Here is a 55,335-nt window from a genome sequence, read left to right on the forward strand (position 1 = left end):
GGGCCGCGTACGCCGAGCTGGCGACCTTCCTGGCCGACGAGCTGGCCCCGGCGGCCCGCGAGCGCGACGCCTGCGGCCGCGACCGGTACGCCCTCGCCTCGCGCGGCTTCCTGGGCGCGGCCGTCGACCTGGACGAGACGTACGACTGGGGGCTCGAGGAGCTCGACCGCATGGTCCGCGAGCAGGAGGCCGTCGCGCAGCAGGTCCTGCCCGGGGCCTCCGTGGCCGAGGCCGTCGCGCACCTCGAGTCCTCCCCCGAGCACCGCCTGGTGGGCACCGACGCCCTGCAGGCCTGGATGCAGGAGACGAGCGACCGCGCCGTCGAGGAGCTGGGGCGCACCCACTTCGACGTGCCCGACATCATGCGCTCGCTCGAGTGCCGCATCGCGCCCACGCAGGAGGGCGGCATCTACTACACGCCGCCGAGCGACGACTTCGCCCGCCCGGGGCGCATGTGGTGGAGCGTGCCGGAGGGTGTCACGGAGTTCGACACCTGGCGCGAGCTGACCACCGTCTACCACGAGGGCGTGCCCGGCCACCACCTCCAGTGCGGCTACGCCGTGTGGAACGCCGCCGAGCTGAACGCGTGGCGGCGCGGCGCCCTGTGGACCTCCGGGCACGGCGAGGGCTGGGCGCTGTACGCCGAGCGCCTCATGGCCGACCTGGGCTACCTCGACTCCCCTGCCGACCGCCTCGGCATGCTCGACGGCCAGCGCATGCGGGCGGCCCGGGTGGTCCTCGACCTCGGGGTGCACCTCGAGCTGCCCCGCCCCGACGGCGACGGTCCCTGGACCGCCGATCACGCGTTCGCCTTCATGGCCGAGCACGTGAACATGAACGCCCCGTTCGTGCGCTTCGAGGTGAACCGCTACCTCGGCTGGCCGGGCCAGGCGCCCAGCTACAAGGTGGGTCAGCGCATCTGGGAGCAGGTGCGCGACGCCTGGGTCCGTGAGCACGGGCCCGATCTCAAGGAGTTCCACCGTCGGGCGCTGAGCCTCGGCTCCGTCGGGCTCGACACGCTGCGCGCCGCGCTGGTCTGAGCCGGCCCGACCCGCACGTCCCCGTCATCGGTGGATCCGCAACATCAGGACGCGCGCTTCAGTTGAGGATCCACCGATGGGTGGGGCGGGGCCGCCCCGGAGGGGTTCGGCGAACCGGCGTCCCTGCGGCGCTATGCCGCCGTCGCGGCGCCGGGAGGGGCGTCGTCGTCCTCGTCGTCGGGCTGGGGCACGTGCAGGGTCCGCTCGAGCAGGAGCGCTGCGACGAGCAGCAGGAGGCCGGCGACGGAGGCGAGGCCGCCCTGCAGCACCCGGTCCTGGCCGAACATCGTGTCCCAGTCACGCACGAAGGAGAGCGCGAAGCCGCCGTAGGCCCCCACCGAGAGCGCTCCGACGATGCTGCACGCCTTCGCCATGGCCAGGAGGGTGACCGCGTGCTGCGACGTCATGCGCTGCTTGCGCTGGTGCAGGCTCTGCCAGGTGCTCCAGGCGATCGCGGCCACGAGGGCGGCCAGGGCCAGGAGCAGCACGGCCACCAGCCAGCCGGGCCGCGGCGGCGACGCGCCGAGACGCAGCGAGACGGGCCGGACGACCGATCCCAGCAGCAGCCCGACGGCGACCAGGGCGGCGACGTGGACGGCGGTCGTCCGCCCGGCGCGCATCACAGAAGGATCTCGAGGTCCTCTCGCCGGACGACGCCGGTCGTGTCGACGTCGCCGACGAGGTCGGCCACGAATCCCTTGCCGGGGATCTCGCCCTCGGGGTCGATCTCGAGCCACGGGACGAGCACGAAGCCACGCTCGTGCGCCCGCGGGTGCGGCAGCGTGAGGGTCTCGTCGTCGGCGATCCGGTCGCCGACGACGACCAGGTCGACGTCGAGGGTGCGCGGGGCGCCCGGCTCGGAGCGCTCGCGACCGAAGGCGTCCTCGATCGCGTGGGCCCGGTCGAGCAGCGTGTGCACCGTGAGGGTCGTGTCGAGGAGCACGACGGCGTTGAGGAAGGCACCCGATCCGTCGGGCGTGCCGACCGGCTCGGTCTCGTAGACCGACGACACGGTCACGACCTGCACCTCGGGGGTGTCCTCGAGGGCGGAGACCGCCCCCTGGAGACGGTTCAGCCGGTCACCCAGGTTCGACCCGATCGCGATGACGGCCTGGCGGATGGGACGCATGCCACCCGTCATGGTGTCGGCGTCCAGCTCGTACGGCGTGGGCGATTCGGTCACTGGTGGCTCCGCTCTATCGTCACGCTGACGTCGGAGAACGTCACCGCGATGGGCGCTTGGGGCTTGTGCACGGTCACGCTCGCCCATTCCACGGACGGTCGTGCCAGGCACCAGTCCACCATACGGAGGGCGAGGGACTCAATCAGGTCCACCGGGTCCCCGGTGACCACGTCCTGGACCATCTCGGCGACCTCTGCGTAGTTGACGGTCGCCGTCAGGTCGTCGCTCGAGCCGGCCGGACCGAGGTCGATGCCGAGGCTCACGTCGACGACGAACGTCTGGCCGAACCGGCGTTCGTGCTCGAGCACGCCGTGGTGGCCGAAGGCCGTCACGCCGCTCAGGTCGATGCGGTCGAGACCGTCAGGACATGCCATCAGTGCTCCTCCATCAGGGCTGTTCCGTCATGCCGGGCTCCTCGGGAGCCTCCGGGTCGATGTCGAGCACCGGGGAGGCGTGCCGCGACCACAGTCGCCAGACGCCACCGGACCGGACGAGCACCGACGTGCAGATCGCCTTGCCGCCGGAGAACTGCTCCGGCGACTCGGTGCCCTCCCCGGAGAGGATGTTCTCGGTGCACGTGACGAGCGCCAGGTCCGCGTCGGAGCCCAGCGGCCAGGACACCTGGACGTCGGTGAGGAAGAACTGGATGTACTCCACGTTCGCCATGACGAGCGCCCACGAGCGCAGCACCGCGTCGGTGCCCTCGATGGCCTCGGCGCCGGGGTGCACGCAGAAGGCGCTGGGCGAGTCCACCCACAGCGAGCTCATGAGGTCGAGGTCGCCGGACTCGACCGCGTCGTAGAACGCCCGGTGACGCGACAGCACGTCAGCGGCCATGGTCGCCACCCCCTGGGACAGGCTCCTGGGTGATCCGCGCGACCACGCGCACGGCGTCGGCGGACGCGGCCACCTCGTGCACCCGCACGGCCCAGGCGCCGGCCTGCGCGGCCAGCGTGGACAGGGCGACGGTGGCCGCCTCCCGACCCTCCGTGGGCCGCAGCGTGCCGTCGGCGCCGGCGAGGAGCTCACCGAGGAAGCGCTTGCGGCTGGCTGCCACGAGCATCGGGAGCCCCAGCGCGGTGAAGGCGGAGAGCGCGGCGAGGACGGTCCAGTTCTGGCCGCCGGTCTTGGAGAAGCCGAGACCGGGGTCGACCACGAGGCGGGACCGGTCGACCCCTGCGGCCAGGGCCTCCTCGACCCGCTCGGAGAGCTCGGCGACCACGTCGGCGACGACGTCGTCGTAGTGGGTGAGGTCCTGCATCCGGTCGGCGTGGCCGCGCCAGTGCATGAGCACCAGCGGGACGTCGCGCTCCGCGGCCAGCGGCACCATGCGGGCGTCGGCGCGGCCGCCGGACACGTCGTTCACCAGGACGGCACCGGCATCGAGCGCCGCCTCGGCCACGTCGGCACGCATCGTGTCGACCGAGACGGCCACGCCGTCGGCGGCCAGCGCGCGCACGACGGGCACGACGCGACGCAGCTCCTCGTCGAGGTCGACGCGGACCGCGCCGGGGCGCGTGGACTCACCACCCACGTCCACGAGGTCGGCGCCGGCCTCGGCGAGCTCACGCCCGTGCCGGACCGCACGGTCGAGGTCGAACCATCGGCCACCGTCGGAGAACGAGTCGGGCGTGACGTTGACGACGCCCATGACCCTGCACCGCCCGATGGGCTCCAGCACCTGAGCGGGTGCGAGCCCCATCAGCAGACCCCGGTCACCGAGCGCCACCGCTCGTGATGAGCCCCATCGCCTCGGCCCGGGTGGCGGGGTCGCGCAGCTGTCCGCGCACGGCGCTCGTGACCGTCCGGGCGCCGCCCTTGCGCACGCCGCGCATGGTCATGCACAGGTGCTCGGCCTCGATCACGACGATCACGCCACGCGGCTCCAGCACCTCGATCAGGGCGTCGGCGATCTGGGTGGTGAGCCGCTCCTGCACCTGGGGGCGCCGGGCGAAGACGTCGACGAGCCGGGCCAGCTTGGACAGACCGGTGACGAACCCGTCGGCGCGCGGGATGTAGCCCACGTGGGCGACCCCGGTGAACGGCACCAGGTGGTGCTCGCACATCGACCACAGCTCGATGTCCTTCACGAGCACCAGCTCGTCGTGGCCGACGTCGAAGGTGGCCGTGAGGACCTCACGCGGGTCCTGGTCGAGGCCGGCCAACAGCTCGGCGTACGACCGGGCCACGCGGTCCGGAGTCTCCTTCAGGCCGTCGCGGTCGGGGTCCTCCCCGACGGCGATCAGCAGCTCGCGCACCGCCGCTGCGGCGCGCTCGACGTCGACGCTCATGCTGTCCTCGTCCTCACGCCGGCCCGACGGGGCCCTGCGGCGTCGGATCGTCCGGCGGCGGCGCGTCGGGGCCGGTGTCCGGGCCCACGACGATGCCCTCGGTCTCGGGCTCCTTGAGTCGCGCGGCCTCCGGCGCCTCGACCGGGGGCTGGTCCGACGGCTGCCGCGAGTCCGAGCCGGTCCAGGCCGGACGCACCTCGCGCCGGCGCAGCGGCTCGAAGATGAGGGCGACCTCGCGCTTGTCGAGCGTCTCCTTCTCCATGAGCTCCAGCACGAGGGAGTCGAGCACGTCGCGGTTCTCCGCGAGGATGTCGAACGCCTCCTGGTGCGCGTGGGCGATCAGCGAGGAGACCTCCTCGTCGACCACGGCGGCCACCCGCTCGGAGTAGTCGCGGGTGTGGCCCATGCCCATGCCACCCCCGAGGAAGGGCTGGCTGTTGTCGCTGCCCAGCTTGATGGCGCCGACGCGCTCGCTCATGCCGTACTGGGTGACCATGGCCCGCGCCAGGCCCGTGGCCTTCTCGATGTCGTTGCCCGCACCGGTGGTCGGGTCGTGGAAGACCAGCTCCTCCGCCGCGCGGCCACCGAGCATGTAGGCCAGCTTGTCCTGCAGCTCGGCACGCGTCTGGCTGTACTTGTCCTCGTCGGGCAGCACCATCGTGTAGCCGAGCGCGCGCCCACGGGGCAGGATCGTGATCTTGTGCACCGGGTCGCTCTGCGGGAGCGCCGCAGCGACGAGGGCATGTCCGCCCTCGTGGTAGGCCGTGACCAGCCGCTCGTTCTCGTTCATCAGGCGCGTGCGCTTCTGCGGACCGGCCATGACGCGGTCGATGGCCTCGTCGAGCGCCTCGTCGGTGATGACCTTGTCGCTGTTGCGCGCCGTGAGCAGGGCGGCCTCGTTGAGCACGTTGGCGAGGTCGGCGCCGCTGAAGCCGGGGGTGCGTCGGGCCACGCTCTCGAGGTCGACGTCGGGGCCGATCGGCTTGCCGCGGGCGTGCACCTTGAGGATCGTCTCGCGACCCTTGAGGTCGGGTGCCTCCACGCCGATCTGGCGGTCGAAGCGGCCGGGACGCAGCAGGGCCGGGTCGAGCACGTCGGGCCGGTTGGTGGCCGCGATGAGGATGACGCCGCCGCGCACGTCGAAGCCGTCCATCTCGACGAGCAGCTGGTTGAGGGTCTGCTCGCGCTCGTCGTGGCCGCCGCCCATGCCGGTGCCGCGGTGGCGTCCGACCGCGTCGATCTCGTCGATGAAGACGATGGCCGGGGCGTTCTCCTTGGCCTGCTCGAACAGGTCGCGCACGCGGCTGGCGCCGACGCCCACGAACATCTCGACGAAGTCGGAGCCGGAGATGGAGTAGAACGGCACGCCGGCCTCACCGGCCACGGCGCGGGCCAGCAGCGTCTTGCCGGTGCCGGGCGGTCCGTAGAGCAGCACACCCTTGGGGATCTTGGCGCCGACGGCCTGGAACTTGGCCGGCTCCGACAGGAACTCCTTGATCTCGCCGAGCTCCTCGATGGCCTCGTCGCAGCCCGCGACGTCGGCGAACGTGGTCTGCGGGGTGTCCTTCGTGATGAGCTTCGCGCGCGACTTGGCGAACTTCATGACGCCACCGCCGCCGCCCTGGAAGCGGGTCATGATGAACAGGAAGAGCCCGACGAGCAGCAGCAGCGGCAGGATGGCCGTCGCGAGGTAGCTGAGGAAGCCCGCGGTGGGGACCTTGACGTCGAACGTCTTGAGCTTCTTGTCGACGACCTCGGCCTCGGCCTTCTCGACCAGCCGGTCACCCTGGCCGGCGAGGTACTTGGCCCGCACCTTGGTGCCGTCGTCGAGGGTCGCCGTGATCTCCTGGTCGCCCTCCGTGAAGGTCATCTCCGAGATCTTGCCGTCGTCGAGGTAGCCGACCATGGTGGCCGTGCGGACCTCCTTGAAGCCGTCGGCACGCCCGGAGAACTGCAGGGTGACGACGACGAGGACGAGGATGAGGACGATCCAGACCCAGGGACCGCGGAACAGGCGCTTGGCGTTCATGGACACGGGCCGGTGCGGCCCACTCCTCCTCGTGTGCTCGATCGGCGGCCCTCGCCGCCGACACAGGAACCGTACACGTCAGGACGAAGTCCGACCCGCCGATCCCGTACTGGCAGAACGCTCACGCGAACCGTGACGTTCCCGGTGGATCCGGACGTGCCCTCAGGAGTACACGTGGGGCGCCAGCGTCCCGATGCTGCGCAGGTTCCGGTACCGCTCGGAGTAGTCCAGGCCGTAGCCCACGACGAACGCGTTGGGGATGTCGAAGCCGACGTACTTGACGTCGACGTCCATCTGCAGGGCGTCGGGCTTGCGCAGGAGCGTCGCGATCTCGACCGAGGCCGGACCACGCGAGCGCAGGTTGGTCACGAGCCACGACAGCGTGAGGCCGGTGTCGATGATGTCCTCGACGATGAGGACGTCGCGGCCGGAGATGTCGGTGTCGAGGTCCTTGAGGATGCGGACCACGCCGGACGAGGTGGTGCCGGAGCCGTAGGACGAGACCGCCATCCAGTCCATCTCGACGTGGCGGTCGAAGCTGCGCGCGAGGTCGGCCATCACCATGACGGCGCCCTTGAGCACGCCGACCAGGAGCAGGTCACGACCCGCGTAGTCCGTCTCGACCTGGCGCGCGATCTCGCGCAGCCGCGCGACGATCTGCTCCTCGGTGAACAGGGTCTGGTCGAGGTCGAGGTCGGACTCGACGTGCTGGATGTCCACGGACTCAGCCTGCCACAGCACCCCTCGCCCTGGACGAGGACCGCCCCGATCGGATCAGGGACCGCCGTCGATGCGGTGGAGGCGGCCCGCCGTCCGCGTCAGCGCCACCCGACCGGGCAGCTCGACCCGGTCCTGGCCGTGCCAGTCGGTGACGAGGCGGTCGAGCGCGGCGAGGTGGACCGCACCGAGCTCCCCGGGGGCGGCGCCGGCCTCGAGTGCGAGTCGGCGGAGCACCCGGGACCGCAGCGCAGGTGGGAGGGCCACGAGTGTCGCGACGTCGGCGGCGTCCTCGACCTGGCCCGCCAGCTCGTCGAGCAGCGTCGTGTCGTGACGCAGCTGGTCGGCGGTGCGAGCGAGCGCCTCCGGCACCCCCGAGCCCAGCACGTCGTCGAGCAGGGGGAGCACCTCGTGGCGCAGCCGGGCACGGCGGAACGCGGGATCGGCGTTGTGCGGGTCGGTCCACCAGACAAGGTCGTGGGCGCGGCACACCGCCTCGGTGTCGGACCGGCGCAGACCGAGGAACGGCCGACGCCAACGCCCGTCGCGCGCTGCCATGCCGGCGAGCGAGCGCGGCCCCGAGCCCCGGCCCAGTCCGAGCAGCACCGTCTCGGCCTGGTCGTCGAGGGTGTGCGCCAGCAGCACCACGCCGTCCTGGCCCGCGACCTCGACGAGCGCGGCCCGGCGCGCCGCACGCGCCGCGGCCTCGGGCCCGCCGACGGTCCCCACCTGCACACGAACCGCGTCGCCGGGCAGGCCGAGCGAGCGCACCTGCTCCACCGCGCGGTCGGCCACGCGGTCCGACCCGTCCTGGAGGCCGTGGTCGACCACCACGACGCGCACCCGTCGGTCGTCACGGTCGGCCACGAACGCGGCGCACACCGCCAGCGCGAGCGAGTCGGCGCCGCCGGAGACCCCGAGCACGACCGGCGCGTCCGGTGCGACGTCGGCGAGGACGTCGCGCACCCCCGCCCGCCCGCGGGCCTCCGCGCCGAGCAGCCTCACGCCGCGCCTCCCGGCCCGACGCTCAGCCGTGGACCCGCGCCACCCAGGCGGCGGGGTCGAGGATCTCGGCGCGGTCGGGCAGGTTCTCGGGGCTCTCCCACACCGCGTTGAAGCCCGCCAGCCCGACCTTCTCGTTGACCTCGCGGACGAACACGGCGCCGTCGCGGTACTGGCGCATCTTGGACTCCAGGCCCAGCAGACGTCGCAGGACCCGGTCGAGCCCTCCGCCGCCCTGACGTCGCTGGTCGAACCGTCGACGGATCGTGGCCACCGACGGGATCACGTCGGGTCCCACACCGTCCATGACGACGTCGGCGTGGCCCTCGAGCAGCGACATGACGCCGGTGATCCGGTCGACGACGGCCTTCTGCCGGTCGTTCTGGAACAGCTCGGCGAGCGAGGCGTCCGAGGTGCCGCGCAGCACCTTGACCAGCTCGCCGACGCCCTCGGTGAGGAAGCGCTGCACGGCCTCGGAGTCGAGGTCCGTGGCAGCGGTGAGCTCGTCGATGAGGCCGCGGAGGTGGTCGCGCATCCACGGCACGGCCGTGAACTGCACCCGGTGGGTCTCCTCGTGCAGGCACACCCACAGCCGGAAGTCGTGCGGGTCGACGTCGAGCGAGCGCTCCACGTGGACGATGTTCGGCGCGACGAGCAGGAGCCGGCCACCCTCGCCGCGCGGCCCGGTCCAGAACGGGTCGAACTGGCCCAGCACCTTGCCCGACAGCAGCGCCACCAGCCCACCGATCTCCGCACCGCTCACCCGGCTGCCCACGGCGTGGGCCAGACCGCTGCGCGGCCGCCCTGCCTCGATGCGGGCCACGACCGGGTCCATGAGCACCTCGAAGGTGCCGAGGTTCGCCTCGATCCAGCGGGGCCGGTCGACCACGAGCACCGGCGCCTGTGCCTGCACGGTGTCCGGCGCGTGGAGGTCGGAGAACTCGCGGACCGGGCCCGTGGACCGGGCTGCGGCCTCGCGCAGCTCGCCCACGACGTCGTCGGCCTCCGCCGGCGACAGGTCGGGCCCCGGACGTGACAGCTTCGTCGCCGTCGTCTGCGCGACGCCCCAATCGATCATGCCGCACCCCTCGTCGAGAAGAGCACAGAGTACGAGCCGCGCGGCATGAGATCCCGGTCGTTCACTCGCTGGCGCTCGCTCATGCCGCGCCCCTCGTCGAGAAGAGCACAGAGTACGAGCCGCGCGGCATGAGATCCCGATGCTTCACTCGCTGGCGCTCGCTCATGCCCCGCCCCTCGTCGAGAAGAGCACGGAGTTCGAGCCGCGCGGCATGAGATCCCGGTGGTTCACTCGCTGGCGCTCGCTCATGCAGCCACCGTACGGCGTGCCGCCATGCGGGACCTCCCGATAGGGTGAGGCCAGAATGATCGGGCTCCTCGCGCTGCACCTCGTCGCCGCGGCGGGAGCCCCTCTCCTGGTCAGGTTCCTCGACCGTCGCGCCTTCGTCGTGCTGGCCCTCGTGCCGGCCGCATCCTTCGCGTACCTGCTGCCGCGCGCGCTCGACGTGACGTCGGGCGCGAGCGGACCCGTCGTCGAGCGCTGGAGCTGGATCCCCTCGCTCGGTGTCGACGTCGACCTGCTGATCGACCCCCTCACGGCGCTGATGTCGCTGGTGGTCACCGGCGTCGGCGCCCTCGTGCTGCTCTACTGCGGCTGGTACTTCCGCCAGGGCGATCCCGAGATCTGGCGGTTCTCGGGCGTGCTGACCGCCTTCGCCGGCTCGATGCTCGGACTGGTCCTGTCCGACAACATGTACGTGCTGTTCGTGTTCTGGGAGCTCACGACGGTCCTGTCGTACCTGCTGATCGGGCACAACCCCGAACGACGGGCCAACCGTCGGGCGGCCATGAACGCCCTGCTCGTGACCACGTTCGGCGGACTCGCGATGCTCGTGGGCCTGTTCGTGCTGCACGCCCAGACCGGGACGGCCCGGCTCAGCGAGATCGTCGCCGACCCGCCCTCGGGGCCGGCCGTCACGGCCGCGGTGGCCCTGCTGCTCGTCGGAGCGCTCAGCAAGTCCGCCCTCGTCCCGTTCCACTTCTGGCTCCCGGGAGCCATGGCGGCGCCCACGCCGGTGAGCGCCTACCTCCACGCGGCGGCCATGGTGAAGGCCGGCGTGTTCCTCGTGCTGCTGCTGGCCCCCGCGTTCGCCGACACCCCCGGCTGGCGGCCCGTGCTGCTCACCCTCGGCATCGTGACGATGATCATCGGCGGGCTGCGCGCCCTGCGCCAGCACGACGTCAAGCTGCTGCTCGCCTACGGCACCGTGAGCCAGCTCGGCTTCCTGGTCGCGGTGGCCGGGGCCGGCACCCGGTCGGCCGCGTTCGCCGGTCTCTCGCTCGTGCTCGGGCACGCGCTGTTCAAGTCCACCCTCTTCCTCGTGGTCGGCATCGTCGACCGCAGCACCGGCACGCGCGACCTGCGCGAGCTCAGCGGACTCGCGCGCTCCATGCCCGTCCTGCTCGTCGTCACGCTCGTGGCCGCGGCGTCGATGGCCGGGCTGCCTCCGCTGCTCGGGTTCACGGCGAAGGAGGCCGCGCTCGCGGCGTTCGTCGACCTCGGCGACGACGCGGGCATCGGCGCGTGGGGCACGGTCGCCCTGGTGGGGCTGGTGGTCGGGTCGGTCCTCACGGTGGCGTACACGGCACGGTTCGTGTGGGGCACATTCGGCACCAAGGACGTGGCCCCCACCGACGTCGCGGCACCGGGACCCTGGTTCCAGGCCTCCCCCGTGATCCTGTCCGTCCTCACGATCGTCGGCGGGGTGGCCGGCCCCCTCCTGACGCCGCGGATCGAGTCCTACGCCGAGACGTTCGGCGCCGGCGCCCACGAGCCCGTCCTGACCCTCTGGCACGGATTCACCCCGGCGCTGTGGCTGTCGGTCGCCGCCGTCGTCGGCGGCCTCGCGCTCTGGCTGCTCCGCCGACCCGTCGCGCACCTGCAGGAGACGCTCGTGCGGCGGCTGCACCTGCCCGACGCCGAGCGCAGCTACCACGCCGTCGTCCGCGGCGTCGACCGCGCGAGCGTCGAGGTCACCGGCTTCACCCAGCGCGGCTCCCTGCCCGTCTACCTCGGCGTCGTGCTGGTGGTGCTCGTCCTGCTCCCGGGCAGTGCGGCCGTGCGCGCCTGGGGAACGCCGTCGATCTCGGTCGGCGACGGTGGCGTCTTCGAGCCCGACGACGCGCTGCGCATCGCCACGGCCGCGCTCGTGTGCGGCGCCGCGCTCCTGACGGTGCGGTCGCGACGACGCCTGCGGGCCGTGCTGCTGCTCGGCATCACGGGGTACGGGACCGCGCTGCTGTTCGTGCTGCACGGCGCGCCCGACCTGGCCCTCACCCAGGTGCTGGTCGAGACGTTCGCCCTCGTGACGTTCGTCCTCGTGCTGCGCCGCTTCGGGCCGTTCTTCTCCGACCGGCCGTTCACGGCGGCCCGCCGGGTGCGCATCGCGATCGGTGCCAGCGCGGGCGTGGCCGTCGCCGCCTACGCGGTCGTCGCGGCCAACGCCCGGACGGCCGCACCCGTCGGCCGGGACTTCGAGGGCCCGGCCTACGACTTCGGCGGTGGCGAGAACATCGTCAACATCACGCTCGTCGACATCCGCGTGTGGGACACCTTCGGCGAGCTGGCCGTGCTGGTGGTCGCCGCCACGGGCATCGCGAGCCTGATCTTCCTCATCACCGACCGCGCGCAGTCGCACCGGGAGACCCGACGCGCCCGGCCCGGGCTCGACGACGACCGCGCCGACTGGCTGCCCGGGGCGGCAGCCCTCGAGATCGGGCGGCGCTCCGTGATGTTCGAGGTCGTGGCGCGCGCCGTGTTCCCCGTGCTGATGATCTTCTCCGTCTACCTCATGTTCACCGGTCACTACACGCCCGGCGGCGGCTTCGCCGGTGGCCTCGTCGCGGGCCTGGCGCTCGCGGTCCGGTACCTCGCGGGTGGACGGCGCGAGCTCGACGCCGCCGCCCCCGTCGACGCCGGCGTGGTACTCGGCTCGGGGCTGGCCGTCGCCGCCGCGTCGGGACTGGTGCCGCTGCTCGTGGGCGCCAACACCTTCCAGAGCGGGGTGTTCGACATCCCCGTGCCCCTGCTGGGCGACGTGCACGTCGTCACCTCGGTGGCCTTCGACGTCGGGGTCTACCTGGTGGTCGTGGGCCTGGCCCTCGACGTGCTGCGCAGCCTCGGTGGCGGCATCGACCGCCACGGCGAGGAAGGCCACACGGACTCGGGCCTGGGCGAGGAGTGCACGAGCACCTCGGCCGAGGGGGTGGCCGAGCGATGACCGTCGACCTCGCCCTCGTCATCGCCATCGCGGTGCTCGTCGGCTGCGGCACCACGCTCATGCTCGAGCGCAGCCTGAGCCGGATCCTCGTCGGCTTCGTCATGGTGGGCAACGGCGTGAACCTGTTGTTCCTCGTGGCGTCCGGCCCCAGCGGCGCACCGCCCATCGTCGGCCGCGAGGACATCACCGACCCCCTGCCCCAGGCCATGGCGCTCACGGCGATCGTCATCACCCTCGGCGTCAGCGCGTTCGGGCTGGCGCTGGCCTACCGCTCCTGGCAGCTGTCGGGCAGCGACGACGTGCAGGACGACGTCGAGGACGACCTGGTCCGGCGCCGCGCCGAGGCCGACGACGTGTCCGGGTCGTTCGACGAGCCCGAGACCGACGTCCCCGACGAGGAAGGGGCCGACTCGTGACCCAGCTCGTCGTCCTGCCCGTGCTGCTCCCCCTGCTCGGCGCCGGCCTGTGCCTGGTGCTGGGCCGCTCGGCCCGGGCCCAGCGGATCGTCAGCGTGGTGGTGCTGACGGCCGTCGTGGCGACCGCCGCGACGCTGCTGGTGCGCGCCGACACCCAGGGCCCGCAGTCGCTCACGCTGGCGGGGTGGGGGCCGGAGATCGGCATCTCCCTCGTGGCCGACCGACTCTCGGCTCTCATGCTGCTGGTCTCGTCGTTCGTGACCCTGGTGGTGCTGCTGTACTCCTTCGGCCAGGGCATCGTCGAGTACGGCCGCGACACCCCGCTCTCGGTGTTCCACCCCACCTACCTGGTGCTGAGCGCGGGCGTCTCGAACGCGTTCCTCTCCGCCGACCTGTTCAACCTGTTCGTCGGCTTCGAGGTGCTGCTGGCGGCCAGCTACGTGCTCATCACCCTCGGTGGCACCGAGGCCCGCATCCGGGCCGGCACGGTCTACATCGTGGTGAGCCTGCTGTCGTCGGTGGTGTTCCTCGTCGCCATCGCGTGCGTGTACGCCGCCACCGGCACGGTCAACTTCGCGCTGCTCTCGCAGCGTCTGGGCGACGTGGACCCCGCCGTCGCGCACCTGCTCCAGCTGCTGCTGCTCACCGTCTTCTGCATCAAGGCCGCGGTGTTCCCGCTGTCGGCCTGGCTCCCGGACTCCTACCCCACCGCGCCCGCCCCGGTGACCGCCGTGTTCGCCGGGCTGCTCACCAAGGTGGGCGTGTACGCGATCGTGCGCACGCAGACGCTGCTGTTCCCCGACGACTCGTTGCGGACGTTGCTGCTGGTCGCGGCGATCCTCACGATGGTCGTGGGCATCCTCGGCGCGGTCGCCCAGACCGACATCAAGCGCATCCTGTCGTTCACGCTCGTCAGCCACATCGGGTACATGCTGCTCGGCGTGGCGCTCGGCACGGAGCTGGCACTGTCCGGAGCGGTCTTCTACATCGCGCACCACATCCTGGTGCAGACGGCGCTGTTCCTGCTGGCCGGACTCGTCGAGTACCGCACCGGCACCACCAACCTCGACCGGCTGGGGGGTCTGGCCCGCCTGGCCCCGATCCTGTCGGTCGCGTTCTTCGTGCCGGCGATGAACCTGGCCGGCATCCCACCCTTCTCGGGCTTCCTCGGCAAGGTGGCGCTCGGTCGGGCCGGGATCGAGGCGGGCGACTGGCTCGCGGTGACAGCCGTCGCGGCGAGCGTCGCGGTCAGCCTGCTCACCCTCTACGCCATCGCGAAGGTCTGGAACCGCGCCTTCTGGCAGCCGGTCGACGACGACCTGGCCCAGTCCGTGGTCGACGACGGCTCCGACGTCTGGTCGCACGGCGCCCTGCACGGAGGCGGCGACGTCACCACGCGCACCCGGACGACGTCGTCCTGGCAGCGCCTGGCCGAGCAGCAGAGGCTTCCGCTCAGCATGGGTCTGCCCACGCTGGCGCTCGTGCTGGCCACGGTCTCCCTCACGGTGTTCGCGGGTCCGCTGTTCCAGGTGACCGATGCCGCTGCCGTGGAGCTGCTGCAGCGCACCCCGTACGTCGACGCGGTGCTGGGCGGTGGTCGCTGATGCCTCGAGCACGGGTCGTCCTGGGCCTCACCGTCGTCTGGCTGCTGCTGTGGGGCGCGATCACCCCGACGTTGGTGGTGGGCGGGCTCCTCACGAGCGTGGCGGTGCTCCTGCTCTTCCCCTTCCCTCGCGCGCCGTGGCGCTGGACGGTGCGGCCGTGGCCCACGTTCACGCTCGCAGTCCGCTTCGCCGGCGACCTCCTCCGGGCCTCGGTCCAGGTGGCGTGGCTCGCGGTCCGCCCGGCCGCCCCACCGCCCAGCGCCGTCGTCCGGGTGCCCATGGTGACCCGCTCGGAGCTGCTGATCACGGCCACGGCCGAGCTGGTCTCGCTCGTGCCCGGCTCGCTGCTGGTGGAGCTCGACCCGGAGGCGCCCGCGCTGTTCGTCCACGTGCTCGACGCCCGCTCCCCCGACCGGGTCGAGCGAGCGGTGGCGGCGGTCCACGAGCAGGAGCGCCGAGTGGTCGAGGCCTGGGCCCCGCACGACGAGCGGGAGGCCTACCGACGAGCCACGCAGGAGGTCGTCTCGTGACCGTCGTCGCCGTCGTGTGCGCCACGATGCTCGCCGCCACCGGGGTGCTGTGCCTGGTCCGCATCGTGCGCGGACCCACCATGCTCGACCGCACCGTCGCGGCCGACGTGTTCGTGGCGGCCTGCCTGTCCGCCGTCGGGGTGGAGGCCGCGATCTCCGGGCACACCGACACCGCCCCGGTGCTGCTGGCGCTGGCCCTCGTCGGGTTCCTCGGATCGGTCAGCATCTCCCGGTTCGCCGCCCGCGACATCGATGCACCCCGGGAGGACCGATGACCACCGACCTGCTGGTCGACCTGGTGTCCGGCGCCCTGCTGGTGCTCGGCAGCGCGCTGGCCCTCGTGGCCGCGATCGGTCTCGTGCGGTTCCCCGACGTGCTGACGCGCATGCACGCCGCGACCAAGCCGCAGACGCTCGGTCTGCTCCTCGTGCTGGCCGGCCTGGCCCTGCGGGTCCGCGATCCCGGCGCGCTCACGATCATCGCCCTGGTGGGCCTGTTCCAGCTCCTCACCGCACCCGTCTCGGCGCACATGGTGGCGCGTGCCGCCTTCCGCACGGGCGTGGCCGACACGTCCCGCCTCGAGCGCAACGACCTCGACTGACCAGTCCTCCCGTCTCGGACACGTCCGGGCACATCGCCGGGTCGAGGCGCCCCGTACGTGTCCGAGACGGAGGACTGGAGCAGCGTTGGTAGGTTCGGGGCGTGCGCATCGCCACCTGGAACGTCAACTCGATCCGCAGCCGTGTCGACCGCGTGACCGCCTTCCTGGAACGCCACGACGTCGACGTGCTGGCCATCCAGGAGACCAAGTGCCGCGAGGACCAGTTCCCCGCGCTCGAGCTCAGCTCGATGGGCTACGAGTACGTGCACGTGGGCCTCAACCAGTGGAACGGCGTGGCGCTGCTGTCGCGGGTGGGCCTCGACGACGTGGCCACCTCGTTCGCCGACCAGCCGACGTTCGGCGACCCCGCCGTGGTCGAGCCGCGTGCCGTGGGCGCCACGTGCGGTGGCGTGCGGATGTGGAGCCTGTACGTCCCCAACGGCCGCGACCTCGAGCACGAGCACTTCACGTACAAGCTCGAGTGGCTCGACCGTCTCCGCGCCGACGCCGCCGGCTGGCTGGCCGCCGACCCCGATGCGCAGATCGCGCTCACCGGCGACTGGAACATCGCCCCCCAGGACGACGACGTGTGGGACATGGCGGCCTTCGACGGCAAGACCCACGTGTCGGCACCCGAGCGTGCCGCGTTCGCGAGCTTCGTCGACACCGGCTTCAGCGACGTCGTCCGCCCGCACGCCCCCGGACCCGGCACCTACACGTACTGGGACTACCAGCAGCTCGCGTTCCCGAAGAAGCGCGGCATGCGCATCGACTTCGTGCTCGGCTCCCCCGCTCTGGCCGCTCGTGTCGAGGGTGCGTTCATCGACCGTGAGGAGCGCAAGGGCAAGGGCGCCAGCGACCATGCCCCCGTGGTCGTCGACCTGGCTTAGTCGAGCTCGCGGCGGGCTTCCAGACGAGCCAGGTCGGTGAGGAGACGGGCCACGTCGCGCGAGCGCGAGGTCTCCGCAGCCGCGACCGCCGCACGCAGGCGCGCATGCAGCAGAGCGGGCACCACGACTGCCGCGCCGGCCAGCACGACGACGACGGCGAGGGCCGGCGTCGTCCAGCCCCAGGCGAGGGGAACCACGCCCACCGTCACGAGGACGGCGGTGACGAGGGCGAGCGGGCGGGGCGAGAGCACGTCCATGCCGCTCATCGTCGCAGAAGTTCGGGGAGGCGTCGGGCCCACGCGGCATCGTAGTCGCGTGCGGCCTCGGCGAGCAGCGACCGACGACGCCGATCCCGCTCGGCGGGGTCGTGCAACGCCTGCACCCTCTCCCGCTCCAGCGAGAGCACCGGCACAGCCCCCTCCTCTAGCACGTCGAGCCAGGCGGCGTCGCGATCGGGTCGGGGCCAGTCCTGAGGGACCAGCACCACGTCGCAGGTTCGCGAGAACGCGCGACGCCCCACACGGCGATCGTCGATCGGCACCCAACCGCCACCCCTGCCTCGGCCCAGCACACGCGCATCCACACCGTGCGGCGCTCGTGGGCGGGTGCCTGCACCCGTGCACCCCGTGAGATCGTCGAGCAGGCCGACGACTGTCGCCCCGGGCACCGGCTGCGGCGACCGGACCGGCCCGAGGACCTCCCAGCGTCCGACCGGACCCGTGACCTCCACCCCCCACGCCGAGAGCCCGGCGACGACGTCGACATCGGCTGCCCACCACTGCACCTCGGAGGCGCCGGTGAGGAGCTGCGCCGCGCGCTCGACGTCGGTCGGATCGAACAGCGGCCCGTCGTCGGACTCCGGCGCCCTTTCGGCCGCCAGCACCACACGATCGGCGCGAACGTGCCAGGCCTCCCGTGAGGGTGGTAGCACCAGCAGCTCGGGGTCCCGCACCACGAGGACGTCCGCCGAGCACTCCCTCGTCGGGTCGAGCCACGCGACCACACCGCGGTCGACCAGGTCGAGCACGCGGTCGGCCGGCTCCTCGCGCCGTCGTGACGAGCGCCGAGCGGGCTCACCGCCCAGCACCCCGACGCGGTCGACCGTCCGGGCGAGCGACGCGAGCTCGACGGCGAAGCGTCCGCCGGGGCCACGCTCGCGCAGGTCCGCCCACACCGCCACGGCAACCCGCTGGTCGGCCTCGGGTCCTCCGAGGTGTGCCGGAGCGGCGAACGGTCGCGGACCGTCGGGGTTCAGCCGCAGGTCGCGCGCCGATGATCGACGGTGCCAACGCGAGAAGCCGCTGTGGTAGGCGTGGCGCGAGGGGTGGTGCCACGACAACCGGAAGTCCGCTCGCGAGAGCGAGCCGTGGCTCAGCTGGTAGAGCGTGAGCGGCTCCTCGAGCGTCCGGGCTGCCTCGGACCCGAAGACGGTCTCCAGCCGACGGACGAACTCCAGGTCGGCGGCCTTCCGGACCGGGTCGAAGCCGCCAAGACGGCGCAGGACCGGCTCTCGGCGCACGAGCAACGACGGCAGGTTGAGAGTGAAGGGCGGCGCGCCCACCCTGGTGATCCGCAGGTCCTCGTGCAAGCGCACGGCGCGTGAGGAGACGGCCACGAGGTGCTCGTGCGCCTCGAGCTCACGGACCTGACGCTCCAGGCGACGCGGGTGCATCCAGTCATCGGCGTCCTGGAAGCCGAAGAACTCCCCCCTCGCCTCCCGCAGCGCGCGGTTTCGGCCCCGGTAGGTGCCGCCATTGACGTCCTGCCGCAGGATGCGGATGCGGTCGTCGGTGGCGGCGAGATCGAGGATGCGCGCGGCGTCGGCCGGGTCGTTGGCGTCGTCGACGAGCAGCACCTCGAGGGGACGCCAGGTCTGGGCCAGCAGCGACTGGACCGCTGGCTCGAAGCTCGGGCCGGGGCGGAACACCGACACGACCACGCTGACCAACGGGCCGTCCTCCACGACGTCGGGAACGACGGACGTCAGTCGGTCGAAGGGCGATCCGTCACCCGCTGCGACCCCCACCGGCTCCAGACCGGCGTCGACGAAGGGAGAGCTAAGCCGCTCGAGCCACCCGTCGTGCCCGGCGGTCAGGTCGACCTCGGCAGCCCATGCCACCCACGGGTCCACTCCCGATTCGGCCAGGAGCACGCGTGCCCGGGTGTCGTCGCCGAGCACGACAGCCGCCTGCAGGGCGAGGTCGAGGTGCTCGATGCCCGCACCCGCACCAGGGGCGGCCAAGGCACGGACGAAGAGCTCGAGGCCGGCCCGGAGGTCGGCCGAGACCCCGCCGAAGGCCAGGAGTGCCCGGTTGACAAGCGCGTCAGGGTCGTCGCCGAGCACCTCGAGGACGGCATCGGCGCCGACGAGGTCACGGCGCAGCGCAGCGCGGGCCAGCGCACCCGGCGAGGTGGTGCGTGCGAGCTGGGCGAGCACTCGAGCATCGACCGCAGAGACGTCCTCGTGCACCTGTTCCTCCTCGGCGGGCACCGACACGGGCACCGCCACGCTACAGGGAGCGGCGCGGGGGCCCGCGTGTCACTCGTTAGGGTGGCAGCACCCGGTCCCCGAACGAGGAGCAGCACCCCGTGACCACGTCACCTGTCGTCCACATCACCGGCGCGCGCCCGAACTTCCCGAAGGCCGCGCCGGTCATCGCGGCACTCGCGCGGCGCGGCGTCCCGCAGCTCCTCGTGCACACCGGACAGCACTACGACGACGCGATGTCCGACGTCTTCTTCCGCCAGCTGTCCCTGCCCCAGCCCGACGTCAACCTCGGTGTCGGGTCCGGGAGCCACGCCGAGCAGACGGCCAAGGTGATGGTGGCGCTCGAGCAGCTCTTCCTGGAGCGGCAGCCGCGTCTCGTCGTGGTCTACGGCGACGTCAACTCGACGGTCGCGGCCTCGCTCGTGGCCGCGAAGCTCCACCTGCCCGTCGCGCACGTCGAAGCCGGCCTGCGCAGCTTCGACCGCACCATGCCCGAGGAGGTCAACCGGGTCGTCACCGACGCTCTCGCCGACCTGCTCTTCACCACCAGCCCCGACGCGAACTCCCACCTGGGCACCGAGGGGGTGGACGCCGGGCGCGTCCACCTGGTGGGCAACCCGATGATCGACACCCTGCTCGCCAACCTCGAGGCCTTCGACGCCGATGCCGCCCGCACCGAGTGGAGCATCGAGTCCGACTACGCGGTGGCGACGCTGCACCGTCCGGCCAACGTCGACGATCCGGACCTGGTCAGCATCATCGTGGAGCGACTCCACCAGGTGGCCGATCGACTTGCCCTCTTCATCCCCCTGCACCCCCGAGGTCGCGCCCGTCTCGTGGCTGCCGGCCTCGACGAGCACCCGAACGTCACGATCACGGACCCACTCGGCTACGTGGAGTTCATGAGCCTCGTCCGTGGCGCTCGCGCCGTGGTCACCGACTCCGGCGGCGTCCAGGAGGAGACGACGATCCTGGGCGTCCCGTGCCTCACTCTGCGTCCCAACACCGAGCGACCCGTGACCATCACGCACGGCACCAACGAGCTTGTCACGCTCGACACGGTGGTCCCGGCGCTCGAGCGGGTCCTCGCCGGGGGCGACGAGGACCGCGGCACGCCGCCGCTCTGGGACGGCCGGGCCGGCGAGCGCATCGCGCGCGTGATCGACGGCTGGCTTCGCGACCGCTGAGAGGAGCGGCCTCAGCTCGCGCCGAGACGTTCGTACAGTGCCGTGACCCGTCCGGAGAGGACGTCCCAGTCGCGGTTCGCGATCACCCAGCGGCGACCCTCCTCGGCGAGCGAGGCGCGCAGAGCCGCGTCACCCGCCACACGATCAAGGACCTCGGCGAGGGACTCCACGTCGTCCTTGCGGAACAGCAGCCCGTTCGTGCCGTTCACGAACTCCTTCAGCACGGCCACGTCGGACGTGACGAGCGGCTTGCCCATCGCCAGCGCCTCGAAGGGCTTCAGGGGCGAGACGATCTCCGTCACCGGAGAGGACAGCCGCGTGATCGGCGCGATGTCGACCAAGGAGTAGTGCGCCTCGACCTGGTCGAACGGGATCTTGCCGAGGAGCAGGACGATGTCCTCCAGACCGAGCTCGGATCGCGCCTCCTCGAGTCGTGAGGCCTCGCTACCGCCACCGACGATCATGACCCTCAGGTCCGGGTGGTCGTCGCGGATGCGACTGACTGCCTCCAGCAGGAGCGGCAGCCCCTCGTACCAGTTGAGCGAGCCGATGTAGCCGATCACCGTCTTCCCCTCGAGCCCGTAGCGGGCCTCGAGGTCGGGGTCACGCTCCAGGGGCGAGAACCGTGACGTGTCGACACCGTTGGGCACGACCTCGATCTTGTCCGCGGGAATCCCTCGCTCGACGAGCGTGTCACGCAGACCCTCGGTAATGGCGATGACGTGGTCGGCCTCCTGCGCGGCCAAGGTCTCGATGTGCTTGGCGAAGCGGTACTGCGGCGTGAACTCGTACTCCGGGATGAGCGAGCGCCGCCCCTCCTCGTTGAGTCCTCGGACCTCGTAGATGTGCGGGAGTCCGAGCGAACGCGCCGCCACTGAGGCAGCAAGCGCGTTGTAGGCGTTGCTCGCCGAATGGATGAGCGACGCACCGCGGCGCTCCGCGAGGTCGCGCAGGCTCGACGAGTACGACGTGATGTAGTCCTGCAGCGGGTAGACGGGCATGGCCTCGTCGTGCTCGAGAAGGTGGTGGTAGCGCACACCATCGATCTCGTGCTGGGCGGCGAGCTCGGCTCGAGCGCCGGACGTGACGTCGTTCAACGGGAACCCGGGAGGCGTGAGCGCATCGATCTCGTAGCCGTGCCTCACCAGGCCCGACAGCAGGCCGTGAGTGCGGTTGGCCGAGCCCGTCACACGGTGCGGTAGGGAATTCTGGATGGCGTGCACGACCTTGCGCGGCGTCGCGGTCGCACTGCGGGGCGCGGCCGCAGGAGGACGCCAGTCGGTGTCCATCATCGCGAACGAGTCCCGCTCTGCCACGATGAGGCGGGCGCGTTTGCCGATGTTCCCGGTGTCGTCGACGAGCTGTTGTGCGCAGTCGACGGCGAGCTCGACGTCGCCGAGCCGCCAGAGGAGCGCCGCGGCACGCGAGAGCTGACGGGGCCGCAGCCCGTCCGCTCCGCGTGAGCGCAGGAGCGACTGGACCACCTCGGCGCTGTGGACCGCGATGGCGATGCGCAGCAGCAGCAGGGCATCGGCGTCGTCCTGGACACCGACGAGGACATCGAGGGGATCGAGGGACTCGTCGGTGAGGTGCTCGACCACGGCCAGGAGGCGCGCGACGTCGATGTCGCCCTGGTGCGCGGCGTGGTCACGCAGCCACGGCATCATGGCGAGCACGATCTCGCGCTTGACGGGGAGCAGCACGCCCTCGATCACGGGGTCGAGGGACGTGCCGGTGAAGTCGTCTCGCGCCTTGAGTCGCTCGAGGATCTCGGCCGTCACGATCGTGCGATCGGTGTCGAGCAGACCACGGAGGTGCTCGGCGAGCGGGTAGGCGAGACGTGGGTGCGCGTCTGCCACCGCGGTGCGCAGCTCGCGCAGCACCGCCTCGCCACCTCCCACCTGGTGAAGGACCGGCTCCGCTCGACGAAGCGCCTCGAGCGCGGGTTCGGCGAGGACCCGGCGTCTCAGCTCCGTGAGCACGGCGCGGCGGGCTCGCGGACCACGCCCAGCCGCGGCGACGACGGCGTCGGGACCTTGGGTGCCGTCCAGCACCCGGGCGACGGGCCTGGCGAGACGGGCACGGACGAGCGACGATCGCACGGCGAGGGGCACGGGGGACCTTCCAGTGGCGGGCGCGGGACCGGTCTCGAGTCTACCGTCCACCTGCCGGGCGGCGAACACGCCGACCCCAGGTCCGACGTGGTGGAGCCTCGCGAGCCGTTGGGTACGCTTCGTGACGGCCCGAACCCGAGGACGAGGACGTCGACCGTGTCAGACCAGCCCGCCACGCAGGGTCCCGTGGAGGAGACGCACCAGCAGCGCCTCGACGTCGAGGGCATGCGCGCGATCGCGATCGGCACGGTCCTGGCGTTCCACGCCGGCCTGCCGTGGTTCGCCGGCGGCTTCGTCGGTGTCGACGTCTTCTTCGTGCTCTCCGGGTTCCTCATCACAGGCCTGCTCGCCCGAGAGCTCAGCCGCAGTGGTCGGGTCCGGCTCGGTCGATTCTGGGCCCGCCGGGCTCGTCGCCTGCTTCCCGCGAGCGCGCTGGTTCTACTCTTCTCGACGGCCGTCACCTGGTTCGCGCTCCCGCTCACCCAGCGAGGCGCGTTCGGTGGCGACATCGTGTCGGCGGCCCTCTACGTCGTGAACTGGCGCCTGGCAGACCGCTCGGTCGACTACCTCGCGGAGGACGTCGGCGCGTCCCCGGTCCAGCACTTCTGGTCGCTGGCCGTGGAGGAGCAGTTCTACCTGGTGTGGCCCGTCCTGCTGCTCCTCGTGGCTCTGCTCGCGCGAAAGCGGGTGCTGCGCGGAGCCTTCCTCGTGCTGGCGCTCGTGGCGCTGGCCTCGTTCGCCTGGGCCGTGCACCTGTCGCGGACCGATCCGGCCCCGGCGTTCTTCGTCTCCACCACGCGCGCCTGGGAGCTGGCCGTCGGCGGCCTCCTCGCCCTGGCCGCTCCTCAGGTGCACCGGGTGCCGGCAGTCGCGAGGGCTGCACTGGGCTGGATGGGCCTGCTCGCGGTCGGGTGCGCGGCGCTGGCGTTCGACGGCAGCACCACGTGGCCGGGCGTGGCGACCCTGGTCCCGGTGCTGGGCACCGCCGCGATGCTCGCGAGCGGCGTGGTGCCCACCAGGGGCGGCCCCGGCACACTGCTGAGCCTGAAGCCGCTGGTGTGGCTCGGCGGACTCTCCTACTCCCTCTACCTGTGGCACTGGCCGGTGCTGGTGGCCGGCGAGGCGTTGATCGACGACTTCAGAATCCGGCACGGCGTCGTCCTCACGCTCCTCAGCGTCGTTCCGGCCTGGCTGAGCCTGCGATACGTCGAGAACCCCATCCGCTTCGGAGTGCGCTTCAAGCCCGACGTGCGGTCGTTGCAGCTGGGTGCCGTGCTCACCAGCGTCGGTGTCGCCCTGGGTCTCGTCCTGGTGCTGGCACCGGGCGTGTCCGGCTTGGAGCGGGCCACGCCGCAGCAGGCGCAAGGTGCCCGCGCCCTCCTCGACTCGTCCGCCGACGCCACCGACCCCGCAGACCAGCGCCGCCTCGACCGGGTACGACCGCTGCCGCAGGACGCGAGCGACGACCGGCCCGCCTTCTACGACGAGAAGCCCGAGTGCCAGGTCGCGGCAGACGACGACGACGTCGAGGTGTGCGCCTGGGGCGACACCGACGCCGACCGGACAGTCGTCATCGTGGGCGACTCCAAGATCGGCCAGTGGCAGCCCGTGCTCGCCGACATCGCCTCCGACGAGGGGTGGCGTCTGCTGCAGATCACGAAGTCCGCCTGCACGTTCACCGACTCCTACCTCTCCACCGGCGGCAGCGCCGATCGCTCGTGCCGCACCTGGGGCCAAAGGGCGTTGCGCACGATCGAGGACCTCGACCCCGACCTCGTCCTCACCTCGGGCGGACGCAACACGGCACTCGCCGACGTCGCCTCGACGCAGGCCTCGCAGGACGCCATGGCGGACGGCCTGACCTCGATCTGGGGCCGTCTCACCGATCGCGGCATTCCCGTGGCCGTGCTGCTGGACAACCCTCGACCCTCCACCATCCCGGTCTACGAGTGCGTGGCGGAGAACGTCGACGACCTGCAGTCGTGCACCTTCGACCTCGACGAGGGACGGAGAGGCTCGGGAGCACCGGCGCAGCAGGAGGCCGCCGCGCGGGCCGGCGTAGGGGTCATCGACCTCACCGACGTCGTCTGCCCCGACGGCCGGCGTTGCCCCGCCGTCATCGGTGACGTCCTGGTGTACCGCCAAGGAACCCACCTCACGGTCACGTTCGTCCGCAGCGCCCGCGAGCAGCTCGAGCGGGCGCTCTCGGCGGTGGGCAACGGCTCGTTCGGGCAGCGCTGAGAGTCCGTTAGGCTGTGGCAGTTCAACTCTCGAAGGGAACCCTGTGAGTCACGACCTGACCATCATCGGCCTCGGCTACGTCGGCCTCCCGCTCGCGCAGCAGGCGTCCCGCTCGGGACTGAGCGTGGTCGGCTTCGACGTTGCCGCGCAGCTCGTCGAATCGCTGAACGCGGGCACCAGCCACATCGACGACCTCAGCGATGCCGACGTGGAGGAGATGCTCTCCCTCGGCTTCCGCGCGACGACCGACGAGGCCTCCCTGTCCGAGGCGTCCGCCGTGGTCATCTGCGTGCCCACCCCATTGTCCGAGAGCGGCGAGCCCGACCTCGGCGCCGTGACAGGTGCCACCGGAGCCATCGCGCGCAATCTGCGTCCCGGGCAGCTCGTCGTGCTCGAGTCCACGACGTACCCCGGCACCACCGAGGACGTCGTCCGCCCGATCCTGGAGACAGCAGGCCTCGTTGCCGGCGAGGACTTCCACCTCGCGTTCAGCCCCGAGCGGGTCGACCCGGGCAACCCGACGTACGGCATCCAGAACACGCCGAAGGTCGTTGGCGGCTTCACCCCTGCCTGCACCGAGCGCGCCGTGGCGCTCTACGAGCGCTTCATCGACACCGTGGTCCCCAGCAAGGGCACGCGGGAAGCCGAGACCACGAAGCTCCTCGAGAACACGTACCGCCACATCAACATCGCGCTGGTCAACGAGATGGCGCGGTTCTGCCACGAGATGGACATCGACCTCTGGGACGTCATCCGGGCGGCGGCGACCAAGCCATTCGGGTTCCAGGCCTTCTACCCCGGGCCCGGCGTCGGCGGTCACTGCATCCCGATCGATCCGAACTACCTGTCCTACAAGGTGCGTACCGACCTCGGCTACCCGTTCCAGTTCGTCGAGCTCGCGCAGACCATCAACCTCGGCATGCCGCGCTACGTCGTGGATCGCATCACCGAGCTCCTCAACGAGGACAGGAAGGCCCTCCGCGGCTCGACGGTCCTCCTGATCGGCGTCACCTACAAGCCCAACATCGCCGACCAGCGCGAGTCGCCGGCCACGCCGCTGGCCGAGCTGCTGCGCGCCAAGGGCGCGACGCTGCGCTACTTCGATCCGTACGTGGAGAGCTGGCGCCCGGGTGGCACCGAGGTCGATCGGGCCGCGGACCTCGACGAGGCGCTGAGCTCGAGCGATGTCAGTGTTCTGCTGCAGAACCACCGTGACCTCGATGTCGAGCACCTCGGCGCCACCGCCCAGCGTCTCTTCGACACCCGGGGCGTTGCCGACGGCGAGAACGTCAGCCGGCTCTGAGGCTCAGCTGCCCCAGGTGGGCCGCAGCGGCATGTGCGCGTCGCCGTCGGGACCGACCTTCACGCCCAGCACCTGGTGCAGGCCGATCTCGTTGCGCTCGAAGGCGAGACGCGAGCCGGCCATGTAGAGGCCCCACACCTTGGCGATGCCGAGGCTGACCTCGCCGAGTGCCTCGTCCCAGTGCTCCTCGAGGTTCTGCGACCAGCCCTGCAGGGTGAGGGCGTAGTGCTCGCGGATGTCCTCGACGTGGCGGACCTCGAGCCCGTGGTCGTGCATGGCCGTCACGATCGTCCCGACCGGGGCCAGCTCGCCGTCGGGGAAGACGTAGCGGTCGATGAACGCGCCCGCCTTCGGCGACAGCGACCCGTCGCGCCGGGTGATGCAGTGGTTGAGCATGCGGCCGCCGACCCTCAGCTTGCCCTGGAGGAACGTGAAGTAGTCGGGGTAGTTGCGCACCCCGATGTGCTCCATCAGGCCGATGGACGAGACGGCGTCGAAGTCGCCCTCGCCCACGTCGCGGTAGTCGCTGAACCGCACCTCGGCGAGGTGGTCCAGACCCTGGTCCTTGATCGCCTGCTGCGCCCACTGCGCCTGCTGCTCGCTGAGCGTGACGCCGAGGGCCTTCACGCCGTAGTGCTCGGCGGCGTGGCGCACCATGCCGCCCCAGCCGCAGCCGACGTCGAGGAGCCGGTCGCCCGGCCCGAGCCCGAGCTTGCGGCACACCAGGTCGTACTTCTCGCGCTGGGCCTGCTCGAGCGTGGCGTCCTCGGTGGGGAAGACGGCACAGGTGTAGGTCATGGACGGGCCGAGCACCAGCTCGTAGAACCGGTTGGACACGTCGTAGTGGTGATGGATCGCCTCGGCGTCCCGCGCCTTGCTGTGCCGCATCCCCTCCACGACCCGGCGCCAGCGCGGCAGGTGCTCCTCCGGGGGAGGCGGCGGCGGCTTGAGGTTCGACAGACCGAGGCTGCGGACGATCTGCAAAAGCTCGGCCGGACCGGGCACCTTCAGCCGCAGGCGGCTCTGGACCAGGGTCATCAGGTCGTAGGGGTTGGCCAGCGACACGCCCTCGATCTCGAGGTCGCCGGCCACGAAGGCCCGGCCGAAGCCGAGGTCCCCGGGAGCGGTCATCAGGTAGGCCAGTCCGCGCTCGGTGCGCAGGCGGACGGTGATGTCGGCGTCCTCGGGCCCGGCGCTGCTGCCGTCGTAGGCCTCGAACCGGAAGGGCATGCCGTCGCGCATGAGGCGCTCGACGGCGCCGGCGATGGTGAGGGTGTCGGTGTCCCGCGTGATGATGCTCATGAGTTCCTCACGGCTTTCTCGTACAAGGAGCTGAGTCGCCCCTGGGGGTCGTGCTCGGCGCGCACGGCGTCGAGCGCCGCGGTGCCGTAGAGGTCGGCGAAGGTGGCCTCGTCGTAGAAAGCCTCGGAGTACAGCGACTTGTGGCCACCGAGGGTGTGCACGTGCTCCTCGACGCGCCGGTTCACCAGGCCCTCGGGCGAGCCGGCCGGGACGACGACCGTGCCCCAGAAGCCCAGGTTCACGTACGTCTCGCCCGGCCGCAGCGGGTAGCCGGGCCAGGAGCGGGTGGTGCGCAACGGGCACAGCCACACCGGCCGCATGCCGACCTCGGCGTCGAACCAGGAGAGGAACTCCGGGACCGCGGCCACCGGGACCTCGACGTCCTGGATGACCTTCTCGCGGCCGGGGACCTTCTTCACGCGGTCGAGCAGCCGACTGACGCCGACCTTCGCGTCGAGCGCGATGATCCGGTGGTAGACGTCGGAGCGTCGCCAGCGTCGGGGCCAGACGCGTCGCACCCACGGGTTCTGGGCGCCGAAGGCGGCCGAGCACCAGAACCAGTCGGTGTCCCAGCGCCACAGGTAGTCGTACATCGTGAGGCGGTCGGTCTCGCGGCGCTGGAGCGAGCGGTAGAACACGTCCTGGCCGGTGTAGTCCGACGTCGGACCGGGCTCGTCGGTGAACCGGGCCAGCGTCACGTACACCTCGTCGGGCGCGAAGGCGGTGGCGTCGAGCCCGTGGACCGGCTCGCCGTGCCAGGTACCGGACTCGGCGACCTCGCCCAGCATCGTCGCGGCGACGGCGGCGTCGTCGAGGCGGACGTGGCGCAGCGCGACGTAGGGCGGCACGGCCTCGAGGCGGATGCGCAGGCGCGTGGCGTAGCCGAGGCTGCCGTAGGAGTTCGGGAAGGCGTCGAAGAGTGCGTCGCCGGGCTTGCAGGTGACGATCTCTCCCGCGCCGGTGAGCACGTCCATCTCGAGGACCGACTCGTGCGGGAGGCCGTTGCGGAACGACGTCGACTCGATGCCGAGGCCCGTCACGGCGCCACCGAGCGTGATGGTGCGCAGCTGCGGGACCACGTAGGGGATCAGACCGTGCGGGAGGGTGGCGTCGACCAGGTCCTCGTAGGTGCACATGCCCTGGACGTCGGCCGTGCGCTCGCCCACGTCGAGGGCGACGACACCGTCGAGGCCGTCGACGTCGAGGCCGGGGACCCCCGGGTCGGCGCGCGGGCGGAAGAGGTTGGACGTGCGCTTGGCGAGACGTACCGGCGCTCCGGGCGGGATCGCGGCGTAGGAGGCGAGCAGCCTGTCGACCGCCCGCTGGTGCTCGCTCCAACCCTTCACCCGCCCAGACTAGGACGGCGGGAGGGCCGACCTCCACCCGGGATGGTTGCAGCCGTCAACGACCCTGGGTCGCGCGTCCTCCGCCGCCTCAGCGGGGATCGGGAAGCCGCCACACCAGCGCCTCGCCCTCGCCCTCGACGAGCAGGCGTTCGACGTCGGTCGCGCGGAGCTCGTCGCCAGGCCCGAGACGGACTCCGTCGACCACCACCTCGCCGCGCGTGACGTGGACGAGGACCTTCGCGGCACCGAGGACCTCCAGGGGCTCGTCGGCCCGCGGGCGGGCCACCGCCAGCTCGGCGTCGGCGTGGACGCGCACGGCCGGGTGGAGGCCGGGCCCCTGCGGCACGGAGGCGGACGCGTACTGCGGGGCGGCGTCGTGGCGCGAGCGCAGCATCATCTGCACGAACCTCAGCGGCTCGGTCGACGAGGCGTTCAGCTCGGCGTGCTCGGCACCCTCGCCCGCGCTCAGCCGCTGGGCGACGCCCGGCTCGATCGTGCCGGCGTGGCCGGTCGTGTCGCGGTGCGCGAGCTCGCCCTCGAGGACCCAGGTGACGATCTCGACGTCGGCGTGACGATGGGCGTCGTACCCGCCACCCGGCGCGACCTGTTCCTCGTTGATCGCCACGAGAGGACCGAACCCCACGTTGTCGGGGTCGTAGTGCGCGCCGTAGGAGAACGAGTGAAGGGTTCGCACACCCTCGCCCTCGGTGACGTAGCGCTCGCTCGCGAGGCGAACCCGGCTAGGCATAGCCGAGCTCGTGCAGCCGGGCGTCGTCGATGCCGAAGTGGTGCGCGATCTCGTGCACCACGGTGATGCCGACCTCGCGGACGACGTCCTCCTCGGTGTCGCAGATCGCGAGCGTGGGGTTGCGGTAGATCGTGATGCGGTCGGGCAGCACTCCCCCGTAGGCGGTGTCACGCTCGGTGAGCGCCACGCCGTCGTAGAGCCCCAGCAGGTCCGGGTCCTCCGGCGGGGCGTCGTCCTCGACGAACAGCACCACGTTGTCGAGCATCGCCGTCAGCTCGGGAGGCACCTGCGCGAACGCGGCCTCGACCAGCTCGGCGAACCGGTCCTCGCTCATCTCCACCACGGGTCCATCCTGCCCGAGCGCCCCAGGCCCGTCGGGGCGGACCGGGCGTCGTGGCGGGCGCGTCCCACCGGCCTGCGTGGCCCCGTATGCTGGGGCGGCCGCGCCCCCTTCGTCTAGCGGCCTAGGACGCCGCCCTTTCAAGGCGGTAGCGCGGGTTCGAATCCCGTAGGGGGTACCAGATCTCCCCTCACTCGAGGCGCCTTCGTGTGATCTCCATCACCTTTGGGTCTCTTTTCCAGGAATATGCCCTGACCTGCGCAAACTCGAGTTGGAAGCGTGTAGTTCTCGACCTACGATGACCTCATGGTCGCCGTCCTCCTCACCTTCCTCAGCCTCGTCCTCACCCTCGCCATCGGCGCCGTCTTCCTGCTCGGGGCCCACCAGCTCGTGACCATCGTCGTGCGACACCTCGAGACCCGTCCGACATACTCGGACGATGCCCGCCGGACGCTTCGCTCCCTCGCCGTCCGGCGACCTGCACGTCGGTAACCTCCGCACCGCGCTCCTCGCCTGGTTGTTCGCCCGCTCCACGGGGCGCAGCTTCCTGATGCGCGTCGAGGACCTCGACCGCGTCCGCGCCGGGTCCGAGGAGCAGCAGCTGGCCGACCTGCGCACCCTCGGGATCGACTGGGACGGACCCGCCGTGCGCCAGAGCGAACGTCGCGACGTCGTCGACGCCGCCATCGACACCCTCGAGTCGGCGGGCCTGACCTATCCGTGCTTCTGCACCCGTCGCGAGGTGCAGGACGCGCCAAGCGCACCCCACCTGCCGCCCGGCGCCTACCCGGGGACCTGCCGCGACCTGACCGACGACGAACGCACGGCACGCGCGACGGACCGCCCCGCCGCCCTGAGGCTCCGCTCCACGACGTCCACGTGGACCGTCCGGGACGAGCTGCACGGCGACGTCGAGGGTGCCGTGGACGACTTCGTCCTGCGCCGCAACGACGGCGTGCCGGCCTACAACCTGGCCGTCGTCGTCGACGACGCGGCGCAGGACGTCAACCAGGTGGTGCGCGGCGACGACCTGCTGACGTCGGCGCCACGACAGGCCTACCTCGCCTCGCTGCTCGGACATCCCCAGCCGACCTACGCGCACGTGCCGCTCGCCGTGAACACCCGGGGCGTCCGCCTGGCCAAGCGCGACGGGGCGGTCACCCTGCGCGAGCTCGGCCGCGACCAGGCCTGGACCATGATCACCGCGTCGCTGGGGCTGAGCGGTGACACCCCGTCCGACCTGCTCGCCTCCTTCGATCCCGCGTCACTCCCGCGGCAGCCCTGGACCGTCGTGGCCGAGGCTCAATGATGGGCTCGATGCCGCACGCGTAGAAGATATCGCGCAAAGAAAGAATCCTGGAATCGCAGTGGTTATCGGGACTTTCGACTCTGTAGTATCGCTCATGTGTTCGGTAGTGTGAGCTCATGACCGCGCAGCACGTCGCCGAGCAGCTCACCACTGCTGCGCGTGCGTTGCGTGAGCACCCCACGACCACCGATGCGCTGCGGGTGCTGCAGGTCGTGCAGAACGCGATCGATGCGGCGAAGGTCGATCTTGTGGCCGAGATGGCCGAGCACGGTGACCACGAGGCCGAAGGCTGCTCGAGCGTAAAGAACTGGCTGCGCGACCAGCTGCACCTCGACGCCAAGGACGCATCCCAGCTCACCAGGTCGGCCCGGACGCTGACCGACATGCCCGAGCTGGCCGACCTGGCCACCGCCGGAGCCGTCTCGCTGGACCATGTCGATGCGTTCACCTACGCCGCCCGGCACATCGACCCTGCCGCGGTCGAGACCTGCATGGATGCCTTGCTGCACCTGGCTGAACGCGCCGAGCCCGCCCAGATCCGCAGGGCCGTCAAGAAGCTGCGCGACGCCACCCATCCCGACGACCTCGACGAGGCCTGGATCAAGGGCATGGCCAAGCACGACATCAAGCTCTCCGCCGTCGGCGAGGGATTCCATGTGACCGGCTTCCTCCCGTTCGACACCGGCACGAAGTTCAAGACCGTTCTCGACTCGCTCTCCGCACCGACCTGCGCCGAGGACGACCGACCCGTCAACGAACGACGCGTCACCGCCCTCGACCAGCTCCTCACCTCGGTGCTCGAGTCCGGACTCCCCCAGGACAAGGGCGTACGCCCCCACGTCTCACTGACCGTCGACCTCGCCGACCTGGCCCAGGACGCAGAGACCACGACCGCCGACCTCGCCGGCTTCGGCACCATCGGCCCGGCCCAGCTCCAACAGATGCTCTGCGACAGCGCCTTGACTCCCATCCTGACCGCCGGCAAGCACTCAGTGCTCGACGTCGGCCGCACCGCACGTCTGGCCACACCGGCGCAGCGCAAGGCCGTCGTCGCACGACAAAGCGGCCGCTGTGGCGGACTCGGCTGCTGGGGACCCATCGTCCACATCCACCACGTCCAGTACTGGTCCCACGGCGGCACCACCGACCTCAAGAACCTCATCGGACTCTGCCCGAGATGCCACGCACTCGTGCACCAAGGCTACTTCACCATCGACCCCACCACCCACGAGATCGGCCGCACCCTGCGCACCCACCGCACCGGCAGGCACATCCGCATCGCACGAGCCGGCTGACGCAGGTTCAGCCGTGCTGGGCCAGGAACGACTCCATCAAAGCCGTCACGGCCTCGGGCTGCTCGATGGTGCTCGAGTGGCCCGCCCTCGGCACGACCTCGAGGCGCGCACCGGCGATGCCGGCCACGATCGCCTCGGCCTTCGCCACCGGCGTGGCCACGTCGTCCTCCCCCACGATCACCAGGGTCGGCGCCTCGATCCGGTCCAGCTCCGGAGCGATCGGGTCGCGGTCGGTCACCCCGAGGATCGCCGCGCGCATCCCGCGGCGGTCGACCGTGGCCAGCTTCGCCATCCACGGGCCGACGACGTCGTCGCGCCGCGACGAGCCCAGCAGGTCCGGACCGAACATGATCGGCTCCACCTTCGAGCGCACCGGACCCATGCCGAGCCAGCGGTAGACCCGCGCCAATGTCCGGTACTGCGCGACCTTCTCGGGGTCTTCAGGGCCGGCGCTGGTGTCGAGCAGCACGAGCGAAAGGACCCGGTCCGGGTGCCGGGCCGCGAGCCGCATGCCCACGAACCCGCCCATCGACAGACCGGCGTAGTGGACTGCGTCGAGGTCCAGGTGGTCCAGCAGCGCCACCAGGTCCCCCGTGAGCGAGTCCATGTCGGCCGCGCGGTCCGCTGCCGCCGGGGTGTCCCCCTGCCCCCGCCAGTCCACCGTGATGCAGCGGTAGCGATCCTTCAGCGCCGCCACCTGCGGGTGGAACATCCAGCCGCTGAACAGCAGACCGTGGCCCATCACCAGCGTCGGCGCACCGGGCGACGGCTCGCCGGAGTCGGTGTAGTGGAACGAGATCCCGTTGACCTGAGCATGTGGCACGGGTCACAGGGTGCCACACCTCCGGCGCGCCCGAGCGACCCCGACCGGACGCACCACGGCCCGGCACCCACGTGGGTGCCGGGCCGCGACGCGGGTCCGATCGGTCAGATGAGGCCCTTCTCCTCCAGCCACTCCTTGGCGACGGTGGCGGCCGAGGCCTTCTCGTCGCCGTCGACCCGACCGTTGAGCTCGATGAGGTCCTCGGTCGTCAGCTCGGCCGAGACCGCGTCGAGCGCGTCCTCGACCACGTCGCTGGACTTCGCGTCGTTGATCAGCGGGATGATGTTCTGCGCCGCGATCAGGTTCTTCGGGTCCTCGAGGGTCACCAGGTCGTTGGCCTTGATCGAGGGCGTCGTCGAGTAGATGTTCGCGACGTCGACGTCACCGTCCTTGAGCGCCTTGATCGTGGCCGGTCCACCGGCGTCGCTGATGGGCGTGAACTCCACGTCCTCGGCGCCGTAGACCTTCTTCAGGCCGGGGACGCCGTAGGGCCGGGTCTCGAACTCGGGGTTCGCGCCGACCTTGACGGTGCCGAGCTTGGCGAGGTCGCCGATCGAGGTGATGCCCTCGGACTCCGAGAGCTCCCGGGTGACGTTGTAGGAGTCCTTGTCCTCGGCCGGGGCGGGCTCGAGCGTCTCGAGCTTCTCCGGCAGGGCGTCGTCGAGCGCGTCCTCGACCGCACCGGACTCGGTGGCCGTGGCGTCCTTGTCGAAGTAGAGCAGCAGGTTGCCGGTGTACTCGGGGATGAGGTCGATCTCGCCGCCCTCGAGCGCGGGGATGTAGGCCTCCCGCGCACCGATGCGCAGCTTCTTCTCGACCTTGACGTCCTTGGCCTCGAGGGCCTGGGCGTAGATCTCGGCGACGATCTCGGCCTCGGTGAAGTCGGCCGAGCCGACGACGATGGTGTCGGAGTCGGACGCGCCGGCCTCCGTGGGGTCACCGCCGCACGCGGTGAGGGTGAGGGCGGCGGCCGCGAGCGCTGCGCCGATCCCGATCTTGTGCACGGACATGTCTCTCCTAGGGGTGGTCGTGCTCAGGTGGTGGAAGTCTGGGTGGTGGAGGTCTGGGTGCCGGAGGTCTGGGTGGCGGGCGTCTCGGACGTGTCGTCGTGCGAGGAGCCTGCACCCCTGCTGGGCCGGGCGTTGCGCGCCGCGGCGCCTTGGGCGGCGGCGAACAGTCCGTCGAGCAGCAGCGCCAGCACGACGACCACGACCGAGCCACCGACCATCTGCGGGTAGTCGCGCACGGCCTGGCCGTCGAAGATGTAGCGGCCGAGACCGCCGAGCGACACGTACGCCGCGACCGTGGCGGTGGCCACGACCTGGAGCGTCGCGGCGCGGAACCCGCCGACGACGAGCGGCAGCCCCAGCGGGACCTCGACCTTGGTGAGGATCTGCCACTCCGTCATGCCCTGGGCGCGCGCGGCGTCGACCGTCTGGGGATCGACGGACTCGACGCCGGAGTAGACACCGGCCAGCAGCGGCGGCACGGCGAGGATCACCAGGGCCAGCGTGGGCGCACCGAGCCCGATGCCGAGCAGGAGGGTGAACATCGTGAGCACCCCGAGCGTCGGCAGCGCACGCAGGGCGCCGGTGACGCCGATGGCGAGGCCGCGCAGCCGGCCCGTGTGGCCGATGTACAGGCCCAGCGGCACCGCGACCGCGGCGGCCACGGCGATCGTGAGGCTGGTGTAGCCGACGTGCTCGAGGACGCGGTTGGGGATGCCTCCCTCGCCCGACCAGTTCGCACCGTCGGACAGCCAGGAGGCGGCGTCGGTCACGATGCTCATCCGTTGCCTCCTGCCAGCGCCTCGGCTCGCGAGCTGGCGAGCCTCCGCCAGAAGCCGCCCTGCGGGCGGTTGCTGCCACGGTCCCACGGCATGAGCACCCGACCGGCGAGCACCAACAGGGCGTCGATGACCAGCGCCAGCACCACGATGCCCACGAGACCGACCATGATCTCGGTGAGGAAGTCGCGCCGGAAGCCGCTGGTGAACAGCGACCCGAGGTTGGAGACGCCGATGAGCGCACCCACGCTGACCAGGCTGATCGTGGAGACGCTCACGACCCGCAGCCCGGCCAGCAGCACCGGTCCGGCCAGCGGCAGCTCGACCCCGAGACCGCGCTGTCGCGACGAGTAGCCGGTGGCCGTGGCGGCGTCGAGGACCGCGGGCGAGACGGACTCGAACGCGTCGGCCGCGGTGCGCACCATGATCGCGACGGCGTAGATGCTGAGCGAGATGATCACGTTGAGCGGGTCGAGGAAGCCGGTCCCGATGATGCCCGGCAGCGTGACGAACACCGCGAGCGAGGGGATCGTGTAGAGCACGCTGCCCGCGCCGAGCAACGTGCCGCGCAAACGCGGGTGGCGACTGGCGTACCAGCCGATCGGCAAGGCCAGGGCGAAGCCGATGACGATCGGCACGACGCTCAGCCAGGTGTGCTGCCAGAAGAGCTCGAGCACCATGTCACGGTTCTGCCACGCCCACTCCACGGCTCAGTCCTCCAGCACGCCGGCAGGACGGCCGGAGGCGTCGAGCACGACCCGACGGCCGTCGCGCTCCTCCACGTGGAGGGTGCGGCCGCCCTTGTCCAGGCCCACGAAGCTGGCGACGAAGTCGTCAGCGGGAGCGGCGAGGATGTCCGCAGGCGCCCCGACCTGAGCGATCTCGCCGCCCTTCTTGAGGATCACCACCTGGTCACCGAGCGCGAAGGCCTCCTCGACGTCGTGCGTCACGAAGACGATGGTCTTGTCGAGCTCGCGCTGCAGACGCTGCAGCTCGGCCTGGAGCTCCACCCGCACGATCGGGTCGACGGCGCCGAACGGCTCGTCCATGAGCAGGATGTTGGGGTCGGCCGCGAGCCCGCGCGCCACGCCCACGCGCTGCTGCTGCCCGCCGGAGAGCTGGCCCGGGTACTTGCGCGACTGGGCCTCGTCGAGACCGACGGTGCGCAGCACCTCCAGCGCACGGTCGCGCGCCGCCTTCTTGTCGACCCCGTTGAGGCGCAGCACCGTCGCGACGTTGTCGACGACCTTGCGGTGCGGCAGGAGGCCGGCGTGCTGCATGACGTAGCCGATGCTGCGGCGCAGCTGCACCGGCTCGGACGTCGCGACGTCGACGTCGTCGATGAGCACCTGTCCGGCACTCGGGTCGACCATGCGGTTGACCATGCGCAGCAGCGTGGTCTTGCCACAGCCCGACGAGCCGACGAACACGGTCGTCGTGCGCGAGGGGATGGTGAGGTCGAAGGAGGCGACGGCCTGGGTCCCGTCGGGGAAGGTCTTGCCGACGGACCGGTACTCGATCATGGGACGACAGTCTTCACGGCTGCACCGACATCGGCAATCGGAACCGTGTCGACGGGCAGCCCGGCGGCGCGCCACGCCTGGATCCCACCGGCCACGTCGGTGGCGTCCAGGCCCAACGATCGCAGTGCCGCGGCGGCGAGGGAGGACGTGTAGCCCTCGGTGCAGAGCACGATCCACTCGGTGTCCCACGTGGCCTCGGACAGGTTGGCGCCGGAGTCCGGGTGCAGCCGCCACTCGAGGTGGTTGCGCTCCACGTGGAGGGCGCCGGGCACGACACCGTCGACCTCACGCTGCCACTGCGGGCGGATGTCGACGAGCCGGGCTCCCGCCCTCGTGCGGTGTGCCGCCTGGTGAGGACTGACCCGGACCAACCGGCTGCGGGCGTCGGCCAGCAGCGCGTCGACCGAGGCGAAGCGTGCCGTCCTGCGGGGCGGCTCGGCCGCGAGCGCGCTCACGAGGCGGCCTGCCGGGCGTCCCGTGCCGGCGCCTCGACCTCCGGGTCGTCGGTCCAGACGTGCGCGAGCCGGACGAGTCGAGCCGATCCGTCTGCGTCGGGCTCGACGTCGAAGAAGTCCATCCGCTCCAGCGGAGGCGAGTAGACGTGGACGCTCACCGCCGTCCCGGGAAGGACGTTGCGCACGTCGTGCACGTACCCGGGGCCGAAGGCGACCACGTCCCCGCGCGAACGGGTGGCGCCGTCGGCCTCGCGGGCGGCGGGGTCCCAGACGGTCTCCTCGAGCTCGCCGGAGACGACGGTGAAGGCACCGCTCGACCCGCCGTGCCCGTGCAGCTGGGTGCCCTGCTCCCGCGTCCAGGAGATCAGCCAGACGTCGACGTCGTCGTCGTGGTGCAGGCGCACGTGCCACCGCTCGTCGGGGTCGGCGTGCACCGAGTGCAGCTCGGCGCGGACCTCGTCGGCCGCACACGTCGCGCGCTCGACCAGCTGGGCGAGGGGCAGTGCGTGGCGGCGACGGCGAGGCTTCATGGGCCGATCGAACCGCGCTGCGACCGTTCGCGGGAGTGGTCCCGCCATGCGGACGCACCGCCGTGCGTCGACGCGCGGTGCTAGGCGAGCCCCCGTTTTGTGGTCGCCCGACCCCATGGGATAGAGTGACCGTCGCGGTTACGCCGCACTGCAAGGCCCCGTGGCGCAGTTGGTTAGCGCGCCGCCCTGTCACGGCGGAGGTCGCCGGTTCGAGTCCGGTCGGGGTCGCAGAGGAACGAGACGAAGGCCCGCGCCACACGGCGCGGGCCTTCGTCGTGTCCGGGCCGGGTGTCCGGTGCATCACAGTCGGAATGCTCGCCGGAGGCGAGATGGTTGAACGTTCCATGACTTCCACGACCACGAGTGAGTACGTCCTCGACGACACGGCCCTCGACACGTTGTTCCGCGAGGCACGTACGGCGAACACCTTCACCGACGAGCCCGTGTCGGTCGAGGAGATCCGCGCCGTCCACGCGCTGACCAAGTTCGGCCCCACGGCCATGAACAACCAGCCTCTGCGGATCGTCCTCGTGCAGAGCCCCGACGCCCGCGCCCGTCTCGTCGAGCACATGAGCGGCAGCAACAAGGCCAAGACCTCCACGGCCCCGCTCGTCGCGATCCTGGCGGCCGACACGGACTTCCACGACCACCTGCCGGAGTTCTTCCCGCCGTTCCCCGGCGCCCGCGACATGTACGACGCCGACGAGGCCATGCGCTTCCAGCAGGCCGAGTTCAACGCGGCCCTGCAGATCGGCTACTTCCTCATGGGGGTGCGCGCGACCGGCCTGGCCGCCGGGCCCATGGCGGGCTTCGACCGCGGCGGCGTCGACCGCGACTTCCTGGGCGGCACGAGCTGGCGGTCGCAGCTCGTGGTGAACCTCGGCCACCCCGGCCCGGACGCCTGGCAGGAGCGCCTCCCCCGCATCGAGTTCGACGACGCGGTGCGCGTCGTCTGACGTCCGGCCCCCGTGCTGAACCCACCCAAACCGGTTTCGGCTCCGCCGATCCGGTGCGATAGGGTGGCGGTCGCCCGTTCGCGGGCGACGGTCAGGTAGCTCAGTTGGTAGAGCGTCCGCCTGAAAAGCGGAAGGTCAGCGGTTCGACCCCGCTCCTGACCACCACGACGGCAATGGAGAGATGACGTCGAAGCGGGCTTTCGGCTGCGGGCGTCGCGTGTGCGCGGCCAAGCCCTTCGGCGCGCCGCGGGTTACACCCAGGTCGACCTGGCCGAGCGTTCGGCCGTCCACTCCAGGATCAGCCGCCTCGAGCGAGGTTCCCAGACAGTGTCAGTGGCGCTTCTCTGGAACGTGCCCACTCGATGGGTGGGGATGTTTCCGACCTTTCACCTAGCAAGTCGATGAGACGGCCCGCCAATACGCGGAGGCGATCGAGGGCAGTCCGCGACCTGAGCCTCGCGATCCTCGACAGTCGGCAGCCCTACAAGAAGGCGCACCCTCGCAGTGAGACAGGTTCTCCCGACGTGGACGTTGTAGCGGATAAGCGCGGCCGCGGCGCAGGAGATTGGCGTTGCTACTTCGCGGATAGCCCTAGCCACCGTCCCGAGCACCATCCGTACGATGAGAACCACAAGACTGAGGTGGACAGATCTGATGACTCTTGATTTCAACACCGACCCGATGCTCGCAACGTGGTTGTTCCGCGCACCTTGCAATCCGGAAGAACTCATCACTCTGGGTCCAACTGGGTTCGAGTGCCTCGTGAGGTTGCTGTACCTTCCGGACCCGGCGACGGAAGGTCTGCCCGAAACCGACGCGGTCGACGACGTTTTCGGCCCTGGCGATGGTTCGCTCGTCGAACAAGCGGCAAACCTGCTCGGACAAAGCCTTCACCAACGCCTCACCTTCTGCCTCTGGGACGGCTACTCCGATATGCCGCTTCCAGGACGAACGAATGTCGACGTCTCGGGATTGCGCAGCTACGTTCTGGCGCAGGGAACTTTCGATGACCTCCATCAGTGGACTGCTTCAATCGGCCTCACCGAAACCCGACCGCCGGCGTTCACGTGGCCGGAGGATCGATCGTGGTGCATCACATCGGATGTAGATCCGCACTGGGCTGCCGTCGCCTGCGATCACTTGAGTCGCGACAGGCTGCTCGCGAGTCACCTCCCCACGAGCGAGATGCATCCAAACGACCGGATTCCTCGTTACGGCTCTTGACCAGCCTCCGTGGCCTCGCCACAGTAATCCCTTCAATCCAGTCCGAAGGGGATCTTCTGATGAAGAGACTTGCGATGCACGTTGCCATACCAGCGATGCTGGCTCTCACTATCTCCACTCCAGCCAACGCACTCGTTTCGTCAGAGGTAGCACACATCGGGTCTGTCGCTGCGCCGGACGCCGAACCAGGTATCGCTCCTGCAGACCCGGCATCGGATGGGGTCTACCTGGACGAGAACGGCGAGCAGATCGAAGATCCGGCGAACCCTGACGGCAAAGGTCGATCGACGCCAGCCACCGCTGGCGCCGAGGCCGTCGCGGCTGGCTGCAAGCCAATAAGTGGTCGGGATAACCCGCACCACTCGAGCGGTGACGTTTCCGGTCACGGATGGTGGAGCAGGGGCACCTGTAACAACGACAAGGCACGCGTGAAGAACTGTCTTTACGAGTGGTACACAGATCGCACCTGGCGTCTCAAGAAGTGCAGCAAGACCGAAACTCTGAAGCCGGGGTCCGGCGGAAGCGCCAACCGTACACATGCCCGAATCGCCTGCGACAGTCGAACTCAGACAAGCTGGCGGAATCACGTCGATGTGGACGTGAACGGCGAGATCGACGACAGCAGCAGCCCATACAACCAAGCCGAGGTTTCCTGCCGCGTTCAGTGATCGGCACCCCTCCATCCACAATCGATCGCGTGTCCGGTGAGTTCCCGCACAACCCGCGCAGGGCCTCGCCGTCCAGCACGACTCCCTCGTCCTCCGTCCCGGATCGGGGTGACTGGCGCGGCCTCAGCGGTGCGCCGTGGCCTCGAAGAGGTGGACCGCCGCGTCGACGATGTCGTCGGGCTGCGCCTCCACGGCGCCCTCGAGCCAGTCGGTCACCAGCTGGGCGATCCCGCCGATGAACATCGTCGCGGCCAGCCGGCCCTCGGTCTCGGTCCAGGCTCCGGGTCCGTGCAGCGTCCGCGACTCCTGGGCGGTGAGCGCCACGAAGTCACGCAGCAGCTCGGCGCGGCGTGCCCGCAGCGCCGGCAGCGCGACCGACTCGATCATCGCCACGCGGCCCTTGCGGGGGTCGCCGGTCAGGATGCGCACGAAGGCCGCGAGACCGGCGCGCACCCGCTGCTCGGCGTCGCCCTCGGCCTGCTCGAGCGCCGAGACCGAGGCGGTCGCGATCTCCTCGGCCACCGACTCGAGCACCGCCGTGAGCGCCGCCTCGAGGTTCGTGAACTGCTCGTAGAAGTAGCGCTCGGAGAGTCCGGCCGTCGTGCACACCCGGGTCATGGTCACCGGTCCGGCCGCCTCGGTGCCCCACACCTCGAGGGCCGCCTCGAGCAGCCGCTCACGCCGCTCCCGCCGTCGCTCGTCGTGCGTGCGCCCGCCGTAGACCCCTGCCTTCACCGCCATGGCGTCATCATACGTCGATATTGACAGGACGCCCTTCCTGAATCATGATGACCCGTGATGCAGGTCACCTTGGAGGTCCCATGACGCAGCCGGTGGACGCCCCCTACCGACGCGGGCTCCCGTGGGTCGGGCAGACGCTGCGCTACGTGCGCGACCCGCTCGCGATGATGCGCGACCAGCACGACCGCTACGGGCCCGTCAGCGAGATGGACTTCATCGGCGACCGGTGGACCGTGCTGCTCGGCCCCGACGCCTGCGAGGCAGCGTTTCGCAACGCCGACAAGGCGTTCGCCAGCGGACCGGGATGGGGGCGGCTGGTCGGGCCGTTCTTCGACCGCGGGCTCATGCTGCTCGACTTCGAGGAGCACCACCGCCACCGACGGATCATGCAGGCCGCCTTCACGCGCGACCACCTCGCCGGCTACACCGCCGCCCTCCAGGAGCCGGTCCGCCGGACGATCGCCGCCTGGGAGCCCGGGCCCGACGTCCAGGTCTACCCGGCGCTCAAGTCGCTCACCCTCGACGTCGCCACCGAGGTGTTCATGGGCGGCGTGGAGCCGACCGACCCCGGCGAGCTCGACCGCGTCAACGCCGCCTTCATCGACTGCGTCCAGGCCGCGACCGCCCTCGTACGCCTGGACGTGCCGTTCACCCGCTGGGGCCGGGCGTTGCGCGGACGTCGGCTGCTCGAGGACTTCTTCGCCCGCCACCTGCCCGGCCGCCGCGACGGTGACGGCACCGACCTGTTCTCGGTGCTGTGCCGCCTGCGCGACGAGGACGGCAGCACGTTCAGCGACGACGACGTCGTCAACCACATGATCTTCCTGCTCATGGCCGCGCACGACACGTCCACGATCACGAGCTCGACCATGGTCCAGCTGCTCGGCCAGCACCCCGAGTGGCAGGAGCGCTGCCGAGCCGAGGCGATGGCCCTCCCGGAGCACCCGACCCTCGACGACCTCGACACGCTCGTCGACATCCCCCTGGTGATGAAGGAGGCGCTGCGACTGGTCCCACCCGTCCCCGTGGTCGCCCGCCGCACCGTGAAGGAGACCGAGGTGCTCGGCCGACGCATCCCGGCCGACCGGCTCGTCGTCGTGATGATGCACCTGTCGCACCACCTGCCCGAGCTGTGGCCGGACCCGGAGCGCTTCGACCCCGAGCGCTTCGCCGAGCACCGCCGCGAGGACAAGGCCCACCGGCACGCGTGGGACCCGTTCGGCGGCGGGGTGCACAAGTGCCTCGGCCTGTTCTTCGCCGGCGCCGAGGTGAGCTCGATCCTCGTGCACCTGCTGCGGCACCACCGCTGGAGCGTCGAGCCCGACTACCGGGCTCCGCTGAGCTACCTCTCCCTCCCGTTCCCGAAGGACGGACAGCCCGTCCACCTCTCACCCCTCCCCCAAGGAGCGACATGGCACGCACGCACCAGCTGACCGGCAGCACCGTCCTCGTCACCGGCGCCGCACGCGGCATCGGCCTGGCCACCGCCGAGCGGTTCGCCGCGGCCGGGGCCCACGTGGTCCTGGGCGACCTCGACGACGACCTGGTCGACAAGGCGGCGCGCTCCGTCGGTCGCGGCGCCGTCGGCCATCGCCTCGACGTGAGCGACCGCGCGTCCTTCGCCGCGTTCGTCGCCTTCGCCGAGGCCGAGGTCGGGCCGGTGGACGTGCTCGTCAACAACGCGGGCATCATGCCGATCTCGCCGCTCGTGGACGAGACCGACGACGCCACCGACCGGATCCTCGACGTGAACCTGCGCGGCGTCATCACCGGCACCAAGCTCGTCGTGCCCGGGATGATCGCGCGAGGTCGCGGTCACGTGGTCAACGTGGCGTCCGGCGTCGGCCGCATCGCCCTGCCGCACGGCGCCACCTACAGCGCGAGCAAGTACGCGGTCGTCGGCTTCACCGAGGCGATGCGCACCGAGCTCGCACCCCAGGGCGTCGACGTCTCGGCGATCCTGCCCACCGTGGTCGCTACGGAACTGGGCTCCGGCATCCAGGCGACGCGTGGCATGCGCCCGTGCCGCCCCGAGGAGGTCGCCGACACCGTGGTGGCGGTGGCGCAGAAGCCGCGCTTCGAGACCTGGGTGCCGCGGCACGCCAAGGCGATCTACTACGGCGCCAACCTGCTCCCACGACGAGCGAAGGACGCACTGGGCCGGGCCCTCGGCACCGACGGCGTGCTGGCCGACGCCGACGAGGAGGCCCGCGACGCGTACGAGCAGCGCGCCGCCCACTCCTGAGTCACCGCGTCCCGGTCCGTCATCGCCCGAGGCCTGCCGTCACTCGGACGACGGTGCTCCGAGAAGCGAGGGGTCGGGGTAGCGCGCCGACAGGGTGTCGCCCGAGGAGGTGCCCGTGAGGCGTCTCTTCACCCACGGCGCGGCGTGCGTGCGCGCCCAGTCGAGGTGGTCGGCCCGGGCCTGCCGCGGCGTCCGCACCGGCGGGTCCACGAGGGCGAGCGGCTCGAGGTCGTGGGCGACGCCCAGCTCGTCGAGCACCGCGATGGCCATCCGCTGGTGACCGGCTGACGACATGTGCAGCCGATCGACGTCCCACATCCGCGAGTCGCGGTACTCGCGCATCCGCCAGAAGTCGACGAGCCGCGTCCCGTGCCGGTCGGCCACCTCGCGCACCAGCTCGTTGTAGATCGCGAAGCGGCCGCGCCCGGCGGAGAAGATGGGAAAGCCTGCGGGGTCGAACGCGGTGAACAGCACCACCGTCGCCCCCGTGCGCGTCAGCGTCCCTACCGCGTCGTCGTAGCGCGACACGAGCGCGTCGATGTCGACCTTCGGGCGCATGATGTCGTTGCCACCCGCGTACAGCGAGACGAGGTCGGGTCGGGCCGCCACGGCGGGTTCCAGCTGCTGGTCGAGCACGGCGGCCAGCTTGCGGCCGCGGATCGCGAGGTTCACGTAGCCGAACTCGTCGCTCCCCCCGTCGACAGCACGGCGGCCGAGCACCTCGGCCACCCGGTCGGCCCACCCGCGCACACCGTTGGGGCGGGTCGGGTCGGGGTCGCCGACCCCCTCGGTGAAGGAGTCGCCGAGGGCCACGTACCTCTGGAAGCTCATCCGGACAGGCTAGGTGGCGCGTCCGACGCCGGTCACCGGAGCCCGCCGTAGGCTGGCGGCATGGACCTCGGACTGGCAGGCAGGACGTACGTCGTCACCGGTGGAACCCGCGGACTGGGTCGCGCCACGGCGGAGGTGCTCGTGGCCGAGGGCGCGAACGTCGTGCTCTCCTCCCGCTCGCAGCAGTCGGTCGACGCCGCCGTGCGGGAGCTGGGCTCGGCCGGTCCCGGCGGAGCGGTCGGCGTCGCCGCCGACAACGCCCACGAGGACACCGCCACCGCGCTGGTCGCCGTCGCGCAGGACCACTTCGGTGCGGTGCACGGCGCCCTGGTGAGCGTGGGCGGTCCGCCTCCGGGCACCGTGCTGGGACGGACCGACGAGGAGTGGCGCGGCGCCTTCGAGAGCGTCTTCCTCGGCGGCCTGCGCATCGCGACCACCGTCGCCGAGGCGATCGAGCCAGGCCACGGCGGCTCCATCGCGCTCGTGCTGTCGACGTCGGCCAAGATGCCCGTCACCGGTCTGGGCATCTCCAACGGCCTCCGCCCCGGGCTGGCCATGGCCGCGAAGGACCTCTCCGACGAGCTGGGTCCACGTGACGTGCGGGTCAACGCCCTGCTGCCCGGCCGGGTCGACACCGAGCGGGTGCAGGAGCTCGACGCGCTGTCCGGCGACGCGGAGGGCTCGCGCGAGCGCGCCTCCGCCGGCATCCCCCTGCGTCGCTACGGCCGGCCCGAGGAGTTCGGCCGCGCTGCCGCCTTCCTACTCTCGCCCGCGTCGAGCTACCTGACCGGCGTCATGCTGCCGGTCGACGGCGGCCTGTCGCGCGGTCTCTGACCTGCGCTCCAGGACTGGGAACTCCAGGACTCAGCGCTCCAGCGCCACGCGCACGCACGCCGCGACCAGCCGCGGCAGGTCCTCCGACCCCACGTGGCGCGCAAGTCCCGGACCGGTGTGCGGCAGGCCCGCGCGCTCGGCACCGCGCGCCGCGAGGTCGTCGACGTAGGGAGCGACGCTCGGCCACACGCCCTGGACCTCGCGCAGGAAGATCGACGCCCCCGCAGGTCCGATGCCCTTCACCTCCCGCAACGACGACGCCATCGCATCGACGTCGCCGTCCGCCGCGTCCCGCAGACGTCGAAGGTCCCCGCGCCAGCGGTCCGTGACGAGGTCCGCCGCCTCGGCGAGCTGCGTCGCGGTGCGCTCGTCGTACCGGCGGTAGCCGCCGCGCCCCAGGGCGTCCACGCGCTGCTGCCAGGTGCTGTCGCGCATGCGCTGCGGAGTCCTCCACCCGGCGCGGAAGAGCTCGCGTGCCGACGCCGTGGCGATCCTGGCATCGATGCGTGCCGACAGCAGGAGCGACAGCACCAACAGCTGCCAGAGCGGGGACGGACGGTCCCTCAGCGTGACGCCCGCCTCCTCGGCGTAGGTGGTCCCGTGCCGGTCGAGCAGCGTCGCGAGGTCCATCCCTCCACGCTAGGCAGGCCGCACGGAGGTCGCATCCTGCGGCTCAGCGCCGGGGCAGGACCGTCTGCTCGGGTGCGGAGTGGTCGGCGGGCGTCCAGCCGGGCGGGCCGAACAGGTAGCCGAGCTTGTCGCGGAACCGGTGGGCCGAGCGCACGTCGCGCACGATCTCGACGTAGTCGCCGTACTGCAGCTTCAGCAGGTTGTAGGTCTCGACCTTCTTGGTGAGTCCGTAGGTGGGACGCTGCCGCTCCTCGGTGAACGAGCCGAACAGCCGGTCCCACACGATGAGGATGCCGCCGTAGTTCTTGTCGAGGTACTCGGGGTCGCTGCCGTGGTGCACCCGGTGGTGCGACGGCGTGTTGAACACGTACTCGACGGGCCTCGGCAGCTTCGTGACCAGCTCGGTGTGCACGTAGAACTGGTAGATCAGGTTGAAGCCGAACGCCACGTAGAGCGTCCACGGCGCGAAGCCGAGCAGCGGCAGCGGCAGCCAGAAGAAGAACTCGAACCAGGGGTTCCACTTCTGCCGCAACGCGGTGCCGAAGTTCATGAACTCGCTGGAGTGGTGGGCCTGGTGGCCGGCCCATGCGATGCGGACCCGGTGGCTGAACCGGTGGTGCCAGTAGTAGCCGAGGTCCACGCCCAGGATCACCAGGACCCAGTACCACCACGTGTCCGTGGGCAGCTGGAACGGCGCGACGTAGGCGTACACGGCCACGAAGCCGAAGAACGTCACGACCTTGAACGCCGTGAGGAAGACCAACGAGAGGACGCCCATGGAGATCGACGTGCGGGCGTCCTTGAGGGCGTAGCCGGTCGTGTTGTCGTCGTGGTCGAGCCACTTCAGGGCCGCGAACTCGATGAGGATCGTGAGCACGAAGAACGGCGCGGCGTAGGTCACCGGGTTCTTGAGCGGGTCCAGCAGGTCGTCCATGCGTCCTCCGACGTCGACGTCGATGTCGGGCGTCACCGCCCGGTTATATGACTTCTGGGTAAGTTACCACGCGTTCATACTCGTCGGCTAGAGTTCGGGCATGGCCGTCCGACCCAACGCCGGCACCAAGGGGGTCCCCCGCGCCGAGCGCGAGGAGCAGATCCTCGACGTCGCCTCCGTGGCGTTCGGGACCGACGGCTTCGCGGCGACCAACATCGCCGACGTCGCGCGCGCCGCAGGGATCTCCAAGCCGCTCGTCTACAACTACTTCGGCTCCAAGGAGGGCCTCTACGCCGCGTGCCTCGACCGCGCCGGCACCCTCCTGGGCGACGAGATCGAGCGCATCGCCCGCGAGGACGTCGTGGGCATCGAGCGTGGCGTACGCACGCTCGCAGGGATGTTCGCCGTGCTGGAGGACCGCCGTCACGTCTGGCGACTCCTGCACGACCGGACCGCACCGACCGCGAGCGAGGTCCTGGGCGTGGTCAGCGCGCACACCGAACGTCTCGACAAGCTGGCCCACGAGGGCGTGAGCGAGCTGCTCGCCCTGGGGGGCGTCACCGACGAGCTCGACGTGTCGGCCATGACCGCCACCTGGCTCGGCATCGTCGACTCCCTCATGGACTGGTGGGTCGACCACCCCGAGCAGACGGCCGCCGACATGGTCGACCGCGTGGGCCGGCTCATCGGCGCCCTGTTCGTCGACGCGTCCGCCGGGGCCACGCGATGAGTCCGCGGGCCCGACGGTCCAAGGTCGCGGTGGTCACCGGCTCCTCGAGCGGCATCGGCGCTGAGGCGGCGGTGCAGCTGGCCGAGCGCGGCTGGACCGTGTGCCTGCTGGCTCGTCGCGCCGACGAGCTCGACGCCGTCGCGGCCCGCGTGCGAGAGGCCGGCGGCACCGCTCGCACCTACCCCGTCGACCTCACCGACGACGCCGACACCGCCCGGGTCGTCGAGCAGCTGCTGGCCGACCACCCGCGCATCGACGTGCTCGTCAACAACGCCGCCCGATCCATCCGGCGCTCGATCCGCGACTCCACCGACCGCCTGCACGACTACGAGCGCACCGTGGCGATCAACTACCTCGGCGCGGTGCGGCTCACGCTGGCCCTGCTGCCCCGCTTCCTCGAGCAGGACCGCATCGACGGGTCACGCGGCCACGTCGTGTTCTCCTCGACCATGTCGTCCCAGCTGCCGATCCCGCTCTTCTCCGCCTACCTCGGCAGCAAGGCCGCCCTCGAGTCGTTCGCGCGGTCCCTGCTCGCCGAGCACGGCCACGAGGGAGTGACCACCACCGTCGTCTACTTCCCGATGGTGCGCACGGAGATGTCCGGCGCCACGAGCATCTACGCCGCCATGCCGATGATGACCCCCGACAAGGCCGCGCGCTGGCTGGTCAAGGCCGCCACCGAGCGGCCCACGAGGGTCACCAGCCTCGGCGGCGCCGTCACCGAGGCCGGCATGTCCGTGCTGCCCGGAGCGCTCACCAAGGTGATCACCCCGAGCATCCGCCGGATGGACAAGCGCCTCGCACGCCGCACCCGCGACTGACACCGTTACAGCGCCAGGTCGAAGACCCACACCGCCAACGTCGTGGTGGCCAGCGTGATGAGCACCAGGGCGGCCAGGTTCACCCAGACCCCGCCACGCATCATCTGGCCGACGGTGACGTGCCCCGACCCGAAGGCGATCGCGTTCGGCGGCGTCGCCACGGGCAGCATGAACGCGCAGGACGCGGCCAGGGCCACGGGGATGGCCAGGAGCAGCGGGTCGAGGCCCAGTCCGAGCGCCAGGGCGCCGGCGAGCGGCAGGAAGGTCGCTGCCGTGGCGGTGTTGCTGGTCAGCTCGGTCAGCATCAGCACGCCGGCGGCCACCAGCACCACGACGAGCACCACCGGGATCCCGCCGAACGCCTCCGCCTTCTCGCCGATCCACTCGGTGAGGCCGCTCGACCCGAACTGCGCGCTCAGCGCGAGTCCGCCGCCGAAGAGCAGCAGGACGCCCCAGGGAAGCTTCACCCCACTGTCCCAGTCGAGCAGGCGCACACCCCGGCCCGTGCCGGACGGCAGCAGGAACAGCAGGACCGCGACCGCCACGGCGATCCCCGCGTCGGAGATGGCCGGCTCGTCCTGGATCAACGGGAAGCCGACCCAGCTCGCCGCGGCCAGCACGAACACGCCCAGCACCATCAGCTCGGGACGCGTCATGGGTCCCAGCTTCTCGACCTCGGTGTCGAGCAGCTCGCGCCCGCCGGGCAGGTCGTCCATCTCTGGCGGGAAGACCCAGCGGGTCAGGATCCACCAGCACACGACGAGCAGCACGGCCGCGAGCGGGAGACCGAGCAGCATCCACTCACCGAAGCCGATCTGCACGTCGTGGGTGTCGGCCATGTAGCCGACCAGCAGGGTGTTCGGCGGCGTTCCGATGATGGTCGCGAGCGATCCGATCGACGCGGCGTACGCGATGCCGAGCATCAGCGCCGTGCCGAAGTTCGAGGTCACCGGTCCGTCGCCGTCCTCCTCGACGACGCCGTCGAGGCGACCGACGAGCATGAGGACGGAGAGCCCGATGGGGAGCATCATGACCGCGGTCGCCGTGTTCGAGACCCACATGCTGATGAACCCGGTCGCGAGCATGAAGCCGGCGATGATCATCGAGGGCTTGGTCCCCATCGCCCGCACCGTGACGAGCGCGACCCGGCGGTGCAGGTTCCAGCGCTGCATGGCGAGCGCCAGCATGAACCCGCCCATGAACAGGAAGATGATGTTGTTGCCGTACGAGGCGCCGACCTCGTCCACCGTGACCTCGCCGAGGACAGGGAACACCACGAGCGGGACGAGCGCCGTGGCCGGGATCGGGATCGCCTCGGTCATCCACCACACGGCCATCAGCACGGCCACGCCCGCCGTCAGCGCCCCGGCCCGCTCGAGGTCGTCGGGCAGGACGGCGTAGATCGCCACGGCGGCCACCGGGCCGAGCACCAGCCCGATCCGCTTGCGTCGTGCCGAGCTGCGCGACTCCGGCTCCACCCTCAGGCCCTCGGCCTGCTCGGTCTCGGGTTCGGTCTGCGACATCGTGCCCCCTCCGGTCCGGATGTGACCTACACCATAGGAGAAGTCGCCACGCCACGCCCGCGCGGCGTAGCATCGTCGCGAGGCCCCACCACCCCTGCGGGCCCGTCCAGCGCCTCGTCCACCCACACCGGGGCCCAGCACACCAGGAGCACTTCGTGACCACTCTGCCCACGACCGCCGACGTCTTCAGCCACCCGCACGAGCAGGTCGTGTTCTGCCACGACGAGGCCAGCGGACTGCGGGCCATCATCGGCCTGCACTCGACCGCCCTCGGACCGGGGCTGGGCGGCACCCGTTTCCACCCCTACGCGAGCGAGGCCGACGCCCTCGCCGACGTGCTCGCACTGAGCCAGGGCATGGCCTACAAGAACGCGCTCGCCGGGCTCGACCTCGGCGGCGGCAAGGCCGTCATCATCGGCGACCCGCGCACCCAGAAGACCGAGGCCCTGCTGCGCGCCTACGGCCGCATGGTCGAGTCGCTCAACGGTCGCTACTACACCGCGTGCGACGTGGGCACCTTCAGCCCCGACATGGACGTCATCGCCCGCGAGACCTCCTACGTCACCGGTCGCACCGTCGAGCACGGCGGCGCCGGGGACTCCTCCGTGCTCACCGCCTTCGGCGTCTACCAGGGCATGCGCGCCAGCGCCCAGCACGCGTGGGGCAGCCCCTCCCTCGCCGGTCGGACCGTGGGCGTGGCCGGCGTCGGCAAGGTCGGCAAGCACCTCGTGGAGCACCTCGTCGCCGAGGACGCCTCCGTCGTCGTCACCGACGTGGACACCGCCGCCGTCGAGCGGCTCACCGAGCGCTTCCCGCAGGTGCGCGTCGTCGCCTCCACCGAGGCCCTCGTGGCCGAGCCGCTCGACGTCTACGCGCCGTGCGCGCTCGGGCGGGCCCTGTCCGACGACGTCGTCGAGGTCCTGTCGGCCCGGGTGGTCTGCGGCGGCGCCAACAACCAGCTCGCCCACGACGGCACCGCCAAGCTGCTGACCGAGAAGGGCGTCGTCTACGCCCCCGACTACTGCGTGAACGCCGGCGGCGTCATCCAGGTGGCCGACGAGCTCGACCCGCAGGGGTTCAGCTTCGAGCGCGCGAAGGCCCGCGCCACGGGCATCTTCGACACGACCCTCGCCGTGCTCGACCGGGCCGCCTCCGAGAACATCACGACCGCCGAGGCGGCGGACCGGCAGGCTGAGCAGCGCATGCGCGACGTGGGCCGCCTCGGCCAGATCCACCTGCCGCGCTGACCCTCGGCCCGGTCGATCAGGGGTCCTGCGCGCGCGGTTCCTGGGCGTCGATGACGTCGATCATCGCGGCCAGGAACCGGCGCACGACGGCGAGCTCCTCGTCGTCGAACTGGTCCATGGCCGCGTCCATCGACGCGGCCATGGGTCCGAACATCGCCCGCGCGGCCTCGCCGGCGGACCTGGTCATCGCCAGGCTGACCCGACGGCGGTCGACCTCGTCGTGGGAACGCTCCACGTGGCCGGACCGCTCCAGGCGGTCGAGCAGCGTGGTCGTCGCCGACGGACTCAGCGCGAGGGCGCGGGCGAGCACGCCGGGGGTCAGCGGCGCCCGCCCGTCCTCGTGCGCCCGAGCCAGCACCGACAGCGCCGTGAGGTCCGAGCGGTGCAGGCCGTGGGCGGCTCCGGCGCGCTCGGCGTAGCGCGTGGACCGCTCGGACAGGTCGCGGAGCTGGCGCACGACGTCGGCCCGATCACCCTCGGGGGGTCCGTGTTGCGCACTCATGCGGCCCATCCTATCCTTCCATCGTGGAAACTTTCGATCATCGAACCTTCCCCCTCGCCCGACTCGTCGGTCCGAGGCGGTCCGTCGTCGTGCTGCTGCTCGGCCTCGTGCTCTCGGCAGCCGTTCTCATTCTGGCCCCCGGGCCCACGGAGAGCACCGACGCCTCCGTGAACCTGCCCGACAGCGCCGAGTCCGCGATCGCGCGCGACCGGCTCGCCGACCTGCCCGGCGGCCAGGACGCTCCCGCGATCGTCGTGGTCTCCCACGGCGGCGAGCGCATCGACCGCACGCAGCTGGCCGCGCTGGGTCGGCTCTCGCAGGACCTGGGGTCGTCCTTCGACAGCGAGGTCGCCGGACCCGTCCCGTCGCAGGACGGCACCGTCGCCCTGCTCACCGTCCCCCTGCCCGGAGACGTCGGCACGAACGAGAACTCCGAACGGATCGAGGACCTGCGGGCCGACGTGCGCGAGGCCCTGCCCGACGGCCTGACCGCGGAGGTGACGGGCGCCCCGGCCGTCCAGGCCGATCTCGGCGCCGTCTTCGAGGGCGCCGACTTCCGCCTGCTCGCCGCGACCGCCATCGTGGTGGCCCTGCTGCTCATCGTCACGTACCGCAGCCCGTGGCTCTGGCTCGTCCCGCTGATCGTCATCGGGCTCGGCGACCGCGTGGCCGCGAAGGTCGTCGAGGCCATCTCGGGCCTGACCGACATCCCGATCGACGGCTCGACCACCGGCATCACGTCGGTGCTCGTGTTCGGCGCCGGCACCAACTACGCACTCCTGCTCATCGCGCGCTACCGCGAGGAGCTGCGCCGCCACGAGGACCGCCGCGAGGCCATGCGCCAGGCGGTCGGCGCGGCCGCACCGGCGATCCTGTCGAGCTCCGGCACGGTCGTGATCGGCCTGCTGGCGCTGCTGCTGGCCGACGCGCCGTTCGTCAGCCGCATCGGCCTGTCCGGTGCCGCGGGCATCGTCGTGGCCGTCTTCTTCGCCCTGGTCGTCCTGCCCGCCGCCATGACGCTCCCCGGGCGCTGGCTGTTCTGGCCGTTCGTGCCGCGCGTGGGCGATCCCGACCCGTCCGAGCGGGGCCTGTGGCGTCGGGTCGGCACCGCCGTGACCCGTCGACCCGTCGTCGTGACCGTCAGCGGTCTCGTGGTGCTGGTGCTGATGGCCCTCGGCACGCTCGGGCTGCGCACCGGCCTCGGCCAGGACGAGCAGTTCCTCGACACCCCGGAGTCGATCACCGCGCAGGAGACGCTGTCGTCGGCCTTCCCGGCCGGCTCGTCGGCGCCGACGAGCATCGTGACCACGCCCGAGCGGGCGGAGCAGGTGGCCCGTGCCGCGGGCGACGTGCCCGACGTCCGCTCGGCCGAGGTGGGCCGCGAGGGCGACGGGATCGCCGAGGTCAGCGTCGTGCTGAGCGACGAGCCGTCCAGCGACGCGGCCCTGCGGACGGTGGAGCAGCTGCGCACCGCCGTGCAGGACGTCGACCCCGACGCCCTGGTCGGCGGCCAGGACGCCGAGGCCCTCGACGAGGCCGACACCGCGGCCCGTGACCGCGGCGTCATCATCCCGGTCGTGCTGGCCGTCGTGCTCGGCATGCTGCTCCTGCTGCTGCGCTCGGCGGTCGCGGCGCTGCTGCTGGCGTCGACGACGGTGCTGTCCTACTTGTCCGCCCTCGGCGTGGGGTGGCTCGTGTTCGACCACGTGCTCGGCTGGTCGGCGATGGACGTGGGCACCCCGTTGCTGGCGTTCGTCTTCCTCGTCGCGCTCGGCGTGGACTACAACATCTTCCTCACCGCGCGCGCACGGGAGGAGATGCGTCGGACCGGGGACGCGACCGGGTCGATCGTCACCGCCCTGGCCGTCACCGGCGGCGTGATCACGAGTGCCGGCATCCTGCTGGCCGCGGTGTTCGCGGTGCTCGGCGTGCTGCCGCTCGTGCTTCTCGCCCAGCTGGGCGTGCTGGTCGGCTTCGGCGTCCTGCTCGACACCGTGGTGGTGCGCGGTCTGGTCACCCCGGCCCTGGTCGCCTGGTGCGGCCGCCGCTTCTGGTGGCCGAGCCGGCTGTCGCGCCCGGCCTGACCCTGCGGGGCCGGTGAGAGGTAGGTGGCGCGCGGAATCGGCGCGTCAGAGGTAGGTGAACCGCGGAATAGAGCTCCGTGTCCGCGCGCCACCTACCTCCGCCCTGCGAACAACGCGCGCCACCTACCTCCGACCGCCACGACCGACGCACGATGAGGCAGTCGGGTGGTCAGGACGACCCGAGAGCATCATCCTGCGTACCGGTGGCCCGAGAACCCGGACCGAGCGCGCAACCCCACCGCCGGTCGGGGCCCCTCTCGGAGCGCAGGTCGACGCAGAGCCGAGGCAGCGCAGCCGCAGAGCACGCCGACGACGAAATGCACCGCCGGACCCGCCCTCGCGAGCAGACGTCAGCCCACGCACACCTCATGACGACGGCCGCGGAGGAGCCACGGCCGAACCGCGTCAGCTGGCGGCTTCGTCCCCGTACTTCTGCGCGAGATCGGCGTACTGGTCCGGGATCGGGTCACCGGAGTCGTGGTGGAGTTCCTGTTGCAGATCGTCGAAGTCCGGATCGAAGGTCCGGTACTTCAGGTCGCGTGCGACCTTGGTCTGCTTTGCCTTTGCACGGCCGCGCCCCATGGGTCCGACCCCCTCGCAGAAAGAAATCGTCAGTATGTCGTGGGGCCCACCCTACCCAAACCCTGCCAACGTCGCTGGCACCGGGTCGACAAGTCAGGCGTGTGTCCCGGCCAGCGTGACGCTGCCGCCCGGTCCGTGCACGCCCGCCTCGGCGACGTCACCGGCGATCCAGGCCTCCACGCCGTGCTCGCCCAGCAGGCGCACGGCCGCGTCGGCGTCGTCGGGTGCGACCAGCGCGACCATTCCCACGCCGATGTTGAGCGCCTCCTCGAGGTCGCCCTGCGAGACGCCACCCAGGTCGGCCACCAGGTCGAAGATCGCCGGCCGCTCCCAGGTGCCGCGGTCGACGCGCACCGAGACGGCCTCGGGGACCACCCGCTCGAGGTTGGCCGCCAGCCCGCCGCCGGTCACGTGCGACATGGCGTGCGTCTGCGTGCGCCGCACGAGGTCGAGGCACGGCAGCGTGTACAGGCGCGTGGGGGTCAGCAGGGCCTCACCGAGCGTGACGCCGAGCTCGGGCACGTCGCGGTCGAGCGACCACTGCGCCGACCCGAAGAACACGTGGCGCGCGAGCGAGTACCCGTTGGAGTGCAGGCCGGACGACGCCATGGCGACGACGACGTCGCCCGGGCGGACGAGCTCGGCGCCGATCAGCGCGTCGGCCTCGACCACACCGGTGGTGGAGCCGGCCACGTCGTACTCGTCGGGGTGCAGCAGCCCGGGGTGCTCGGCGGTCTCGCCACCCAGCAGCGCGGTGCCGGACTCGGCACACGCCTGGGCGATGCCCTTCACGATGTCGGCGATGCGCTCGGGCACGACCTTGCCGCACGCGATGTAGTCGGTCATGAACAGCGGCTCGGCACCACAGACCACGAGGTCGTCGACGAGCATGCCGACCAGGTCGAAGCCGATGGTGTCGTGCACGTCCATCCGCTGGGCGATCTGCACCTTCGTGCCCACGCCGTCGGCCGACGTCGCGAGCAGCGGCCGGCGGTAGTCCTTCAGGGCCGAGGCGTCGAACAGGCCCGCGAAGCCGCCGATCCCGCCGACCACCTCAGGACGTCGAGCCTTGTCGACCCACTCCTTCATCAGCTCGACGGCGCGGTCGCCCGCCTCGATGGAGACCCCGGACGCGGCGTAGGCGCTCGGCTCCGTGGTCGCGGAGTTGGCGGCACTGGTCACTGGATCACCTTCAACGGCGTGACGTCGGACTCGAGCAGGTGCTTGCCGATCAGGTCGTCCTCGGGCAGCGGCACGGGGTAGATCCCGTCGAAGCAGGCCCGGCACAGCTTGTCCTTCGGGACGTTGGTCGCCTCGACCAGCTGGTCGAGCTCGACGTAGGCGAGCGAGTCGGCGTCGATGGAGCGGCAGATCTCGTCGACGCTGATGCCG

Annotated in this window: 58 protein-coding genes and 3 tRNA genes (1 of these 61 only partly in view); 28 read left to right on the forward strand and 33 right to left on the reverse strand. The window is 71.3% G+C overall.

The window, feature by feature from the left end; all coding sequences use genetic code 11:
• Positions 1–1,040: DUF885 domain-containing protein (locus tag NUV38_RS08445; RefSeq protein WP_257728702.1), on the forward strand; the 1,040-nt coding region annotated here is incomplete at its 5' end.
• Positions 1,041–1,171: 131 nt separating this feature from the next.
• Here the strand turns inward: NUV38_RS08445 and NUV38_RS08450 are convergent.
• The 10 genes from NUV38_RS08450 to NUV38_RS08495 form a co-directional block, all read right to left on the reverse strand.
• Positions 1,172–1,660 (reverse strand): DUF3180 domain-containing protein, encoded by a 489-nt coding sequence (locus NUV38_RS08450; RefSeq protein ID WP_257728703.1) that lies wholly within the window; start codon positions 1,658–1,660, stop codon positions 1,172–1,174.
• Positions 1,660–2,223, reverse strand: a complete 564-nt coding sequence (gene folK, locus NUV38_RS08455; protein WP_257728704.1) for a 2-amino-4-hydroxy-6-hydroxymethyldihydropteridine diphosphokinase — start codon at positions 2,221–2,223, stop codon at positions 1,660–1,662. The genes NUV38_RS08450 and folK overlap by 1 nt, the downstream gene beginning before the upstream one ends.
• The gene (gene folB / locus NUV38_RS08460; RefSeq protein ID WP_257728705.1) at positions 2,220–2,597 is read right to left on the reverse strand and encodes a dihydroneopterin aldolase; all 378 of its coding nucleotides are present in this window, start codon (positions 2,595–2,597) and stop codon (positions 2,220–2,222) included. The genes folK and folB overlap by 4 nt, the downstream gene beginning before the upstream one ends.
• A 13-nt stretch (positions 2,598–2,610) precedes the next feature.
• Complete coding sequence (locus NUV38_RS08465; protein WP_257728706.1) at positions 2,611–3,060, reverse strand: nuclear transport factor 2 family protein; 450 nt, start codon at positions 3,058–3,060, stop codon at positions 2,611–2,613.
• Positions 3,050–3,925, reverse strand: a complete 876-nt coding sequence (gene folP / locus NUV38_RS08470; RefSeq protein ID WP_257728707.1) for a dihydropteroate synthase — start codon at positions 3,923–3,925, stop codon at positions 3,050–3,052. Before folP ends, NUV38_RS08465 begins: the two co-directional genes overlap by 11 nt.
• Before the next feature lie 13 nt (positions 3,926–3,938).
• A complete protein-coding gene (gene folE, locus NUV38_RS08475) occupies positions 3,939–4,514 on the reverse strand; it encodes a GTP cyclohydrolase I FolE (RefSeq protein ID WP_257728708.1) in 576 nt (191 codons plus the stop codon).
• A 13-nt stretch (positions 4,515–4,527) separates the two neighbouring features.
• A complete protein-coding gene (gene ftsH / locus NUV38_RS08480) occupies positions 4,528–6,543 on the reverse strand; it encodes an ATP-dependent zinc metalloprotease FtsH (RefSeq protein ID WP_257728709.1) in 2,016 nt (671 codons plus the stop codon).
• Between the two features lie 162 nt (positions 6,544–6,705).
• Positions 6,706–7,257, reverse strand: a complete 552-nt coding sequence (hpt, locus tag NUV38_RS08485) for a hypoxanthine phosphoribosyltransferase (RefSeq protein WP_374626620.1) — start codon at positions 7,255–7,257, stop codon at positions 6,706–6,708.
• A 60-nt stretch (positions 7,258–7,317) separates the two neighbouring features.
• A complete protein-coding gene (tilS, locus tag NUV38_RS08490; protein WP_257728711.1) occupies positions 7,318–8,265 on the reverse strand; it encodes a tRNA lysidine(34) synthetase TilS in 948 nt (315 codons plus the stop codon).
• 22 nt (positions 8,266–8,287) lie between these two features.
• Positions 8,288–9,340, reverse strand: a complete 1,053-nt coding sequence (locus NUV38_RS08495; protein WP_257728712.1) for a zinc-dependent metalloprotease — start codon at positions 9,338–9,340, stop codon at positions 8,288–8,290.
• A 304-nt stretch (positions 9,341–9,644) separates the two neighbouring features.
• On the opposite strand from NUV38_RS08495, the gene NUV38_RS08500 reads away from it, so the two are divergent.
• From NUV38_RS08500 to NUV38_RS08530, 7 genes are all read left to right on the forward strand, one after another.
• Positions 9,645–12,560, forward strand: coding sequence for a Na+/H+ antiporter subunit A (locus NUV38_RS08500; RefSeq protein WP_257728713.1), 2,916 nt, complete (start codon positions 9,645–9,647; stop codon positions 12,558–12,560).
• Positions 12,557–12,976 carry a Na(+)/H(+) antiporter subunit C gene (locus NUV38_RS08505; RefSeq protein ID WP_257728714.1) on the forward strand — a complete coding sequence of 140 codons (420 nt, stop codon included), beginning with the start codon at positions 12,557–12,559 and terminating at the stop codon, positions 12,974–12,976. The genes NUV38_RS08500 and NUV38_RS08505 overlap by 4 nt, the downstream gene beginning before the upstream one ends.
• A complete protein-coding gene (locus NUV38_RS08510) occupies positions 12,973–14,580 on the forward strand; it encodes a Na+/H+ antiporter subunit D (protein ID WP_257728715.1) in 1,608 nt (535 codons plus the stop codon). Before NUV38_RS08505 ends, NUV38_RS08510 begins: the two co-directional genes overlap by 4 nt.
• Complete coding sequence (locus NUV38_RS08515) at positions 14,580–15,110, forward strand: Na+/H+ antiporter subunit E (RefSeq protein ID WP_257728716.1); 531 nt, start codon at positions 14,580–14,582, stop codon at positions 15,108–15,110. Before NUV38_RS08510 ends, NUV38_RS08515 begins: the two co-directional genes overlap by 1 nt.
• The gene (locus NUV38_RS08520; RefSeq protein WP_257728717.1) at positions 15,107–15,385 is read left to right on the forward strand and encodes a monovalent cation/H+ antiporter complex subunit F; all 279 of its coding nucleotides are present in this window, start codon (positions 15,107–15,109) and stop codon (positions 15,383–15,385) included. The genes NUV38_RS08515 and NUV38_RS08520 overlap by 4 nt, the downstream gene beginning before the upstream one ends.
• Positions 15,382–15,711, forward strand: a complete 330-nt coding sequence (mnhG, locus tag NUV38_RS08525; RefSeq protein ID WP_257728718.1) for a monovalent cation/H(+) antiporter subunit G — start codon at positions 15,382–15,384, stop codon at positions 15,709–15,711. Before NUV38_RS08520 ends, mnhG begins: the two co-directional genes overlap by 4 nt.
• Before the next feature lie 101 nt (positions 15,712–15,812).
• Complete coding sequence (locus NUV38_RS08530; RefSeq protein WP_257728719.1) at positions 15,813–16,601, forward strand: exodeoxyribonuclease III; 789 nt, start codon at positions 15,813–15,815, stop codon at positions 16,599–16,601.
• On the opposite strand, the gene NUV38_RS08535 is transcribed toward NUV38_RS08530, so the two are convergent.
• Positions 16,598–16,858 (reverse strand): hypothetical protein, encoded by a 261-nt coding sequence (locus NUV38_RS08535; protein ID WP_257728720.1) that lies wholly within the window; start codon positions 16,856–16,858, stop codon positions 16,598–16,600. The two genes, NUV38_RS08530 and NUV38_RS08535, sit on opposite strands and share 4 nt — an antisense overlap.
• A gap of 5 nt (positions 16,859–16,863) precedes the next feature.
• The gene (locus NUV38_RS08540) at positions 16,864–19,071 is read right to left on the reverse strand and encodes a glycosyltransferase family A protein (protein ID WP_257728721.1); all 2,208 of its coding nucleotides are present in this window, start codon (positions 19,069–19,071) and stop codon (positions 16,864–16,866) included.
• 119 nt (positions 19,072–19,190) lie between these two features.
• On the opposite strand from NUV38_RS08540, the gene wecB reads away from it, so the two are divergent.
• Positions 19,191–20,276 carry a non-hydrolyzing UDP-N-acetylglucosamine 2-epimerase gene (gene wecB / locus NUV38_RS08545; protein ID WP_257728722.1) on the forward strand — a complete coding sequence of 362 codons (1,086 nt, stop codon included), beginning with the start codon at positions 19,191–19,193 and terminating at the stop codon, positions 20,274–20,276.
• An 11-nt stretch (positions 20,277–20,287) separates the two neighbouring features.
• Here wecB and NUV38_RS08550 read toward each other — a convergent pair whose 3' ends face one another.
• Positions 20,288–22,390 carry a glycosyltransferase family 4 protein gene (locus tag NUV38_RS08550; RefSeq protein ID WP_257728723.1) on the reverse strand — a complete coding sequence of 701 codons (2,103 nt, stop codon included), beginning with the start codon at positions 22,388–22,390 and terminating at the stop codon, positions 20,288–20,290.
• A gap of 156 nt (positions 22,391–22,546) precedes the next feature.
• Between NUV38_RS08550 and NUV38_RS08555 the strand changes: the two genes are divergently transcribed.
• On the forward strand, positions 22,547–24,631 hold the full coding sequence (locus NUV38_RS08555; protein WP_257728724.1) for an acyltransferase family protein: 2,085 nt from the start codon (positions 22,547–22,549) through the stop codon (positions 24,629–24,631).
• A 43-nt stretch (positions 24,632–24,674) separates the two neighbouring features.
• Positions 24,675–25,934 (forward strand): nucleotide sugar dehydrogenase, encoded by a 1,260-nt coding sequence (locus tag NUV38_RS08560; protein WP_257728725.1) that lies wholly within the window; start codon positions 24,675–24,677, stop codon positions 25,932–25,934.
• Between the two features lie 3 nt (positions 25,935–25,937).
• Here the strand turns inward: NUV38_RS08560 and NUV38_RS08565 are convergent, their stop codons facing one another.
• The 4 genes from NUV38_RS08565 to NUV38_RS08580 form a co-directional block, all read right to left on the reverse strand.
• Positions 25,938–27,236, reverse strand: a complete 1,299-nt coding sequence (locus NUV38_RS08565) for a class I SAM-dependent methyltransferase (protein WP_257728726.1) — start codon at positions 27,234–27,236, stop codon at positions 25,938–25,940.
• Positions 27,233–28,582: an FAD-binding oxidoreductase gene (locus NUV38_RS08570; protein WP_257728727.1), complete on the reverse strand. Its 1,350-nt coding sequence runs from the start codon at positions 28,580–28,582 to the stop codon at positions 27,233–27,235. Before NUV38_RS08570 ends, NUV38_RS08565 begins: the two co-directional genes overlap by 4 nt.
• 88 nt (positions 28,583–28,670) lie before the next feature.
• Positions 28,671–29,330 (reverse strand): pirin family protein, encoded by a 660-nt coding sequence (locus NUV38_RS08575; protein WP_257728728.1) that lies wholly within the window; start codon positions 29,328–29,330, stop codon positions 28,671–28,673.
• Positions 29,323–29,664: a metallopeptidase family protein gene (locus tag NUV38_RS08580; RefSeq protein WP_308219675.1), complete on the reverse strand. Its 342-nt coding sequence runs from the start codon at positions 29,662–29,664 to the stop codon at positions 29,323–29,325. The genes NUV38_RS08575 and NUV38_RS08580 overlap by 8 nt, the downstream gene beginning before the upstream one ends.
• Before the next feature lie 111 nt (positions 29,665–29,775).
• Here NUV38_RS08580 and NUV38_RS08585 point away from each other — a divergent pair.
• From NUV38_RS08585 to NUV38_RS08600, 4 genes are all read left to right on the forward strand, one after another.
• Positions 29,776–29,851 (forward strand) — tRNA-Glu (locus NUV38_RS08585).
• A 125-nt stretch (positions 29,852–29,976) separates the two neighbouring features.
• Positions 29,977–30,162 carry a hypothetical protein gene (locus NUV38_RS08590; protein ID WP_257728730.1) on the forward strand — a complete coding sequence of 62 codons (186 nt, stop codon included), beginning with the start codon at positions 29,977–29,979 and terminating at the stop codon, positions 30,160–30,162.
• Complete coding sequence (gluQRS, locus tag NUV38_RS08595) at positions 30,110–30,979, forward strand: tRNA glutamyl-Q(34) synthetase GluQRS (RefSeq protein WP_257728731.1); 870 nt, start codon at positions 30,110–30,112, stop codon at positions 30,977–30,979. Before NUV38_RS08590 ends, gluQRS begins: the two co-directional genes overlap by 53 nt.
• Positions 30,980–31,095: 116 nt before the next feature.
• Positions 31,096–32,274, forward strand: coding sequence for an HNH endonuclease (locus tag NUV38_RS08600; protein ID WP_257728732.1), 1,179 nt, complete (start codon positions 31,096–31,098; stop codon positions 32,272–32,274).
• Between the two features lie 7 nt (positions 32,275–32,281).
• On the opposite strand, the gene NUV38_RS08605 is transcribed toward NUV38_RS08600, so the two are convergent.
• From NUV38_RS08605 to NUV38_RS08635, 7 genes are all read right to left on the reverse strand, one after another.
• Complete coding sequence (locus tag NUV38_RS08605; RefSeq protein WP_257728733.1) at positions 32,282–33,097, reverse strand: alpha/beta fold hydrolase; 816 nt, start codon at positions 33,095–33,097, stop codon at positions 32,282–32,284.
• A gap of 104 nt (positions 33,098–33,201) precedes the next feature.
• Entirely contained in the window at positions 33,202–34,107 is a 906-nt protein-coding gene (locus NUV38_RS08610; RefSeq protein WP_257728734.1) for an ABC transporter substrate-binding protein, read from the reverse strand.
• A 23-nt stretch (positions 34,108–34,130) separates the two neighbouring features.
• Complete coding sequence (locus NUV38_RS08615; protein WP_257728735.1) at positions 34,131–34,886, reverse strand: ABC transporter permease; 756 nt, start codon at positions 34,884–34,886, stop codon at positions 34,131–34,133.
• Complete coding sequence (locus NUV38_RS08620; RefSeq protein WP_308219672.1) at positions 34,883–35,590, reverse strand: ABC transporter permease; 708 nt, start codon at positions 35,588–35,590, stop codon at positions 34,883–34,885. Before NUV38_RS08620 ends, NUV38_RS08615 begins: the two co-directional genes overlap by 4 nt.
• 3 nt (positions 35,591–35,593) lie before the next feature.
• Positions 35,594–36,406, reverse strand: coding sequence for an ABC transporter ATP-binding protein (locus tag NUV38_RS08625; protein ID WP_257728736.1), 813 nt, complete (start codon positions 36,404–36,406; stop codon positions 35,594–35,596).
• The gene (locus NUV38_RS08630; protein WP_257728737.1) at positions 36,403–36,861 is read right to left on the reverse strand and encodes a rhodanese-like domain-containing protein; all 459 of its coding nucleotides are present in this window, start codon (positions 36,859–36,861) and stop codon (positions 36,403–36,405) included. The genes NUV38_RS08625 and NUV38_RS08630 overlap by 4 nt, the downstream gene beginning before the upstream one ends.
• Positions 36,858–37,391 (reverse strand): cysteine dioxygenase family protein, encoded by a 534-nt coding sequence (locus NUV38_RS08635; RefSeq protein ID WP_257728738.1) that lies wholly within the window; start codon positions 37,389–37,391, stop codon positions 36,858–36,860. Before NUV38_RS08635 ends, NUV38_RS08630 begins: the two co-directional genes overlap by 4 nt.
• A 154-nt stretch (positions 37,392–37,545) precedes the next feature.
• On the opposite strand from NUV38_RS08635, the gene NUV38_RS08640 reads away from it, so the two are divergent.
• The 6 genes from NUV38_RS08640 to NUV38_RS08660 all read left to right on the forward strand — a co-directional run bounded on the left by NUV38_RS08640 (position 37,546) and on the right by NUV38_RS08660 (position 40,239).
• Positions 37,546–37,619: transfer RNA gene (locus tag NUV38_RS08640), tRNA-Asp, on the forward strand.
• 116 nt (positions 37,620–37,735) lie between these two features.
• On the forward strand, positions 37,736–38,347 hold the full coding sequence (locus NUV38_RS08645) for a malonic semialdehyde reductase (RefSeq protein ID WP_257728739.1): 612 nt from the start codon (positions 37,736–37,738) through the stop codon (positions 38,345–38,347).
• An 89-nt stretch (positions 38,348–38,436) separates the two neighbouring features.
• Positions 38,437–38,512, forward strand: a tRNA-Phe gene (locus tag NUV38_RS08650).
• 54 nt (positions 38,513–38,566) lie between these two features.
• Positions 38,567–38,752, forward strand: coding sequence for a helix-turn-helix domain-containing protein (locus tag NUV38_RS17150; RefSeq protein ID WP_374626582.1), 186 nt, complete (start codon positions 38,567–38,569; stop codon positions 38,750–38,752).
• Between the two features lie 249 nt (positions 38,753–39,001).
• Positions 39,002–39,571: a hypothetical protein gene (locus NUV38_RS08655; RefSeq protein ID WP_257728740.1), complete on the forward strand. Its 570-nt coding sequence runs from the start codon at positions 39,002–39,004 to the stop codon at positions 39,569–39,571.
• Between the two features lie 59 nt (positions 39,572–39,630).
• A complete protein-coding gene (locus NUV38_RS08660) occupies positions 39,631–40,239 on the forward strand; it encodes a hypothetical protein (protein WP_257728741.1) in 609 nt (202 codons plus the stop codon).
• Positions 40,240–40,362: 123 nt separating this feature from the next.
• On the opposite strand, the gene NUV38_RS08665 is transcribed toward NUV38_RS08660, so the two are convergent.
• Entirely contained in the window at positions 40,363–40,980 is a 618-nt protein-coding gene (locus NUV38_RS08665) for a TetR/AcrR family transcriptional regulator (RefSeq protein WP_257728742.1), read from the reverse strand.
• Positions 40,981–41,060: 80 nt separating this feature from the next.
• On the opposite strand from NUV38_RS08665, the gene NUV38_RS08670 reads away from it, so the two are divergent.
• Together NUV38_RS08670 and NUV38_RS08675 are read left to right on the forward strand one after the other, a co-directional pair.
• On the forward strand, positions 41,061–42,413 hold the full coding sequence (locus NUV38_RS08670) for a cytochrome P450 (RefSeq protein WP_257728743.1): 1,353 nt from the start codon (positions 41,061–41,063) through the stop codon (positions 42,411–42,413).
• Positions 42,392–43,225, forward strand: a complete 834-nt coding sequence (locus NUV38_RS08675) for an SDR family oxidoreductase (RefSeq protein WP_257728744.1) — start codon at positions 42,392–42,394, stop codon at positions 43,223–43,225. The genes NUV38_RS08670 and NUV38_RS08675 overlap by 22 nt, the downstream gene beginning before the upstream one ends.
• Positions 43,226–43,264: 39 nt before the next feature.
• Here NUV38_RS08675 and NUV38_RS08680 read toward each other — a convergent pair whose 3' ends face one another.
• Positions 43,265–44,056, reverse strand: a complete 792-nt coding sequence (locus NUV38_RS08680; protein ID WP_257728745.1) for an SGNH/GDSL hydrolase family protein — start codon at positions 44,054–44,056, stop codon at positions 43,265–43,267.
• A 60-nt stretch (positions 44,057–44,116) separates the two neighbouring features.
• Here NUV38_RS08680 and NUV38_RS08685 point away from each other — a divergent pair, with 60 nt between their 5' ends.
• Positions 44,117–44,890, forward strand: a complete 774-nt coding sequence (locus tag NUV38_RS08685; protein ID WP_257728746.1) for an SDR family oxidoreductase — start codon at positions 44,117–44,119, stop codon at positions 44,888–44,890.
• A gap of 30 nt (positions 44,891–44,920) precedes the next feature.
• Here NUV38_RS08685 and NUV38_RS08690 read toward each other — a convergent pair whose 3' ends face one another.
• Positions 44,921–45,520, reverse strand: coding sequence for an endonuclease (locus tag NUV38_RS08690; protein WP_257728747.1), 600 nt, complete (start codon positions 45,518–45,520; stop codon positions 44,921–44,923).
• Positions 45,521–45,563: 43 nt separating this feature from the next.
• Positions 45,564–46,490: a sterol desaturase family protein gene (locus tag NUV38_RS08695; protein WP_257728748.1), complete on the reverse strand. Its 927-nt coding sequence runs from the start codon at positions 46,488–46,490 to the stop codon at positions 45,564–45,566.
• Positions 46,491–46,554: 64 nt separating this feature from the next.
• Between NUV38_RS08695 and NUV38_RS08700 the strand changes: the two genes are divergently transcribed.
• Both NUV38_RS08700 and NUV38_RS08705 read left to right on the forward strand, forming a co-directional pair.
• Positions 46,555–47,184: a TetR/AcrR family transcriptional regulator gene (locus NUV38_RS08700; protein WP_257728749.1), complete on the forward strand. Its 630-nt coding sequence runs from the start codon at positions 46,555–46,557 to the stop codon at positions 47,182–47,184.
• Positions 47,181–48,005 (forward strand): SDR family NAD(P)-dependent oxidoreductase, encoded by an 825-nt coding sequence (locus tag NUV38_RS08705; protein ID WP_257728750.1) that lies wholly within the window; start codon positions 47,181–47,183, stop codon positions 48,003–48,005. Before NUV38_RS08700 ends, NUV38_RS08705 begins: the two co-directional genes overlap by 4 nt.
• A gap of 5 nt (positions 48,006–48,010) precedes the next feature.
• Here the strand turns inward: NUV38_RS08705 and NUV38_RS08710 are convergent, their stop codons facing one another.
• Positions 48,011–49,528: a DASS family sodium-coupled anion symporter gene (locus NUV38_RS08710; RefSeq protein ID WP_257728751.1), complete on the reverse strand. Its 1,518-nt coding sequence runs from the start codon at positions 49,526–49,528 to the stop codon at positions 48,011–48,013.
• A 155-nt stretch (positions 49,529–49,683) separates the two neighbouring features.
• On the opposite strand from NUV38_RS08710, the gene NUV38_RS08715 reads away from it, so the two are divergent.
• Positions 49,684–50,775 (forward strand): Glu/Leu/Phe/Val dehydrogenase dimerization domain-containing protein, encoded by a 1,092-nt coding sequence (locus tag NUV38_RS08715; RefSeq protein WP_257728752.1) that lies wholly within the window; start codon positions 49,684–49,686, stop codon positions 50,773–50,775.
• Positions 50,776–50,791: 16 nt separating this feature from the next.
• Here the strand turns inward: NUV38_RS08715 and NUV38_RS08720 are convergent, their stop codons facing one another.
• Positions 50,792–51,277 (reverse strand): MarR family winged helix-turn-helix transcriptional regulator, encoded by a 486-nt coding sequence (locus tag NUV38_RS08720; RefSeq protein WP_257728753.1) that lies wholly within the window; start codon positions 51,275–51,277, stop codon positions 50,792–50,794.
• Positions 51,278–51,300: 23 nt separating this feature from the next.
• Here NUV38_RS08720 and NUV38_RS08725 point away from each other — a divergent pair, with 23 nt between their 5' ends.
• A complete protein-coding gene (locus NUV38_RS08725; protein WP_257728754.1) occupies positions 51,301–53,361 on the forward strand; it encodes an MMPL family transporter in 2,061 nt (686 codons plus the stop codon).
• Between the two features lie 405 nt (positions 53,362–53,766).
• Here the strand turns inward: NUV38_RS08725 and NUV38_RS08730 are convergent, their stop codons facing one another.
• The 3 genes from NUV38_RS08730 to purF form a co-directional block, all read right to left on the reverse strand.
• Positions 53,767–53,943, reverse strand: a complete 177-nt coding sequence (locus NUV38_RS08730; protein ID WP_082480278.1) for a DUF3073 domain-containing protein — start codon at positions 53,941–53,943, stop codon at positions 53,767–53,769.
• Positions 53,944–54,036: 93 nt separating this feature from the next.
• On the reverse strand, positions 54,037–55,125 hold the full coding sequence (gene purM / locus NUV38_RS08735; RefSeq protein ID WP_257728755.1) for a phosphoribosylformylglycinamidine cyclo-ligase: 1,089 nt from the start codon (positions 55,123–55,125) through the stop codon (positions 54,037–54,039).
• Positions 55,122–55,335: the end of an amidophosphoribosyltransferase gene (gene purF / locus NUV38_RS08740; RefSeq protein WP_257728756.1), read on the reverse strand. The gene runs 1,280 nt beyond the window's last position; 214 of the gene's 1,494 nt are visible here — the last part of the coding sequence; the start codon falls outside the window, past its right edge; it ends in the stop codon at positions 55,122–55,124. Before purF ends, purM begins: the two co-directional genes overlap by 4 nt.

This window comes from Aeromicrobium sp. 50.2.37 (assembly GCF_024655735.1).
GTDB lineage: Bacteria > Actinomycetota > Actinomycetes > Propionibacteriales > Nocardioidaceae > Aeromicrobium.

Bases quoted from the DNA above. Each gene is read 5' to 3' on its own strand.
- NUV38_RS08450 (WP_257728703.1), bottom strand. From the start codon at position 1,660: ATGCGCGCCGGGCGGACGACCGCCGTCCACGTCGCCGCCCTGGTCGCC.
- folB (WP_257728705.1), bottom strand. From the start codon at position 2,597: ATGGCATGTCCTGACGGTCTCGACCGCATCGACCTGAGCGGCGTGACG.
- NUV38_RS08465 (WP_257728706.1), bottom strand. From the start codon at position 3,060: ATGGCCGCTGACGTGCTGTCGCGTCACCGGGCGTTCTACGACGCGGTC.
- folP (WP_257728707.1), bottom strand. From the start codon at position 3,925: ATGGGGCTCGCACCCGCTCAGGTGCTGGAGCCCATCGGGCGGTGCAGG.
- folE (WP_257728708.1), bottom strand. From the start codon at position 4,514: ATGAGCGTCGACGTCGAGCGCGCCGCAGCGGCGGTGCGCGAGCTGCTG.
- ftsH (WP_257728709.1), bottom strand. From the start codon at position 6,543: ATGAACGCCAAGCGCCTGTTCCGCGGTCCCTGGGTCTGGATCGTCCTC.
- NUV38_RS08495 (WP_257728712.1), bottom strand. From the start codon at position 9,340: ATGATCGATTGGGGCGTCGCGCAGACGACGGCGACGAAGCTGTCACGT.
- NUV38_RS08500 (WP_257728713.1), top strand. From the start codon at position 9,645: ATGATCGGGCTCCTCGCGCTGCACCTCGTCGCCGCGGCGGGAGCCCCT.
- NUV38_RS08505 (WP_257728714.1), top strand. From the start codon at position 12,557: ATGACCGTCGACCTCGCCCTCGTCATCGCCATCGCGGTGCTCGTCGGC.
- NUV38_RS08515 (WP_257728716.1), top strand. From the start codon at position 14,580: ATGCCTCGAGCACGGGTCGTCCTGGGCCTCACCGTCGTCTGGCTGCTG.
- mnhG (WP_257728718.1), top strand. From the start codon at position 15,382: ATGACCACCGACCTGCTGGTCGACCTGGTGTCCGGCGCCCTGCTGGTG.
- NUV38_RS08535 (WP_257728720.1), bottom strand. From the start codon at position 16,858: ATGGACGTGCTCTCGCCCCGCCCGCTCGCCCTCGTCACCGCCGTCCTC.
- NUV38_RS08565 (WP_257728726.1), bottom strand. From the start codon at position 27,236: ATGAGCATCATCACGCGGGACACCGACACCCTCACCATCGCCGGCGCC.
- NUV38_RS08575 (WP_257728728.1), bottom strand. From the start codon at position 29,330: ATGCCTAGCCGGGTTCGCCTCGCGAGCGAGCGCTACGTCACCGAGGGC.
- NUV38_RS08580 (WP_308219675.1), bottom strand. From the start codon at position 29,664: ATGAGCGAGGACCGGTTCGCCGAGCTGGTCGAGGCCGCGTTCGCGCAG.
- NUV38_RS08590 (WP_257728730.1), top strand. From the start codon at position 29,977: ATGGTCGCCGTCCTCCTCACCTTCCTCAGCCTCGTCCTCACCCTCGCC.
- gluQRS (WP_257728731.1), top strand. From the start codon at position 30,110: ATGCCCGCCGGACGCTTCGCTCCCTCGCCGTCCGGCGACCTGCACGTC.
- NUV38_RS08600 (WP_257728732.1), top strand. From the start codon at position 31,096: ATGACCGCGCAGCACGTCGCCGAGCAGCTCACCACTGCTGCGCGTGCG.
- NUV38_RS08610 (WP_257728734.1), bottom strand. From the start codon at position 34,107: ATGTCCGTGCACAAGATCGGGATCGGCGCAGCGCTCGCGGCCGCCGCC.
- NUV38_RS08615 (WP_257728735.1), bottom strand. From the start codon at position 34,886: ATGAGCATCGTGACCGACGCCGCCTCCTGGCTGTCCGACGGTGCGAAC.
- NUV38_RS08625 (WP_257728736.1), bottom strand. From the start codon at position 36,406: ATGATCGAGTACCGGTCCGTCGGCAAGACCTTCCCCGACGGGACCCAG.
- NUV38_RS08635 (WP_257728738.1), bottom strand. From the start codon at position 37,391: ATGAAGCCTCGCCGTCGCCGCCACGCACTGCCCCTCGCCCAGCTGGTC.
- NUV38_RS08645 (WP_257728739.1), top strand. From the start codon at position 37,736: ATGACTTCCACGACCACGAGTGAGTACGTCCTCGACGACACGGCCCTC.
- NUV38_RS08655 (WP_257728740.1), top strand. From the start codon at position 39,002: ATGACTCTTGATTTCAACACCGACCCGATGCTCGCAACGTGGTTGTTC.
- NUV38_RS08660 (WP_257728741.1), top strand. From the start codon at position 39,631: ATGAAGAGACTTGCGATGCACGTTGCCATACCAGCGATGCTGGCTCTC.
- NUV38_RS08665 (WP_257728742.1), bottom strand. From the start codon at position 40,980: ATGGCGGTGAAGGCAGGGGTCTACGGCGGGCGCACGCACGACGAGCGA.
- NUV38_RS08670 (WP_257728743.1), top strand. From the start codon at position 41,061: ATGACGCAGCCGGTGGACGCCCCCTACCGACGCGGGCTCCCGTGGGTC.
- NUV38_RS08675 (WP_257728744.1), top strand. From the start codon at position 42,392: ATGGCACGCACGCACCAGCTGACCGGCAGCACCGTCCTCGTCACCGGC.
- NUV38_RS08680 (WP_257728745.1), bottom strand. From the start codon at position 44,056: ATGAGCTTCCAGAGGTACGTGGCCCTCGGCGACTCCTTCACCGAGGGG.
- NUV38_RS08685 (WP_257728746.1), top strand. From the start codon at position 44,117: ATGGACCTCGGACTGGCAGGCAGGACGTACGTCGTCACCGGTGGAACC.
- NUV38_RS08690 (WP_257728747.1), bottom strand. From the start codon at position 45,520: ATGGACCTCGCGACGCTGCTCGACCGGCACGGGACCACCTACGCCGAG.
- NUV38_RS08700 (WP_257728749.1), top strand. From the start codon at position 46,555: ATGGCCGTCCGACCCAACGCCGGCACCAAGGGGGTCCCCCGCGCCGAG.
- NUV38_RS08705 (WP_257728750.1), top strand. From the start codon at position 47,181: ATGAGTCCGCGGGCCCGACGGTCCAAGGTCGCGGTGGTCACCGGCTCC.
- NUV38_RS08710 (WP_257728751.1), bottom strand. From the start codon at position 49,528: ATGTCGCAGACCGAACCCGAGACCGAGCAGGCCGAGGGCCTGAGGGTG.
- NUV38_RS08720 (WP_257728753.1), bottom strand. From the start codon at position 51,277: ATGAGTGCGCAACACGGACCCCCCGAGGGTGATCGGGCCGACGTCGTG.
- NUV38_RS08730 (WP_082480278.1), bottom strand. From the start codon at position 53,943: ATGGGGCGCGGCCGTGCAAAGGCAAAGCAGACCAAGGTCGCACGCGAC.